The sequence below is a fragment of the Enterobacter sp. CM29 genome (assembly GCF_013179605.1).
GTDB classification, from domain to species: domain Bacteria; phylum Pseudomonadota; class Gammaproteobacteria; order Enterobacterales; family Enterobacteriaceae; genus Enterobacter; species Enterobacter intestinihominis.
The window spans coordinates 1-46,926 of the sequence record NZ_JABMCU010000009.1 but is presented as its reverse complement, the minus strand read 5'-3'; the positions used below and the strand labels follow the sequence as shown (position 1 = coordinate 46,926).

At 54.3% G+C, this 46,926-nt stretch carries 51 protein-coding genes and 2 tRNA genes; 32 read left to right on the top strand and 21 right to left on the bottom strand.

The features are described 5' to 3' along the window. Nucleotides 1-134: 134 nt before the first annotated feature. Together elbB and mtgA are read left to right on the top strand one after the other, a co-directional pair. Nucleotides 135-788, top strand: a complete 654-nt coding sequence (elbB, locus tag HP459_RS02590; protein WP_038416794.1) for an isoprenoid biosynthesis glyoxalase ElbB — start codon at nucleotides 135-137, stop codon at nucleotides 786-788. Beyond that, complete coding sequence (mtgA, locus tag HP459_RS02585) at nucleotides 785-1,510, top strand: monofunctional biosynthetic peptidoglycan transglycosylase (RefSeq protein WP_171935898.1); 726 nt, start codon at nucleotides 785-787, stop codon at nucleotides 1,508-1,510. Before elbB ends, mtgA begins: the two co-directional genes overlap by 4 nt. A gap of 39 nt (nucleotides 1,511-1,549) precedes the next feature. Here mtgA and npr read toward each other — a convergent pair whose 3' ends face one another. The 11 genes from npr to HP459_RS02530 form a co-directional block, all read right to left on the bottom strand. Next, nucleotides 1,550-1,822 carry a PTS phosphocarrier protein NPr gene (gene npr, locus HP459_RS02580; RefSeq protein ID WP_003861872.1) on the bottom strand — a complete coding sequence of 91 codons (273 nt, stop codon included), beginning with the start codon at nucleotides 1,820-1,822 and terminating at the stop codon, nucleotides 1,550-1,552. Then, the gene (rapZ, locus tag HP459_RS02575; protein ID WP_003861870.1) at nucleotides 1,819-2,673 is read right to left on the bottom strand and encodes an RNase adapter RapZ; all 855 of its coding nucleotides are present in this window, start codon (nucleotides 2,671-2,673) and stop codon (nucleotides 1,819-1,821) included. The genes npr and rapZ overlap by 4 nt, the downstream gene beginning before the upstream one ends. A gap of 45 nt (nucleotides 2,674-2,718) precedes the next feature. Then, the gene (gene ptsN / locus HP459_RS02570; RefSeq protein WP_003861869.1) at nucleotides 2,719-3,210 is read right to left on the bottom strand and encodes a PTS IIA-like nitrogen regulatory protein PtsN; all 492 of its coding nucleotides are present in this window, start codon (nucleotides 3,208-3,210) and stop codon (nucleotides 2,719-2,721) included. Between the two features lie 82 nt (nucleotides 3,211-3,292). Next, nucleotides 3,293-3,580, bottom strand: a complete 288-nt coding sequence (hpf, locus tag HP459_RS02565; RefSeq protein WP_014171818.1) for a ribosome hibernation promoting factor — start codon at nucleotides 3,578-3,580, stop codon at nucleotides 3,293-3,295. Nucleotides 3,581-3,602: 22 nt separating this feature from the next. Then, complete coding sequence (rpoN, locus tag HP459_RS02560; protein ID WP_022649530.1) at nucleotides 3,603-5,036, bottom strand: RNA polymerase factor sigma-54; 1,434 nt, start codon at nucleotides 5,034-5,036, stop codon at nucleotides 3,603-3,605. 47 nt (nucleotides 5,037-5,083) lie between these two features. Next, nucleotides 5,084-5,809 (bottom strand): LPS export ABC transporter ATP-binding protein, encoded by a 726-nt coding sequence (lptB, locus tag HP459_RS02555; protein WP_003861862.1) that lies wholly within the window; start codon nucleotides 5,807-5,809, stop codon nucleotides 5,084-5,086. Nucleotides 5,810-5,815: 6 nt separating this feature from the next. Further along, on the bottom strand, nucleotides 5,816-6,370 hold the full coding sequence (gene lptA / locus HP459_RS02550; RefSeq protein ID WP_006812136.1) for a lipopolysaccharide ABC transporter substrate-binding protein LptA: 555 nt from the start codon (nucleotides 6,368-6,370) through the stop codon (nucleotides 5,816-5,818). Further along, a complete protein-coding gene (gene lptC / locus HP459_RS02545) occupies nucleotides 6,339-6,914 on the bottom strand; it encodes an LPS export ABC transporter periplasmic protein LptC (protein ID WP_022649529.1) in 576 nt (191 codons plus the stop codon). The genes lptA and lptC overlap by 32 nt, the downstream gene beginning before the upstream one ends. After that, entirely contained in the window at nucleotides 6,911-7,477 is a 567-nt protein-coding gene (gene kdsC, locus HP459_RS02540; RefSeq protein WP_171935897.1) for a 3-deoxy-manno-octulosonate-8-phosphatase KdsC, read from the bottom strand. The genes lptC and kdsC overlap by 4 nt, the downstream gene beginning before the upstream one ends. A gap of 14 nt (nucleotides 7,478-7,491) precedes the next feature. After that, the gene (kdsD, locus tag HP459_RS02535) at nucleotides 7,492-8,478 is read right to left on the bottom strand and encodes an arabinose-5-phosphate isomerase KdsD (protein ID WP_003861853.1); all 987 of its coding nucleotides are present in this window, start codon (nucleotides 8,476-8,478) and stop codon (nucleotides 7,492-7,494) included. A 13-nt stretch (nucleotides 8,479-8,491) separates the two neighbouring features. Then, the gene (locus HP459_RS02530) at nucleotides 8,492-9,469 is read right to left on the bottom strand and encodes a calcium/sodium antiporter (protein WP_003861852.1); all 978 of its coding nucleotides are present in this window, start codon (nucleotides 9,467-9,469) and stop codon (nucleotides 8,492-8,494) included. Nucleotides 9,470-9,696: 227 nt separating this feature from the next. Here HP459_RS02530 and mlaF point away from each other — a divergent pair, with 227 nt between their 5' ends. From mlaF to murA, 7 genes are all read left to right on the top strand, one after another. Next, nucleotides 9,697-10,509 carry a phospholipid ABC transporter ATP-binding protein MlaF gene (gene mlaF, locus HP459_RS02525; RefSeq protein ID WP_022649527.1) on the top strand — a complete coding sequence of 271 codons (813 nt, stop codon included), beginning with the start codon at nucleotides 9,697-9,699 and terminating at the stop codon, nucleotides 10,507-10,509. 7 nt (nucleotides 10,510-10,516) lie between these two features. Continuing rightward, nucleotides 10,517-11,299, top strand: coding sequence for a lipid asymmetry maintenance ABC transporter permease subunit MlaE (gene mlaE / locus HP459_RS02520; protein ID WP_003861848.1), 783 nt, complete (start codon nucleotides 10,517-10,519; stop codon nucleotides 11,297-11,299). Between the two features lie 4 nt (nucleotides 11,300-11,303). Beyond that, nucleotides 11,304-11,852: an outer membrane lipid asymmetry maintenance protein MlaD gene (mlaD, locus tag HP459_RS02515; RefSeq protein WP_022649526.1), complete on the top strand. Its 549-nt coding sequence runs from the start codon at nucleotides 11,304-11,306 to the stop codon at nucleotides 11,850-11,852. Nucleotides 11,853-11,870: 18 nt separating this feature from the next. Then, on the top strand, nucleotides 11,871-12,506 hold the full coding sequence (mlaC, locus tag HP459_RS02510) for a phospholipid-binding protein MlaC (RefSeq protein WP_006812130.1): 636 nt from the start codon (nucleotides 11,871-11,873) through the stop codon (nucleotides 12,504-12,506). Next, entirely contained in the window at nucleotides 12,506-12,799 is a 294-nt protein-coding gene (mlaB, locus tag HP459_RS02505; RefSeq protein WP_022649525.1) for a lipid asymmetry maintenance protein MlaB, read from the top strand. The genes mlaC and mlaB overlap by 1 nt, the downstream gene beginning before the upstream one ends. Before the next feature lie 126 nt (nucleotides 12,800-12,925). Further along, complete coding sequence (ibaG, locus tag HP459_RS02500) at nucleotides 12,926-13,180, top strand: BolA family iron metabolism protein IbaG (protein WP_003861840.1); 255 nt, start codon at nucleotides 12,926-12,928, stop codon at nucleotides 13,178-13,180. A 50-nt stretch (nucleotides 13,181-13,230) separates the two neighbouring features. Then, the gene (gene murA, locus HP459_RS02495; protein ID WP_006812128.1) at nucleotides 13,231-14,490 is read left to right on the top strand and encodes a UDP-N-acetylglucosamine 1-carboxyvinyltransferase; all 1,260 of its coding nucleotides are present in this window, start codon (nucleotides 13,231-13,233) and stop codon (nucleotides 14,488-14,490) included. A gap of 63 nt (nucleotides 14,491-14,553) precedes the next feature. On the opposite strand, the gene sfsB is transcribed toward murA, so the two are convergent. Then, nucleotides 14,554-14,841 carry a DNA-binding transcriptional regulator SfsB gene (sfsB, locus tag HP459_RS02490; protein WP_022649524.1) on the bottom strand — a complete coding sequence of 96 codons (288 nt, stop codon included), beginning with the start codon at nucleotides 14,839-14,841 and terminating at the stop codon, nucleotides 14,554-14,556. Nucleotides 14,842-15,070: 229 nt separating this feature from the next. Next, complete coding sequence (gene ispB / locus HP459_RS02485; protein ID WP_006812126.1) at nucleotides 15,071-16,042, bottom strand: octaprenyl diphosphate synthase; 972 nt, start codon at nucleotides 16,040-16,042, stop codon at nucleotides 15,071-15,073. Nucleotides 16,043-16,299: 257 nt separating this feature from the next. On the opposite strand from ispB, the gene rplU reads away from it, so the two are divergent. The 4 genes from rplU to cgtA all read left to right on the top strand — a co-directional run bounded on the left by rplU (nucleotide 16,300) and on the right by cgtA (nucleotide 19,140). Next, a complete protein-coding gene (rplU, locus tag HP459_RS02480; protein ID WP_003025032.1) occupies nucleotides 16,300-16,611 on the top strand; it encodes a 50S ribosomal protein L21 in 312 nt (103 codons plus the stop codon). A gap of 19 nt (nucleotides 16,612-16,630) precedes the next feature. Continuing rightward, nucleotides 16,631-16,888 carry a 50S ribosomal protein L27 gene (rpmA, locus tag HP459_RS02475; protein ID WP_003861831.1) on the top strand — a complete coding sequence of 86 codons (258 nt, stop codon included), beginning with the start codon at nucleotides 16,631-16,633 and terminating at the stop codon, nucleotides 16,886-16,888. A 95-nt stretch (nucleotides 16,889-16,983) separates the two neighbouring features. Then, nucleotides 16,984-17,949 carry a DMT family transporter gene (locus tag HP459_RS02470; RefSeq protein ID WP_171935896.1) on the top strand — a complete coding sequence of 322 codons (966 nt, stop codon included), beginning with the start codon at nucleotides 16,984-16,986 and terminating at the stop codon, nucleotides 17,947-17,949. Between the two features lie 15 nt (nucleotides 17,950-17,964). Next, complete coding sequence (cgtA, locus tag HP459_RS02465; protein WP_046620879.1) at nucleotides 17,965-19,140, top strand: Obg family GTPase CgtA; 1,176 nt, start codon at nucleotides 17,965-17,967, stop codon at nucleotides 19,138-19,140. 33 nt (nucleotides 19,141-19,173) lie between these two features. Here the strand turns inward: cgtA and pmrB are convergent, their stop codons facing one another. From pmrB to dacB, 3 genes are read right to left on the bottom strand one after another with little or no spacing between them, the layout of a single operon-like run. Beyond that, the gene (pmrB, locus tag HP459_RS02460; protein ID WP_171935895.1) at nucleotides 19,174-20,217 is read right to left on the bottom strand and encodes a two-component system sensor histidine kinase PmrB; all 1,044 of its coding nucleotides are present in this window, start codon (nucleotides 20,215-20,217) and stop codon (nucleotides 19,174-19,176) included. Beyond that, nucleotides 20,214-20,876: a two-component system response regulator PmrA gene (gene pmrA, locus HP459_RS02455; protein ID WP_046620875.1), complete on the bottom strand. Its 663-nt coding sequence runs from the start codon at nucleotides 20,874-20,876 to the stop codon at nucleotides 20,214-20,216. Before pmrA ends, pmrB begins: the two co-directional genes overlap by 4 nt. Before the next feature lie 2 nt (nucleotides 20,877-20,878). Beyond that, complete coding sequence (gene dacB, locus HP459_RS02450; protein WP_003861817.1) at nucleotides 20,879-22,312, bottom strand: serine-type D-Ala-D-Ala carboxypeptidase; 1,434 nt, start codon at nucleotides 22,310-22,312, stop codon at nucleotides 20,879-20,881. 228 nt (nucleotides 22,313-22,540) lie between these two features. Between dacB and greA the strand changes: the two genes are divergently transcribed. Further along, the gene (greA, locus tag HP459_RS02445) at nucleotides 22,541-23,017 is read left to right on the top strand and encodes a transcription elongation factor GreA (protein ID WP_014171793.1); all 477 of its coding nucleotides are present in this window, start codon (nucleotides 22,541-22,543) and stop codon (nucleotides 23,015-23,017) included. 151 nt (nucleotides 23,018-23,168) lie between these two features. On the opposite strand, the gene yhbY is transcribed toward greA, so the two are convergent. After that, nucleotides 23,169-23,462 (bottom strand): ribosome assembly RNA-binding protein YhbY, encoded by a 294-nt coding sequence (yhbY, locus tag HP459_RS02440; protein WP_003861814.1) that lies wholly within the window; start codon nucleotides 23,460-23,462, stop codon nucleotides 23,169-23,171. A 127-nt stretch (nucleotides 23,463-23,589) separates the two neighbouring features. Here yhbY and rlmE point away from each other — a divergent pair, with 127 nt between their 5' ends. The 6 genes from rlmE to HP459_RS02410 all read left to right on the top strand — a co-directional run bounded on the left by rlmE (nucleotide 23,590) and on the right by HP459_RS02410 (nucleotide 29,181). After that, nucleotides 23,590-24,216 carry a 23S rRNA (uridine(2552)-2'-O)-methyltransferase RlmE gene (rlmE, locus tag HP459_RS02435; RefSeq protein ID WP_003861812.1) on the top strand — a complete coding sequence of 209 codons (627 nt, stop codon included), beginning with the start codon at nucleotides 23,590-23,592 and terminating at the stop codon, nucleotides 24,214-24,216. 102 nt (nucleotides 24,217-24,318) lie between these two features. After that, nucleotides 24,319-26,253 carry an ATP-dependent zinc metalloprotease FtsH gene (ftsH, locus tag HP459_RS02430; protein ID WP_003861810.1) on the top strand — a complete coding sequence of 645 codons (1,935 nt, stop codon included), beginning with the start codon at nucleotides 24,319-24,321 and terminating at the stop codon, nucleotides 26,251-26,253. A 98-nt stretch (nucleotides 26,254-26,351) separates the two neighbouring features. Next, the gene (gene folP / locus HP459_RS02425) at nucleotides 26,352-27,200 is read left to right on the top strand and encodes a dihydropteroate synthase (RefSeq protein WP_022649520.1); all 849 of its coding nucleotides are present in this window, start codon (nucleotides 26,352-26,354) and stop codon (nucleotides 27,198-27,200) included. After that, nucleotides 27,193-28,530, top strand: a complete 1,338-nt coding sequence (gene glmM / locus HP459_RS02420) for a phosphoglucosamine mutase (protein WP_003861804.1) — start codon at nucleotides 27,193-27,195, stop codon at nucleotides 28,528-28,530. Before folP ends, glmM begins: the two co-directional genes overlap by 8 nt. Before the next feature lie 222 nt (nucleotides 28,531-28,752). After that, nucleotides 28,753-29,085 carry a preprotein translocase subunit SecG gene (secG, locus tag HP459_RS02415; RefSeq protein WP_003861803.1) on the top strand — a complete coding sequence of 111 codons (333 nt, stop codon included), beginning with the start codon at nucleotides 28,753-28,755 and terminating at the stop codon, nucleotides 29,083-29,085. A 9-nt stretch (nucleotides 29,086-29,094) separates the two neighbouring features. After that, nucleotides 29,095-29,181 (top strand) — tRNA-Leu (locus HP459_RS02410). A gap of 187 nt (nucleotides 29,182-29,368) precedes the next feature. Here the strand turns inward: HP459_RS02410 and argG are convergent. Beyond that, nucleotides 29,369-30,715: an argininosuccinate synthase gene (gene argG, locus HP459_RS02405; protein ID WP_022649518.1), complete on the bottom strand. Its 1,347-nt coding sequence runs from the start codon at nucleotides 30,713-30,715 to the stop codon at nucleotides 29,369-29,371. 287 nt (nucleotides 30,716-31,002) lie between these two features. Here argG and HP459_RS02400 point away from each other — a divergent pair. From HP459_RS02400 to mtr, 12 genes are all read left to right on the top strand, one after another. Then, nucleotides 31,003-31,079: transfer RNA gene (locus HP459_RS02400), tRNA-Met, on the top strand. 207 nt (nucleotides 31,080-31,286) lie between these two features. Further along, nucleotides 31,287-31,739, top strand: a complete 453-nt coding sequence (gene rimP / locus HP459_RS02395) for a ribosome maturation factor RimP (protein ID WP_014833432.1) — start codon at nucleotides 31,287-31,289, stop codon at nucleotides 31,737-31,739. Nucleotides 31,740-31,767: 28 nt separating this feature from the next. After that, nucleotides 31,768-33,270 (top strand): transcription termination factor NusA, encoded by a 1,503-nt coding sequence (gene nusA, locus HP459_RS02390; protein ID WP_003861798.1) that lies wholly within the window; start codon nucleotides 31,768-31,770, stop codon nucleotides 33,268-33,270. A 24-nt stretch (nucleotides 33,271-33,294) separates the two neighbouring features. After that, nucleotides 33,295-35,982, top strand: coding sequence for a translation initiation factor IF-2 (gene infB, locus HP459_RS02385; RefSeq protein WP_022649517.1), 2,688 nt, complete (start codon nucleotides 33,295-33,297; stop codon nucleotides 35,980-35,982). Between the two features lie 106 nt (nucleotides 35,983-36,088). Further along, entirely contained in the window at nucleotides 36,089-36,493 is a 405-nt protein-coding gene (gene rbfA, locus HP459_RS02380) for a 30S ribosome-binding factor RbfA (protein ID WP_003861793.1), read from the top strand. After that, complete coding sequence (gene truB / locus HP459_RS02375; RefSeq protein ID WP_023298718.1) at nucleotides 36,493-37,443, top strand: tRNA pseudouridine(55) synthase TruB; 951 nt, start codon at nucleotides 36,493-36,495, stop codon at nucleotides 37,441-37,443. The genes rbfA and truB overlap by 1 nt, the downstream gene beginning before the upstream one ends. 154 nt (nucleotides 37,444-37,597) lie before the next feature. Next, on the top strand, nucleotides 37,598-37,867 hold the full coding sequence (gene rpsO, locus HP459_RS02370) for a 30S ribosomal protein S15 (protein WP_003861789.1): 270 nt from the start codon (nucleotides 37,598-37,600) through the stop codon (nucleotides 37,865-37,867). 242 nt (nucleotides 37,868-38,109) lie between these two features. Continuing rightward, nucleotides 38,110-40,248 carry a polyribonucleotide nucleotidyltransferase gene (pnp, locus tag HP459_RS02365; RefSeq protein ID WP_022649515.1) on the top strand — a complete coding sequence of 713 codons (2,139 nt, stop codon included), beginning with the start codon at nucleotides 38,110-38,112 and terminating at the stop codon, nucleotides 40,246-40,248. A 110-nt stretch (nucleotides 40,249-40,358) separates the two neighbouring features. Next, entirely contained in the window at nucleotides 40,359-41,243 is an 885-nt protein-coding gene (gene nlpI, locus HP459_RS02360) for a lipoprotein NlpI (RefSeq protein ID WP_003861782.1), read from the top strand. Between the two features lie 107 nt (nucleotides 41,244-41,350). Beyond that, nucleotides 41,351-41,431, top strand: coding sequence for a protein YrbN (gene yrbN / locus HP459_RS02355; RefSeq protein ID WP_097397692.1), 81 nt, complete (start codon nucleotides 41,351-41,353; stop codon nucleotides 41,429-41,431). After that, a complete protein-coding gene (locus tag HP459_RS02350; protein ID WP_022649514.1) occupies nucleotides 41,424-43,319 on the top strand; it encodes a DEAD/DEAH family ATP-dependent RNA helicase in 1,896 nt (631 codons plus the stop codon). The genes yrbN and HP459_RS02350 overlap by 8 nt, the downstream gene beginning before the upstream one ends. Before the next feature lie 142 nt (nucleotides 43,320-43,461). Then, on the top strand, nucleotides 43,462-44,706 hold the full coding sequence (mtr, locus tag HP459_RS02345) for a tryptophan permease (RefSeq protein WP_046620869.1): 1,245 nt from the start codon (nucleotides 43,462-43,464) through the stop codon (nucleotides 44,704-44,706). Nucleotides 44,707-44,790: 84 nt separating this feature from the next. On the opposite strand, the gene HP459_RS02340 is transcribed toward mtr, so the two are convergent. The 3 genes from HP459_RS02340 to HP459_RS02330 all read right to left on the bottom strand — a co-directional run. Further along, entirely contained in the window at nucleotides 44,791-45,798 is a 1,008-nt protein-coding gene (locus HP459_RS02340) for an LLM class flavin-dependent oxidoreductase (RefSeq protein WP_022649512.1), read from the bottom strand. 77 nt (nucleotides 45,799-45,875) lie between these two features. Next, on the bottom strand, nucleotides 45,876-46,754 hold the full coding sequence (locus HP459_RS02335) for a U32 family peptidase (RefSeq protein ID WP_023307058.1): 879 nt from the start codon (nucleotides 46,752-46,754) through the stop codon (nucleotides 45,876-45,878). Nucleotides 46,755-46,761: 7 nt separating this feature from the next. Beyond that, the coding region (locus HP459_RS02330; protein WP_171935894.1) for a U32 family peptidase at nucleotides 46,762-46,926 on the bottom strand (165 nt) is incomplete at its 5' end.

Genomic DNA, 46,926 nt, shown 5'->3' with positions numbered 1-46,926 from the left:
AAATTAAGGCCGCACGCAGATAAGATAGCAAATCTTAAACAGTTTGTTACATGAATCAGTGAAATGTGTGAAGCATAGCGTTTTAATCAGAATTTTTAATGTGCTTCAGCGAGTTGCATAGAAGGATCGTCAGAATGAAGAAAGTGGGTGTCGTGCTGAGCGGATGTGGCGTTTACGATGGTTCAGAGATACATGAAACCGTATTAACGCTGCTGGCATTATCGCGTCAGGGGGCCGACGTTATCTGCTTCGCTCCGGATAAAACGCAGGCAGACGTGGTTAATCATCTTACCGGCGAGCCAATGGCGGAAAGCCGTAACGTGCTGATTGAAGCGGCACGTATTGTGCGCGGGGATATTCATCCGCTGGTACAGGCCGATGCGGCTGAGCTAGATGCGCTCATCGTGCCGGGCGGCTTTGGCGCGGCGAAAAATCTGAGCACGTTTGCAACGCAAGGCGCGGCGTGTCAGGTCGAGCCCGATTTGAAAGCGCTATCGCTGGCGATGCATGCGGCGGGTAAGCCGCAGGGCTTTATCTGCATTGCGCCAGCCATGCTGCCGAAAATTTTTGATTTCCCGCTGCGGCTCACGATCGGAACCGACATTGATACTGCTGAAATTGTCGAAGATATGGGCGGCGAACACGTGCCATGCCCGGTAGACGACATTGTGGTGGATGAGGACAATAAAATCGTCACCACGCCGGCGTATATGCTGGCGCAGAACATTGCCGAGGCTGCTGCAGGCATTGAAAAGCTGGTGGACAGAGTGCTGGTTCTTACCGAATGAGCCGTAAATTATCCCCTGGCGGGTGGTTAAAACGGATCCTGCTGCGTATTGTGCTGGTCCTGGCCGTTTTTTGGGGCGGAGGCATTGCGCTGTTCAGCATCCTGCCCGTCCCGTTCTCGGCCGTGATGGCAGAGCGGCAGATTAGCGCCTGGCTCTCGGGTGATTTTGGCTATATTGCCCACTCAGACTGGGTCGGCATGGATGAAATCTCCCCGTGGATGGGGCTGGCGGTCATTGCGGCAGAAGATCAGAAATTCCCGGAGCACTGGGGTTTTGACGTGGCGGCTATCGAGAAGGCGCTGGATCATAATGAACGTCATGAAAACCGCGTCCGCGGTGCGTCGACGCTTTCTCAGCAGACGGTAAAAAATCTGTTCTTATGGGACGGTCGCAGCTGGGTGAGAAAAGGGCTGGAGGCCGGGCTGACGCTGGGCGTTGAGACGGTGTGGAGCAAAAAACGCATTTTGACCGTCTACCTGAATATCGCGGAGTTTGGTGACGGCGTGTTTGGCGTCGAATCGGCATCGCAGCGCTATTTTGGCAAGCCCGCCAGCAGGCTGACTATGTCCGAAGCGGCACTGCTTGCCGCCGTGCTGCCGAACCCGCTGCGTTTTAAGGCCAGCGCGCCGTCAGGCTACGTGCGAAGCCGCCAGGCGTGGATTATGCGCCAGATGCGTCAGCTGGGTGGGGAAGGGTTTATGGAGCGAAATAATCTTATGTAAAGCGGGTAAGCGCAGCGCTACCCGCCGACGTGGCGAACGTTAATCTTCGTCAAACCCGGCGTTAAACAGGGCAATTACTGCCGCCAGCGCTTCTTCTTCCTGCGGGCCGGTGGCTTCAACTTCAATCTGGCGGCCTTTGGCAGAATCCAGCATCAGCAGCGCAATCACGCTGTTGGCTTCTGCCTCGGTTCCCTCATCGTTGCGCAGCAGCACCTCAGCATCAAAACCCTGCATCAGTTCAAACAGCTTCATCGCCGGGCGCGCATGCATGCCCAGCTTATTGGTGATTTCGACGGTCTGTTTTACGGTCATGTTTTGCGTTTTTCCAGCGTGCGATGACGGGACTGAACGTTCTTCCCGCGTGAGCGGAAGTAATCGGCCAGCTGTTCGGCAATGTAGACCGAACGATGTTTACCGCCGGTACAGCCAATCGCCACCGTCAGGTAGCTACGATTGTTTGTCTCCAGCATAGGTAACCATAGCTCAAGGTAGCTTCGCGTCTGGTAGATAAAATTGTGTACTTCTGTGTGTCGGTCGAGGAACGCCGCCACCGGCTTATCCAGACCGGTCATCGGACGCAGTTTCGGATCCCAGTGTGGGTTCGGCAGGAAACGCACATCAAAAACGTAATCCGCATCGATAGGGATACCGTGCTTAAAGCCGAAGGATTCAAACACCATCGTCAGTTCGCGCTCGCGCTTGCCGAGTAAGCGAGTACGCAGCATTTCCGCCAGCTCGTGGACGGACATTTCTGAAGTGTCGACAATCAGGTCGGCCCGGGAACGCAGCGGCTCAAGCAGATCGCTCTCTTTATCGATGGCGCTTTCCAGCGAAAGATTTTTACTCGAGAGCGGATGCAAACGACGTGTATCGCTGTAACGGCGGATCAGCGTGTTGCGGTCAGCGTCCAGGAACAAGAGCTGAGGCGAGAAGCACTCCGGCAGGCTGTTCATTGCCTGCTCGAAGATTTCCGGCGATTCCGGCATGTTACGCACGTCAATACTGACGGCGGCAGAGATTTGCCTGTCCGCCAGCGTCCGCGCCAGATCGGGTAACAGCACTACCGGCAGGTTATCTACGCAGTAAAATCCCATGTCTTCCAGCGCGCGCAGGGCCACGGACTTCCCGGACCCCGAACGACCGCTGACGATCATCAGCACCATGTTCCGTTTCTCCTCAGGGCAGCCGTTCTGAAGGCCCTTTCCCGATTATGCCTCATCCTGATTGCCTTCTGCTTCAGTGATAATTTGATAAAGCTCTTCATCACTTTGAGCTGAGCGCAGTCGACGACAAATGGTTTTATCCGCCAGACGTTTGGCAACCAGCGACAGCGTGTGCAGGTGGGTTTTGGTCTGATCGGCAGGAACCAGCAGCGCGAAGAGCAGATCCACAGGCTGGTTATCGATGGCGTCAAAAGCGATAGGCGTTTCCAGTTGCACAAACACCCCCACGGCACGCAGCGTATCTTCTTCCAGCTTGCCATGCGGGATCGCAATGCCATTGCCGATGCCGGTACTGCCCATTTTTTCACGGGTCAGAATGGCTTCAAACACGATCTGCGGCGGCAGACCCAGCTGTTTTGCGGCCAGCTCACTGATGATTTCCAGCGCACGTTTTTTGCTCTGGCAGTGAACGCCACTGCGGGTACAATCCTGGTTAAGGACATTGCTCAGTTGAAGAGCGGAATCGTTGTTTATCATAATTTCACCTAAGCGCTAACTGTACAAATGGCCTGTTGTGTTTCACAACAGGCCGTCCTGCACCCGTTAACTGCCCGGACAATTAGTGTTGTTTCAGTTTATCTTTATGTTTATTGAGCTGTCTCGCAAGCTTATCAATCAAGCCGTCGATAGCCGCGTACATGTCTTGCCCTTCCGCACTGGCATGAAGTTCCCCTCCGTTGACGTGCAGGGTCGCATCCGAGATATGCGTCACTTTCTCCACTTTCAACACAACATAGACCTGGTTGATCCTCTCGAAATACTGCTCGAGTTTCGCGAACTTAGCGTTTACAAAATCGCGTAAAGCCTCAGTAATTTCGACGTTATGTCCGGTGATATTGAGCTGCATAGTGTCTTCCTTATCGGTTGTGTCAAACCAGTTGTTTACGCTGGTTAGACGGCGGAATGGATAAAGACTCTCGATACTTCGCGACAGTACGGCGTGCCACCATAATACCCTGATCGGACAGCATGGTGGTTAACTTACTGTCACTGAGTGGCTTCGCGGGGTTCTCCGCGGCGATCAACTTCTTCACCAGTGCGCGAATAGCTGTTGACGAGGCTTCGCCGCCGCCTTCGGTGTTCACGTGGCTGGAGAAGAAATACTTAAGCTCAAAAATACCGCGTGGGCTGTGCAGATACTTCTGCGTGGTCACGCGGGAAATGGTTGATTCATGCATCTCGACGGCCTGGGCGATGTCCGCCAGCACCATCGGTTTCATAAACTCTTCGCCCTGCTCAAAGAATGCCTGCTGCTGTTCGACAATACAGCGGCTGACGCGCAGCAGCGTGTCATTACGGCTTTCCAGACTCTTAATCAACCAGCGTGCTTCCTGAAGGTTGCTGCGAATGTATTGATTATCAGCGTCGTTACGGGCGCTGGTGCACATGGAGGCGTATTGCTGGTTGATTTGCAGGCGAGGAATGCTGTCGGCGTTCAGTTCAACGACCCAGCGGCCATTGTGTTTTCTCACCAGCACATCAGGAATAACGTATTCCGGTTCGCTGGTCTGGATAGATTGCCCCGGACGCGGATCGAGTGACTGGATCAGATTCACCGCTTCCTTCAGCACCTCTTCTTTGAGGCGCGTGACGCGCATCAGGGTGCGGAAGTCGTGATTTGCCAGCAAATCCAGATGCTCGCTGATGATGAGCCGGGCTTCATCAATCCACGGTGTCTCTTTGGCAAACTGCGAAAGCTGGATCAGAAGGCAGTCGCGCAGATCTTTCGCGGCGACGCCAATCGGGTCGAAACGCTGAACGCGTTTCAGGACGGCTTCGATCTCTTCCAGTTCAATCTCGTCATCGCCGATGCTTTCCAGAATCTCGTCCAGCGTCACGGTCAAATAGCCCGTGTCGTCAACGGCATCGACAATCGAGGTGGCAATGGCGCGATCGGTATCAGAGAAAGGCGTCAGCTCAACCTGCCACATCAGGTAGTCCTGAAGCGACTGGGTAGTTTCGCCCTGGTAGACCGGGAGTTCATCGTCCTGGTAATCTGCACGCGTCCCGGAAGGGGTACCCGCGGTGTAGATTTCATCCCAGCTGGCATCCAGCGGCAGTTCCTCCGGCATCTCTTTCTGTTCGAGCGCATCTACGGAGTCGAGCGTTTCTGTGTCCTGCGTCTGCTGAGCGTCTACCTCGTCATGAAGATCGGTTTGCTCCAGCAGCGGATTGCTGTCCAGCGCCTGCTGGAGCTCCTGCTGGAGTTCTAACGTGGACAGCTGCAACAGACGGATTGCCTGTTGTAGCTGCGGCGTCATGGCCAGTTGCTGGCTGAGCCGTAATTGCAAACCTTGCTTCATGTTCAGAGCGTTTTTCTCCGGTTCGGCGTGACTTAACCTCTACCCTATCAGAGTCTGAAGTCTTCCCCAAGGTACACGCGCTTAACATGCTCATCTTCGAGGATTTGCTGCGGCGTACCGTGGGCAATCAGATGGCCCTGGCTCACTATGTAGGCGCGCTCACACACGGCCAGCGTTTCGCGAACGTTGTGGTCCGTGATCAGTACGCCAAGCCCGCTGTCGCGCAGGTGCTCAATAATACGTTTGATATCGATAACGGAGATGGGGTCAACGCCCGCAAACGGTTCATCCAGCAGGATAAATTTCGGGTTTGCTGCCAGCGCGCGCGCAATCTCAACGCGGCGGCGTTCACCACCGGACAGCGCCTGACCGAGGCTGTCACGCAGATGTTCGATATGAAACTCTTCCATCAGCTCGTTCGCACGGTCAGTGCGCTGCTCGCTGGTCAGATCGTCACGGATCTGAAGCACGGCCATCAGGTTGTCGAACACGCTTAAGCGGCGGAAGATGGAGGCTTCCTGCGGCAGATAGCCGATTCCACGACGCGCGCGGGCATGCAGTGGCAGCAGGCTGATATCTTCATCATCGATGATGATGTTGCCGGCGTCACGCGGGACGATGCCCACCACCATGTAGAAGGTCGTGGTTTTACCCGCCCCGTTAGGGCCAAGCAAACCCACGATTTCGCCGGAGTTGACGGTCAGACTGACATCTTCGACGACGCGGCGGCCCTTATACGCTTTCGCGAGGTTTTTTGCAGTTAAAGTTGCCATAACGAATTAGTTACTCTTTTTCTGTGCCGGAGCCTGGCCGTTGTTCTTGTCCTGCAATTGCGAAGGCACAAGAACGGTCGTGACGCGTTTGCCTTTTTCACTGGAGGCCTGCATTTTCTGCTCTTTCACCAGATAAGTGATCTTGTCGCCTTTGATATTGCTGTCCAGCTGTTCCAGGTAAGCATTACCGGTCAGGATGACCAGATCCTTCGCCAGTTCATAGTGCATATGCGAGGCATGGCCTTTCACCGGCTTGCCGTTGTCCTGCATCTGGTAGAAGGTGGCCGGGTTGCCATAACCATCGATAATCTCTTTGCCCTGCTCGCCGCCCGGTCGGGTAACGACCACTTTGTCGGCGTTGATTTTGATGGTGCCCTGGGTCATGACCACGTTGCCGGTAAAGGTGACGACGTTACCCTGCATATCCAGAGACTGGGTATCGGATTCAATATGAATCGGCTGTTCGGTGTCGCCAGTCACAGCAAGCGCGGGAAGACTGGCCGCCAGCAGCGCGCTGGCGATAACAACTTTAAGGCTGAGTTTGTTTGTTTTGAATTTCATAGGAGGTTCTAACCTTTTCAATCAGCTCGGCGTTTTTGCTGCGTAAGTTCCCGCGCATTCTTAAACCGCTGGAATTAAATGTTGTGCCATACAGGGTGACTAAATCCTGCGACGTGACATCCTGGGTGACCAGGTTGATCTGGGCGTTATCCGTCGTAATTTTTCGCAGTTGCGCGTCAGCAGTCAGGGCGTTGACTTCAACGTGACCATACAGGTAAAGCATACGGTCATTTGTCAGTTTTGCCCGGTCAGACTTGATAGACCACGTCGGCACTTTGTCCGTATCAAAGGTGGTCATGACCGGTTGGGTAAACCACGAAGTACCGTCATCTGAAAAATATTCTACATGCTGAGCAACGAGGCGATAGTTCAGCGCGCCTTCCGGGCTATAGACCACGGTGTCGCTGTGATCGCTTTTATAGGTCGGGTCGCTCGTGTTAACCACTTCCGCTTGCGTATCTTCGCGGTCGGCGAGGTTTACGCCAATCAGTACCAGGGCGACAAGCGCAAGCAGAATGATAACCCAACGTCTGGTTTTACTCATATCGATTGCCCTTTCGCCTCATCAAGCTTGCCCTGCGCCAGCAGAAGCAGATCGCAGACTTCACGGACGGCGCCGCGGCCACCGTGAATATGGGTAACATAATCAGCACGCGGGATCAGCAGCGGGTGCGCGTCAGCCACGGCGATGCTCAGACCCACCTCCGCCATGACTGGCCAGTCGATCAAATCATCCCCGACGTATGCCACATTCTCTGGTGCAATGGCCAGTTTTCCCAACAGATCCCGGAAGGCTACCATCTTATCAGACTGCCCCTGATAGAGATGGGTAATGCCCAGCGTTCCACACCGATCTTCTACCAGTTTAGCTTTCCGCCCGGTGATGATTGCAACTTCAATACCGGACGTGAGCGCACAGCGGATACCGTAACCGTCGCGAACGTTAAAGGCTTTCAGCTCTTCGCCGTTATTGCCCATATAAATCAGACCGTCGGAGAGCACACCATCCACATCGAGGATCAGCAGGCGGATATTTTCCGCCTTTGCCATCATGTGGGCGCTCACCGGGCCATAACAGGTTGCAAGGGATGCACCCGCATTACTCATTGTCTTATCCTTCATTACACTACGCCAGCGCGCAGCAGATCATGCATATGTACCACACCCAGCAGTTGGTCGCCATCGGCAACCATCACTGAGGTAATATGACGGGACTGCATCAGGTTCAGTACATCTACCGCCAGCGTGCCCGGACGGACGCGGATCCCGCCTGGTGTCATTACATCAGCGATGCCCAGCGTTCGGACATCCACACCCATATCGAATACCCGGCGCAGGTCGCCGTCGGTGAAAATGCCCTGAATTTTCATCAGATCGTCGCAGATAACCGTCATGCCCAGGTTTTTACGGGTGATCTCCAGTAACGCGTCGCGCAAAGAGGCCTCTTTGCTGACGTGCGGGATCTCATCCCCGGTGTGCATAATATCGTTGACCCGCAGCAGCAGTTTGCGCCCGAGCGCGCCGCCGGGGTGAGACAGAGCGAAATCTTCAGGCGTAAAACCGCGGGCTTCCAGCAGCGCAACGGCAAGGGCATCGCCCATCACCAGCGCGGCGGTTGTGCTGGAGGTCGGCGCCAGCCCCAGCGGACAGGCTTCTTTCGGCACCTTCACGCACAGGTGAATATCTGCCGCACGCGCCATGCTGCTTTCCGGGCGGCTGGTCATGCAAATCAGCGGTACGTGCAGACGCTTCAGCACCGGGATCAACGCCAGGATTTCATTCGATTCCCCGGAGTTGGACAGCGCAATAACCACGTCCTGCGGCGTAACCATGCCGAGGTCACCGTGCGCGGCTTCACCGGGATGAACGAAGAATGACGACGTGCCGGTACTGGCAAAGGTCGCCGCCATTTTGCGCCCGATATGGCCGGATTTGCCCATCCCCATCACCACGACTTTACCGGCGCAGTAGAACATCTTCTCACAGGCCAGACTAAAATCCTGATTAATGTACTGATCTAACTGCGCCAGACCTTCACGTTCAATCTCCAGAACGTCTTTGCCTGCTTTCTGAAAGTCAAAACCCGGCTGCAATTCTATTTGCGACATAATGCGTTTCCGTTTACCCAGAGAGAAGTGGCGAGAGCCAGTACAGCATCGCCAGCCATACGATAAATCCACCCGTCAGCAGCGCACCCGCGCCTTTGCCGATCTGCTCTTTTCGCCGCCAGCAGAGCAGGGCGAAAATTACGCTGACCAGTAGCATCACACCGTAATCGCGCGTGAAGACCATAGGGTTAAACGGCCCCGGTGAGATTAATGCCGGCAGCCCCGTCACGATCGCGATATTGAAAATATTCGAGCCAATGATATTGCCGATGGCGATATCATCTTCCCCTTTACGCGCCCCGGCGATGGCGGTAGCCAGCTCTGGCAGGCTGGTGCCGATGGCGATGACCGTCAGACCGATTGTCAGTTCGCTCATCGCAAACGCGTTCGCCAGCACCGTCGCGTTATCGACCACCATCCGCGTGGCCATTGGCATTATAATCAGCGCGACGCCCAGCCACAGCAGGGCGACGGGTAAGGTCCCTTCCCGTGGTAGTTCGGCGAGATGCTCACGCGTGAGGCTATCATTACCCTGTTTTTCCGCCAGACGTGCGATCTTCACGCTGTAAAGCAACCAGATCACGGCCAGGGCGAGCAGGAATATACCGTCACCGACGCTCAGCACCCCGTCATAAAGCACATAGCCTGCCAGCAGACTGACGACTAACATTAGCGGCAATTCACGACGCAAAACATCGGAATGTACGCGAAATGGATGCAGTAATGCGGCTAAGCCTAAAATCAGCAAGATATTGACGATGTTAGAGCCAATCGCAGTGCCAATAGCGAGGTCGACCTGGCCATGCAACGAGGCTGAAACAGAAACGATGATTTCAGGAAGCGATGTGCCTACACTGACCACCGTCATCCCAATAATGATGGGCGGCATGCCAATGAGTCGACAGAGAATGGATGCGGCAAAGACCAAACGGTCAGCACTGTAGACCACCAACAGTAAACCAATTATTAACAGTGCTGTTGCTAAAAGCATCAAAAGTCCTTTCTTCAGGTATACTCGCTGGTCCACTGCGCACGAATTTTAGCGCCAGATGAAGTCTGAGACGTGACGAATTCCTAATTTTGACTTTATGCGCCGGAAAAGTAAAACAAATGCCAGCTTTCGCTAACCCCAATAGTGAATATTCTGTAAAAATGCGGGGTTTAGGGCTGATTTACGCTTCATGCCAGCAGTGAAGCAAGGTAAGTAAGGAACCATAAATGAGCCAAACGATGGCGAATATAGTCGATGTCCGGGGCGTCAGTTTTTCTCGCGGCAACCGGGTGATATTTGATGATATTTCGCTGACCGTGCCGCGCGGTAAAATCACCGCCATCATGGGGCCGTCAGGGATCGGTAAAACGACGTTGCTGCGTCTTATCGGCGGGCAAATCCCCCCTGATAGCGGCGAAATTCTCTTCGACGGTGAAAACGTCCCGGAGATGTCTCGCTCGCGCCTCTACACGGTTCGCAAACGGATGAGCATGCTCTTTCAGTCGGGTGCGCTGTTCACCGATATGAACGTATTTGACAACGTGGCCTATCCGCTGCGTGAGCACACCCATCTTCCTCCTGCGCTGTTGCACAGCACGGTGATGATGAAGCTCGAAGCTGTGGGGTTGCGGGGGGCTGCGAAACTTATGCCGTCCGAACTCTCGGGTGGGATGGCGCGCCGCGCCGCGCTGGCGCGTGCTATTGCCCTGGAACCCGATTTAATCATGTTCGATGAACCGTTCGTCGGGCAGGACCCTATCACCATGGGCGTGCTGGTGAAGTTAATCTCGGAGCTGAACAGCGCCCTTGGCGTCACCTGCGTGGTGGTTTCCCACGACGTGCCGGAAGTGCTGAGCATTGCTGATTATGCCTATATTGTGGCTGACAAAAAGATCGTCGCCCACGGCAGCGCTCAGGCGTTGCAGGAGAATGGCGATCCGCGCGTGCGGCAGTTCCTGGACGGTATCGCAGATGGGCCGGTGCCTTTCCGCTATCCGGCGGGCGACTATCATGACGATTTACTGGGAATAGGGAGTTAATCCACTCATGCTGTTAAATGCGTTGGCGGGTCTTGGACACCGTGGCCTAAAAACCATCAGTACGTTCGGGCGTGCCGGATTAATGTTGTTCAACGCGCTGGTTGGCAAACCGGAGTTCCGCAAGCATGCGCCGTTACTGGTGCGGCAGCTTTATAACGTCGGCGTGCTGTCGATGCTTATCATCATCGTGTCGGGTCTGTTTATTGGCATGGTGCTAGGGTTGCAGGGGTATCTGGTGCTGACAACCTACAGCGCGGAAACCAGCCTTGGCATGCTGGTGGCGCTCTCGCTGCTGCGTGAACTCGGGCCGGTTGTAGCAGCGCTGCTGTTCGCCGGGCGTGCCGGATCAGCGCTGACGGCTGAAATTGGCCTGATGCGCGCCACAGAGCAGCTCTCCAGTATGGAGATGATGGCGGTCGATCCGCTGCGCCGGGTGATCTCGCCGCGCTTCTGGGCCGGGGTTATCTCCTTGCCGTTACTGACTATCCTCTTTGTGGCGGTAGGTATCTGGGGAGGCGCGCTGGTTGGCGTCAACTGGAAAGGCATTGATGCCGGGTTCTTCTGGTCTGCCATGCAGGACGCCATCGATCTGCGGATGGATCTGGTGAACTGTCTGATCAAGAGCGTGGTTTTCGCTGTGACGGTTACCTGGATTGCGTTGTTTAATGGTTACGATGCCATTCCGACGTCGGCGGGCATTAGCCGTGCAACGACGCGTACTGTCGTACATTCGTCGCTGGCCGTTTTAGGTCTGGATTTTGTGCTCACCGCACTGATGTTTGGGAATTGAGTTCATGCAAACGAGAAAAAATGAAATTTGGGTTGGCGTGTTTTTGCTTCTGGCGCTGCTGGCCGCGCTGTTTATCTGCCTGCGCGCGGCGGACATCACCTCTGTTCGCACCGAGCCGACGTATCGCGTCTACGCGACTTTCGATAATATCGGCGGCCTGAAGGCGCGCTCACCGGTCCGTATTGGTGGCGTCGTTATTGGACGTGTCGCTGACATTACGCTTGATGAGAAAACCTATCTGCCGCGCGTCGCAATGGATATCGAAGAACGCTATAACCACATTCCGGACACCAGCTCGCTCTCTATCCGCACCTCTGGCCTGCTGGGGGAGCAATATCTGGCCCTTAACGTTGGTTTTGAAGATCCTGAGCTGGGAACGTCTATCCTTAAAGACGGTAGCGTAATCCAGGATACCAAGTCAGCGATGGTGCTGGAAGATATGATTGGTCAGTTCCTTTACAACAGTAAAGGGGATGATAAAAAGTCTGACGATGCCCCTGCGCAGAGTGAAGACCACACCAACGTCGAACCGACGCCAGGCGCGACGAATTAATTTCAGGAGAAGTCATTCATGTTTAAACGACTGTTAATGGTTGCCATGCTGGTCATTGCCCCTCTAACCGCGGCGCACGCTGCGGATCAGAGTAACCCGTACAAACTGATGGATGAGGCCGCGAAGAAAACCTTCGACCGTCTTAAAAACGAACAGCCCAAAATCCGTTCTAACCCTGATTATCTGCGCGATGTGGTGGATCAGGAGCTGCTGCCGTATGTGCAGATCAAGTACGCGGGCGCACTGGTGCTGGGCCGTTACTACAAAGACGCGACCCCGGCGCAGCGCGAGGCTTACTTTGCGGCGTTCCGTGAATACCTGAAACAGGCTTACGGCCAGGCGCTGGCGATGTACCACGGGCAGACCTATCAGATTGCCCCTGAACAGCCGCTGGGCGATGCCACCATCATTCCTATCCGCGTGACGATTATCGATCCAAACGGTCGTCCACCGGTACGCCTGGACTTCCAGTGGCGTAAAAACAGCCAGACCGGAAACTGGCAGGCGTACGACATGATCGCTGAAGGCGTCAGCATGATCACCACTAAACAGAACGAGTGGAGCGATCTGCTGCGCACCAAAGGCATCGATGGCCTGACGGCTCAGCTTCAGTCCATCTCTCGTCAGAAAATTACCCTGGACGAGAAGAAGTAATGTCACAGCAGCTTAGCTGGGCGCGTGACGGCGAGACGTTGACGCTGACGGGAGAGCTGGATCAGGATCTGCTTAACCCGCTGTGGGACGCTCGCCATAACGCGATGCAGGGCGTGACGTTGATTGATCTCCATGGCGTCACGCGGGTAGATACCGCCGGTATCGCCCTGCTGGCGCACCTGGTGGCCACGGGCAAAAAGCAGGGGAGTAGCGTCACCCTGACGGGGGTAAGCGATAATGTCGTAACCCTTGCACAGCTTTACAATTTGCCTGAAGACGTATTACCTCGCTAACTTTTTCAGTACGTTACTTCCGAAAGCCCCGACAGTTTACGCGTCGGGGCTTTTTGCTTGTTTAAGACCGCGCCACTTTGCTCTAAGATGTTGAGCTTGTTTTCACTATCAGATGATGTAGACCCCATGGAAAATAATGAAATCCAGACAGTGCTGATGAATGCACTCTCCCTTCAGGAAGCCCACGTCTCTGGCGATGGCAGTCACTTCCAGGTTATTGCTGTGGGTGAGATGTTCGACGGAATGAGTCGCGTGAAGAAACAGCAGGCTGTGTACGCGCCGCTGATGGAATACATTGCGGATAACCGCATCCACGCCCTGTCGATTAAAGCGTTCACCCCACAGGAGTGGGCACGCGATCGCAAACTAAACGGTTTTTGAGCTGAGGGCGAAGCGCCCGCAGCACGGTTGAATTTATAAGAGAGCAAACGATGGATAAATTTCGTGTACAGGGACCCACGCGTCTCCAGGGCGAAGTCACAATTTCTGGCGCTAAAAACGCCGCGCTGCCCATTCTTTTCGCTGCGCTGCTCGCAGAAGAGCCGGTAGAGATCCAGAACGTACCGAAGCTGAAAGATATCGACACGACCATGAAGTTGCTCGGCCAGTTGGGCACCAAAGTGGAGCGTAACGGTTCCGTCTGGATCGATGCCAGCAACGTGAACAACTTCTCAGCGCCGTATGAGCTGGTGAAAACCATGCGTGCTTCCATCTGGGCGCTTGGCCCGCTGGTTGCGCGTTTCGGTCAGGGACAGGTTTCACTGCCGGGCGGATGCGCTATCGGCGCCCGTCCAGTCGACCTGCATATCTTCGGTCTGGAAAAGCTGGGCGCGGAGATCAAGCTGGAAGAGGGGTACGTTAAAGCGTCCGTCAATGGTCGCCTGAAAGGCGCGCACATTGTCATGGACAAAGTGAGCGTGGGCGCAACGGTAACCATCATGTCGGCTGCTACGCTGGCAGAAGGCACTACCATCATCGAAAACGCCGCCCGAGAGCCGGAAATCGTGGATACCGCGAACTTCCTGGTCGCGCTGGGGGCGAAGATCAGCGGGCAGGGCACAGACCGTATCACCATCGAAGGCGTTGAACGTCTGGGTGGTGGTGTGTACCGCGTACTGCCAGACCGTATCGAAACCGGTACTTTCCTGGTAGCGGCTGCCATTTCTGGCGGTAAGATTGTTTGTCGTAACGCACAACCGGATACCCTGGATGCGGTGCTGGCGAAACTGCGCGATGCGGGTGCGGACATTGAAATTGGTGAAGACTGGATCAGCCTCGATATGCACGGGCAGCGTCCTAAAGCCGTTAACGTGCGCACTGCGCCACATCCGGCATTCCCGACGGATATGCAGGCACAGTTCACCCTGTTGAACCTGGTGGCCGAAGGCACAGGCTTCATCACGGAAACTATCTTCGAAAACCGTTTCATGCACGTACCTGAACTGATCCGTATGGGTGCGCATGCTGAGATTGAAAGCAACACGGTCATTTGCCACGGCGTTGAAAAACTGTCCGGTGCGCAGGTGATGGCGACCGATCTGCGCGCGTCTGCGAGCCTCGTACTGGCAGGTTGTATTGCGGAAGGGACTACCGTTGTCGATCGTATCTACCACATCGATCGTGGTTACGAGCGTATTGAAGACAAACTGCGCGCGCTGGGTGCGAATATCGAGCGTGTGAAGGGCGAGTAATCGTTCCGGCACCCCCCTGCCAGAACAGGCCGGGGGATTGCTGTTCCTGTAAATCCGGGTGCATCAGTCCTGATGTGCTTTCTTCGCTTTGCTCTGGCGCATCATGCGCGTTCTGTCGATAAATTCATGGGTAATGGGATCGTGATAGCGTGACGGCCATATCACCCACGGATGCGTATCCAGCGCCGTCGCAATAATCAGTTCCCCCTTCGGCCATGGGCGGGTCAGGGCGTTTGCCAGCGTCGACGAGCTCAGCCCATGACGACGTGATTCGGCAGCCAGCGATGTCCCTTTTTTACGCAGTGCCGCAATAATGTCAGCAGAATGCCAGTCGATGAATTTTGTATCCATAATGCTGTCCTTGTATTCGTTATCGTCCACGTCGTTTCGTGTGAAAAGACAGCATTACTATACTCACTTCGAACATCTGTTCTAAAAAGTTCATGTTACGAGAAGCAATATTCAGAATAAGGCACGGCTTTATACATACGGCCTGTAACCTGATGAGCTTACGCGTAAATGTAATTTATTGGTGCGTACTGGAACCTCCCTACGAGATCGCAGGGAGATGAGGAGGGGATTAACGGTCGCGCTGGACGGCGATGTGCGCGAGGCCGATTAGCGCATCACGCCATGGGCTGTCGGGAATGACCTGAATTGCGGCGATGGCTTTGTCTGCTTCTTCTTCAGCACGCTGACGCGTCCATTCAAGGGAACCACAGATGGCCATTGTTTCCAGTACCGGTTCCAGAAGATGGCGACCATTTCCCTGCTCGATAGCCTCCCGGATCATTTTCGCCTGCTCTGGTGTGCCATTGCGCATCGCGTGGAGCAGCGGCAGCGTTGGCTTGCCTTCGTTCAGGTCATCGCCAACGTTTTTACCGAGCGTTTCGCCATCCGCGCTGTAGTCCAGCAAATCATCAATCAGCTGGAACGCGGTGCCGAGGTAACGGCCGTAGTCCTGAAGCCCTTTTTCCTGAGCTTCGCTACAGCCTGCCAGAATGCCGGAGCACTGCGCGGCGGCTTCAAACAGACGTGCGGTCTTGCTGTAAATTACCCGCATATAGTTTTCTTCGGTGATGTCCGGGTCGTTGACGTTCATCAACTGTAGGACTTCGCCTTCAGCGATAACGTTTACGGCTTCTGACATCACTTCCAGCACCTTCAGCGAGCCAAGGCTGGTCATCATCTGGAAGGCTCGGGTATAGATAAAATCCCCTACCAGAACGCTTGCCGCATTACCAAACGCGGCATTGGCGGTGGCTTTGCCACGACGCATGTCTGATTCATCCACAACATCGTCATGAAGCAGGGTGGCGGTGTGGATAAATTCGATCAGCGCCGCGATCGTGACGTGGGCATTTCCTTGATAGCCAACCGCGCGTGCGGCCAGAATGGCAATCATCGGACGAATACGTTTACCGCCGCCGCTGACGATGTAATAGCCCAACTGATTGATCAGCTGAACGTCAGAGTTGAGTTGCTCCAGGATTGCTGCATTCACACCCGCCATATCTTGCGCGGTTAACTCATTGATTTTTTCTAAATTCATCGCAAAAGCCGGGCTTTTTATCCTGTTTATCCCACACGAGATGGGTACACAAAGGGTTTCGGTTTATAAATAGTATTGCTGATTGTACTGAAAAAATGGCTCAGATAAACGTTACCGTACGTGTTGTGTTTTTTTTCTTCATGTATTGATGGTAGCACTTGTCAAAGGCTCGCGTTTTGCGTAATATTCGCGCCCTATTGTGAATATTTATAGCGCACTCTGAATCATACGAGGATGTGCGCGGAAGCGGAGTTTATATGTACGCGGTTTTCCAAAGTGGTGGTAAACAACACCGAGTAAGCGAAGGTCAGACCGTTCGCCTGGAAAAGCTGGACATCGCAACTGGCGAATCTGTTGAGTTCGCTGAAGTTCTGATGATCGCAAACGGTGAAGAAGTCAAAATCGGCGTTCCTTTCGTTGATGGCGGCGTTATCAAAGCTGAAGTTGTTGCTCACGGTCGTGGCGAGAAAGTTAAAATCGTTAAGTTTCGTCGTCGTAAACACTATCGTAAGCAGCAGGGCCACCGTCAGTGGTTCACTGATGTGAAAATTACTGGCATCAGCGCCTAAGACCTGAGGAGAGATTTAAATGGCACATAAAAAGGCTGGCGGCTCCACACGTAACGGTCGCGATTCAGAAGCTAAACGCCTGGGCGTTAAGCGTTTCGGTGGCGAATCCGTTCTGGCGGGTAGCATCATCGTTCGTCAGCGTGGCACCAAGTTCCACGCGGGTACCAACGTAGGTTGCGGTCGTGACCACACTCTGTTTGCTAAAGCAGACGGTAAAGTGAAATTTGAAGTTAAAGGCCCGAACAACCGTAAATACATCAGCATCGTTGCTGAGTAAGGTTTTCTCGGTCCGGTAACGGATTAAAGCCCCGCAACGTGTTGCGGGGCTTTTTACATTGGAAACCCGGAAAATTTTCTGTAGGGAAAACGGGCATGAAGCAGCAGGCCGGCATTGGTATTCTTTTGGCGCTCACTACCGCGATGTGCTGGGGTGCACTGCCAATTGCAATGAAGCAGGTACTGGAAGTGATGGAACCGCCCACGGTGGTGTTTTATCGCTTCCTGATGGCAAGTATAGGCCTGGGCGCCATTCTGGCCGTCAAAGGTAAGCTGCCACCGCTGCGCATCTTCCGAAAACCGCGCTGGCTGGTGTTACTGGCTATCGCGACGAGCGGTCTGTTCGGTAACTTCATTCTGTTCAGCTCTTCCCTGCAATATCTTAGCCCTACAGCGTCGCAGGTGATTGGTCAGCTATCACCGGTCGGCATGATGGTCGCCAGCGTATTCATCCTCAAGGAGAAGATGCGCGGTACGCAGATCATCGGGGCAAGCATGTTGCTTTGCGGTCTGGTGATGTTCTTTAACACCAGTCTGATCGAGATTTTTACCCGCCTGACGGATTACACCTGGGGTGTCATTTTTGGGGTGGGTGCAGCAACGGTCTGGGTGAGTTATGGCGTCGCGCAAAAGGTGTTATTGCGTCGTCTTGCCTCACAGCAGATCCTCTTTTTGCTGTACACTTTGTGTACACTGGCATTATTGCCGTTAGCTAAGCCGGGGGTGATTACCCAGCTCAGCGACTGGCAACTGGCGTGCCTCATTTTTTGTGGGCTGAACACGCTGGTCGGTTATGGCGCGCTGGCTGAAGCCATGGCGCGCTGGCAGGCAGCACAGGTGAGCGCCTTAATCACGCTTACCCCGCTGTTTACGCTGTTATTTTCAGATTTGTTATCAATGGCCTGGCCCGATGTCTTCGTCAAGCCGATGCTCAACCTGTTGGGTTATCTCGGTGCGTTTGTCGTGGTTGCGGGCGCGATGTATTCCGCCATTGGTCATCGTCTCTGGGGGCGTTGGCGCAAAAATGAAGCGGTTGTAATAGTCCCCCGCTCAGGCGAATGAGTTACGGAGAGTAAAATGAAGTTTGTTGATGAAGCGACGATTCTGGTCGTGGCAGGTGATGGCGGTAACGGTTGTGTAAGCTTCCGCCGTGAAAAATATATTCCACGTGGCGGTCCTGACGGCGGTGACGGTGGGGACGGTGGCGACGTGTGGCTGGAGGCGGATGAAAACCTCAACACGCTGATCGACTACCGTTTCGAAAAATCTTTCCGCGCCGAACGTGGGCAGAATGGCCAGAGCCGCGACTGTACCGGTAAACGCGGTAAAGACGTGACGATCAAAGTGCCGGTAGGTACGCGTGTCATCGATCAGGGCACGGGCGAAACCATGGGTGATATGACCAAACACGGTCAGCGCCTGATGGTGGCGAAAGGCGGCTGGCACGGTCTGGGTAACAGCCGTTTCAAATCTTCCGTTAACCGTACCCCGCGTCAGAAAACCATGGGTACCCCGGGTGATAAGCGCGACCTGCAACTGGAACTGATGCTGCTGGCGGATGTGGGGATGCTGGGTATGCCAAACGCCGGTAAATCGACGTTTATCCGTGCGGTCTCTGCGGCGAAACCAAAAGTGGCAGATTATCCGTTTACGACACTGGTACCGAGCCTGGGCGTTGTCCGTATGGATAACGAGAAGAGCTTCGTGGTCGCTGACATCCCGGGTCTGATTGAAGGGGCAGCAGAAGGCGCCGGTCTGGGGATTCGCTTCCTGAAGCACCTTGAGCGTTGTCGCGTACTGTTGCACCTCATCGACATCGATCCAATCGACGGTTCCGATCCGGTTGAAAACGCCCGTATCATTATCGGTGAGCTGGAGAAATACAGTGAAAAACTGGCGCAAAAACCGCGCTGGCTGGTATTTAACAAGATCGACCTGATGGACAAAGCGGAAGCTGAAGCGAAAGCTAAAGCGATTGCCGAAGCGATGGGTTGGGAAGATAAGTACTACCTGATCTCTGCCGCCAGCCAGGTTGGCGTGAAAGATCTCTGCTGGGATGTGATGACCTTTATCATCGAGAATCCGGTTGTTCAGGCAGAAGAGGCAAAACAGCCTGAAAAAGTTGAATTCATGTGGGATGACTACCACCGCCAGCAGCTCGAAGAGCTGGAAGCGGATGAAGATGATGAAGACTGGGACGATGACTGGGATGAAGACGACGAAGAAGGCGTCGAGTTCATCTACAAGCACTAACCTCAGTATAAAGCCCCTTAACGGGGCTTTTTTTTATCCTATTTTCGCCGGTAACCAACAGCTGGCGATGAGGCCGCCCGCAGCGCCGTTCTCCAGCGTTAAATTGCCATGATGGAGCTGTACGATACGCTGTACGATGCTCAGCCCAAGGCCGCTGCCGCCGTAGCGCTGGTCGAGACGTCGGAAAGGTTCGGTGATCGACTGGCGGTGTGCCTCATCAATACCCGGCCCCTGATCGATAACGCTCACCCGGGTACCGCTCTCCGTCGCTGTTAATGCCACTTCAATGGTTGTGCCTGCCGGGCTGTAGCGGGCGGCATTCTCCAGAAGGTTCCTTAGCATCAGACGTAACAGGACGGCGTCCCCCTGAACCGTCAGCGCGCTGTGGGCCGGCCATATCACCGTATGCTCTTTGGCTTCATGCTCCAGGCTAAGCGGAGCAATGATCGTCTCAGTCCAGTTCACGGTATCGTAATGGCCGCTGGCCATCGCCTGTCCGGCACGCGCCAGCATCAGCAGCTGTTCCACCGTGTGCATCAACTGATCGATCCGGTTTATCAGTGGCGTGGCCTGCGGGGAACCGGACTGAGCCATCAGTTCCAGATGAAGCCTGATCCCCGCAAGCGGCGTACGTAACTCGTGTGCCGCATCGGCGGTAAACAGGCGTTCCTGTTGAATAGTGTGGTCCAGCCGGGCGAGGAGTTGGTTGAGGGACGTGGTTACTGCGCCTATCTCTTCCATATCAGAATACATCGGCAGGGGAGTCAGATTATCCGCCGAACGGTTCGCAAGGCTGACGCGAAGTTTGTTGAGTGGTCGGGTGATCCAGGTGACGGCCCAGAATGAGAAGAACAGGGTAAAACCGACCATCACCAGAGAAGGAACCAGCAGGGAGGCAATGGCTTCGCGGATCTCTTTTTCGACATGCTTGTTGCGCGCTTTCGCAGACAACGTTTCGTTCACCAGAAAACCGATTTGCTCGCGGCTCTCATGCCACAGCCAGACTACGCTAACCAGTTGAAAAAATAGCAGTATAACCGCCAGCAACACCATTAATCGCCGGCGCATACTGTTCATTTCTGGCTCTCCAGACGGTAACCCACGCCACGTACGGTTTTGATGCGATCTTTACCGAGCTTGCGGCGCAGATTATGAATGTGAACTTCAAGCGTGTTTGATCCTGGATCGTCCTGCCAGGAGTAGATGTCCTGTTGCAGCGTTTCACGGTGCACGGTCTGCCCGCTGCGCATGATCAGACGCGTCAGCAGAGCGAACTCTTTTGGGGTCACTTCCACAGGCTGAGACTGGCGCAGCACCTGCTGAGTTTGCAGATTGAGGGTGATATCCCCGTCCGTCAGCATGTTGTCGCTGTGGCCCTGATAGCGGCGGATTAACGCCCGTACGCGAGCCTGTAGCTCGGCAAGGGCGAAGGGTTTTACCAGATAATCGTCAGCGCCAGAATCCAGCCCGTTAATTCTGTCTTCAATGGCATCGCGGGCGGTGAGAATCAATACGGGATTCTCCACTCCGCGACGACGCCACTGGCAGAGCAGCGTCGCGCCGTCTTTATCCGGCAGTCCCAAATCCAGGATCACAAGGCTGTATTCTCCGCTCTGGATCAAGGCATCTGCTTCAGCCGCCGTGGCGGCACAATCCAGGGCGTAGCCCTCATTCCCCAGTGCCAGCGCTAACCCTTCCTGTAATAACAGATCGTCTTCAACTATCAGTAGTTTCATCGCTAGTTATTCTGGTAGATGTCCTTATAGAGCCTGCTTTCGAAACGCACCAGTGGAATACGACGATTGCGCTGGTCAGCCGGTTCGACGGCATAGCCGGAAAGATACTGCACAAAGGCCATGCGTTGCCCGCTGGCTGTCGTGATAAAACCGGCAAGGTTGTAAACGCCTTGCAGGGAACCCGTTTTGGCTGACACTTTGCCATCCACGCCTGCAGCGTGAAGGCCCGCACGGTACTGAAGTGACCCATCGTGTCCGGCGAGCGGCAGCATTGTAATAAAGTTTAGCTCAGCGTCATGCTGAGCGATGTACTGCAACACCTGCATCATGGTGGCCGGTGAGATCAGGTTATGGCGCGATAAACCGGAACCGTCGACAGCGATCGTATTGCCCAGATCGATACCCGCCTGCTGGCGCAGGATCTGACGTACGGCATCAGAACCGGCCCGCCAGGTTCCTGGCACACCAAAGCGCGCGTGCCCGATCATACGGAACACCGTGTCGGCAATCATGTTATCCGACTTTTTCAGCATAATCTTAAGCAAATCATGCAGTGGCGCGGACTGTTTGCTGGCAATCACCGTGCCTGGTTCATTCACCTGCGTCTGGCGCAGCAGCGTTCCGGTGTAGGTTATGCCCGCCTGCTTCAGTTCATCTTTAAAAATGGCACCGGCATAGCCTGCGCCATCCTGAATGGCAAAGGCCAGCGGGAGGGGATCGGCCCGCTGGGTCAGGCAGCCGGTGAGCGTATAGCGGTTGAGATCGCCCGGTACCACGTCGAGCTCACAATACTGTGCCTCCGGGGAGCCTTTCGCCAGCGTCCGCACCTGGCTGAACATCGTGACCGGGTAGTAAGACGCCACGCGGATAAACGCTAAGTCATTGGGTTTTGGCGCGCTGTAAAGCGATACGGAGAAGCAGTTACGGTCAACGATGGCGGCGGCTGGCGGGGCGCTAAAGCACTGCGTCATGTCGTTCCATGGCCAGCCAGGCGCTTTATCGTGGCTGGCGAAAATGGAGGTGTCGATCAGCACGTTGCCATCAATTTTTGTTACGCCGGATTTTTTCAGTACCGCCACCATGTTGCGGACATCCTGGCGCTTAAAGGTGGGATCGCCACCAAAACGGGCGATAAGATCGCCTTTCAGTTCGCCACCCTCAACGTTACCTCTGGTTTCAAGGGTGGTAGTAAAACGGAAGTCAGGCCCGAGCTGGAGCAGGGCGGCGAGGGCAGTGATCACCTTCTGGGTACTGGCAGGCAGCGCCATCTGTTGACTGTGATAGTCAATCTCGGGAGCCTGCGCGCCAACCTTCTGCACCATCAGGGCAAGGTTCGCGCCGGCGGGCAGTTGATTAATGTACTCATCAACATTCGCGGCCTGAACGGTGAACGTTATACTGGTAGTCAATCCGATGATAAAACTGGAAAATCGCATAATCTCGCGCTAACAACCCGAAAACAAACCGTCATACTACGGTGCATGGCACTGTAAAGTAAACGATGACCCATAGTGAACTTCGCGGTAAAATGCGTATCAAATTGAAAAATTGCTGCTGACCTGGGGCGTTGCTCCCGGGTCGGTTTTCTTTTTGCTTCTGGCCTGTTCAGGTGGGCTGGAGCAGGGAACACTGCTCCCAACAGGAATGTTTAAGAGGTATAACAAATGCAAGCTATTCCGATGACCTTACGTGGTGCCGAAAAACTGCGCGAAGAGCTGGATTTTCTGAAATCCGTACGTCGCCCTGAAATCATCGCCGCTATCGCGGATGCGCGTGAGCATGGCGACCTGAAAGAGAATGCTGAATACCACGCGGCGCGTGAGCAGCAGGGTTTCTGCGAGGGGCGCATCAAAGATATCGAAGCGAAACTGTCCAACGCGCAGGTTATCGATATCACTAAAATGCCAAACAACGGTCGCGTGATCTTCGGCTCTACCGTCACCGTCCTGAATCTGGACAACGACGAAGAGCAAACCTATCGCATCGTGGGTGATGATGAAGCGGACTTCAAACAGAACCTGATTTCGGTGAACTCCCCGATTGCTCGCGGCCTGATTGGCAAAGAGCAGGATGATGTTGTGACTATCCGCACCCCGGGTGGCGAAGTGGAATACGAAATTATTAAGGTTGAATACCTGTAATTCGCTTCTCTTCTAAGATGTTGATACATTGTAAAGAAAAGAAAAAGGCCGCATAGCGGCCTTTTATCAACTCAAGGAGCATGGCATTTTGCTCGCCTGCTGAAAGAAATCCCTCGTTTCACACAGAAAATGTGTTTGATTCAGGATATCCTTAACGTGGCAGCGAGATTTTGCGCTCTTTAGATGGGCGATAGAGCACCAGCGTTTTACCGATGACCTGTACATTACAGGCGCCGGTTTCGCGCACGATGGCTTCCACGATCAGGTTTTTAGTGTCTCTGTCTTCAGAGGCGATTTTCACCTTGATCAGCTCGTGGTGTTCCAGCGCTTGTTCAATCTCGGCAAGCACCCCTTCGGTCAAACCATTGTTGCCAAGCATCACTACAGGCTTGAGCGGATGTGCCAGACCTTTAAGGTGCTGTTTTTGTTTAGTACTCAGATTCATCGTATATTTTTGCTTACGTTGGGATTGAAAACGGTTCATTCTACCGCCATCTCCCTAATATCGCCAAATAGCTGCGTAGAAATTTACGTCACAGGCAAGTAACGATGAACCAGGACGGAAATGTTAAATGACAGGTAAAAAGCGTTCTGCCAGCTCCAGCCGCTGGCTTCAGGAACACTTTAGCGATAAATATGTTCAACAGGCGCAGAAAAAGGGGTTACGTTCCCGCGCCTGGTTTAAACTTGATGAAATACAGCAAAGTGACAAACTTTTTAAACCGGGAATGACGGTGGTCGACCTCGGTGCGGCACCTGGCGGATGGTCCCAGTATGCGGTTACGCAGATCGGCGGAACGGGCCGTATCATCGCATGCGATCTTTTACCAATGGATCCCATCGTCGGTGTCGACTTCCTTCAGGGCGACTTTCGTGATGAATTAGTGCTTAAAGCATTACTTGATCGTGTAGGTGACAGTAAGGTCCAGGTTGTCATGTCGGATATGGCACCAAATATGTGTGGAACACCGGCGGTGGATATCCCCCGCGCCATGTATCTGGTGGAACTAGCGTTAGAAATGTGTCGTGATGTACTAGCGCCTGGTGGTAGTTTTGTTGTGAAGGTGTTTCAGGGCGAAGGTTTCGAGGAGTATCTTAAGGAAATTCGCTCCCTGTTTGCGAAGGTCAAAGTTCGTAAGCCGGACTCTTCCCGGGCCCGTTCCCGTGAAGTGTATATTGTAGCGACCGGGCGAAAATGATAACCGGTAGATTTCAGGCGAAAGTTTGAATGAAACTGGATATAGAGTATCCTGACGCTGTTTTTAACACAGTTGTAATATGAGGTTAATCCCTTGAGTGACATGGCGAAAAACCTAATACTCTGGCTGGTCATTGCCGTTGTGCTGATGTCAGTTTTCCAGAGCTTTGGGCCCAGCGAGTCGAATGGCCGCAAGGTGGATTATTCTACCTTCCTGCAAGAGGTCAATCAGGACCAGGTTCGCGAAGCGCGTATCAACGGACGTGAGATCAACGTTACCAAGAAAGATAGTAACCGTTACACGACTTACATCCCGGTGAACGATCCTAAGCTGCTTGATAACCTTCTGACCAAAAACGTCAAAGTGGTAGGCGAGCCGCCAGAAGAACCAAGCCTGTTGGCTTCTATCTTCATTTCCTGGTTCCCGATGCTGCTTCTTATCGGTGTCTGGATCTTCTTTATGCGCCAGATGCAGGGCGGTGGTGGCAAAGGTGCCATGTCGTTCGGTAAGAGCAAGGCGCGTATGCTGACGGAAGACCAGATCAAGACCACCTTTGCTGACGTAGCAGGTTGTGACGAAGCAAAAGAAGAGGTGGGTGAACTGGTTGAATACCTGCGCGAGCCGAGCCGTTTCCAGAAACTGGGCGGTAAGATCCCGAAAGGCGTCCTGATGGTCGGCCCTCCGGGTACCGGTAAAACCCTGCTGGCAAAAGCCATCGCGGGTGAAGCGAAGGTCCCGTTCTTTACTATTTCAGGTTCTGACTTCGTTGAAATGTTCGTCGGTGTCGGTGCATCTCGTGTGCGTGACATGTTCGAGCAGGCTAAGAAGGCAGCACCGTGCATCATCTTCATCGATGAAATCGACGCCGTTGGCCGCCAGCGTGGCGCAGGCCTGGGCGGTGGTCACGATGAACGTGAGCAGACCCTGAACCAGATGCTGGTTGAAATGGACGGCTTTGAAGGTAACGAAGGTATCATCGTTATCGCGGCAACTAACCGTCCAGACGTACTCGACCCTGCGCTGCTGCGTCCAGGCCGTTTCGACCGTCAGGTTGTGGTCGGTCTGCCGGATGTTCGTGGTCGTGAACAGATCCTGAAAGTGCATATGCGTCGCGTACCGCTGGCGCCAGATATCGACGCGGCAATCATCGCGCGTGGTACTCCAGGCTTCTCCGGTGCGGATCTGGCTAACCTGGTCAACGAGGCAGCACTGTTTGCCGCTCGCGGTAACAAGCGTGTAGTGTCCATGGTGGAATTTGAGAAAGCGAAAGACAAAATCATGATGGGTGCGGAACGTCGCTCCATGGTGATGACGGAAGCGCAGAAAGAGTCCACGGCATATCACGAAGCGGGCCACGCGATTATCGGTCGTCTGGTGCCGGAACACGATCCGGTACACAAGGTGACGATCATTCCACGCGGTCGTGCGTTGGGTGTGACCTTCTTCCTGCCTGAAGGCGACGCGATCAGCGCCAGCCGTCAGAAGCTGGAAAGTCAGATTTCAACCCTGTACGGCGGTCGTCTGGCAGAAGAGATCATCTACGGTGCGGAACATGTTTCCACCGGTGCGTCGAACGATATTAAAGTGGCGACAAACCTGGCACGTAACATGGTGACCCAGTGGGGCTTCTCCGACAAACTCGGTCCGCTGCTCTATGCAGAAGAAGAGGGCGAAGTATTCCTGGGCCGCTCCGTGGCAAAAGCGAAACATATGTCCGATGAAACGGCTCGTATCATCGACCAGGAAGTGAAAGCGCTGATTGAGCGTAACTACGCTCGCGCCCGTCAGATCCTGAATGACAATATGGACATCCTGCATTCGATGAAAGATGCGCTCATGAAATATGAGACCATCGATGCTCCGCAGATTGACGACCTGATGGCTCGCCGCGAAGTGCGTCCGCCAGCAGGCTGGGAAGACCCAGGCGCGTCTAACAATTCTGACAACAATGGCACCCCGCGTGCACCGCGTCCGGTCGATGAACCGCGTACGCCAAACCCGGGCAACACCATGTCAGAGCAGTTGGGCGACAAGTAAGTCACTGCTGTTGAAGCGTTTGTCTGTACATCAAACCCTGGAGCGTGCTCCGGGGTTTTTCTTTTTTATATAACCATGAAAATAACAGGGATTTAGCCATGAAACTCTTCGCCCAGGACTCGCATCTCGACCTTTCACATCCGCATGTGATGGGGATCCTGAATGTCACGCCTGATTCCTTCTCTGACGGCGGCACGCATAACTCGCTTATCGACGCGGTTAAACACGCGAATTTAATGATCAACGCGGGTGCCACCATCATTGACGTTGGAGGGGAGTCAACGCGGCCTGGCGCGGCGGAGGTTTCGGTGGAAGAAGAGCTGGCGCGCGTGGTGCCGGTGGTGGAGGCTATCGCCCGGCGCTTTGAAGTGTGGATCTCCGTTGATACCTCCAAACCCGAAGTGATCCGTGAAGTGGCGAGAGTGGGCGCTCACATTATCAATGATATCCGCTCGCTGACCGAGCCGGGCGCAATTGAAGCCGCCGCTGAAACCGGGCTACCGGTGTGTCTGATGCATATGCAGGGCCAGCCTAAGACAATGCAGGAGGCGCCAAAATATGAAGATGTGTTTGCCGACGTCACCCGCTTCTTTATTGAGCATATCGAACGCTGTGAACGTGCGGGTATCGCAAAAGAGAAATTGCTGCTCGACCCGGGCTTCGGTTTCGGTAAAAATCTCTCACACAATTACGCGTTGCTTGCGCGCTTATCAGAGTTTCATCAGTTCGGCCTGCCACTGCTGGTGGGAATGTCGAGAAAATCGATGATTGGTCAGTTGTTGAATGTCGGGCCGAACGAACGTCTGAGCGGCAGTCTGGCCTGCGCGGTGATTGCCGCGATGCAAGGTGCACACATCATTCGCGTCCATGACGTAAAAGAAACAGTAGAAGCCATGCGTGTGGTGGAAGCCACACTGGCAGCGAAGGAAAACAAACGCTATGAGTAATCGTAAATATTTTGGTACCGATGGCATCCGTGGGCGCGTAGGCGATGCGCCAATTACCCCTGACTTTGTCCTGAAGCTGGGTTGGGCGGCGGGTAAGGTACTGGCGCGTCATGGCTCCCGTAAGATCATTATTGGTAAAGATACCCGTATTTCGGGTTATATGCTGGAGTCCGCGCTGGAAGCCGGGCTGGCGGCGGCGGGGCTTTCAGCTTCCTTTACGGGGCCAATGCCGACCCCTGCTGTTGCCTATCTGACTCGTACCTTCCGTGCGGAAGCGGGCATCGTCATTTCAGCTTCTCATAATCCGTTCTATGACAACGGTATCAAATTCTTCTCCATCGACGGCACTAAACTGCCGGATGACGTGGAAGAGGCGATTGAAGCGGAAATGGAGAAAGAGATCACCTGTGTCGACTCCGCTGAGCTGGGTAAAGCCAACCGTATTGTCGATGCCGCAGGCCGCTACATTGAATTCTGCAAAGGCACGTTCCCGAATGAACTGAGCCTGGCACACCTCAAAATTGTGGTGGACTGTGCAAACGGTGCGACCTATCACATTGCGCCGAATGTTTTCCGCGAGCTGGGTGCGAAAGTGATCACCATCGGCTGCGAGCCGGACGGTCTGAACATCAATGAAGAAGTCGGCGCGACAGACGTGCGTGCCTTGCAGGCGCGTGTACTGGCTGAAAAAGCCGATCTGGGTATTGCCCTGGATGGCGATGGCGATCGTGTGATCATGGTTGACCACGAAGGTAACAAGGTCGATGGCGATCAGATCCTCTACATCATTGCGCGTGAAGGCCTGCGTCAGGGGCAACTGCGCGGTGGCGCGGTGGGCACGCTGATGAGCAATATGGGTCTGGAGCTGGCGCTGAAACAGCTGGGCATCCCGTTTGTTCGCGCGAAAGTGGGTGACCGCTACGTGCTGGAAAAACTTCAGGAAAAAGGCTGGCGCATTGGCGCGGAAAACTCCGGCCACGTGATCCTGCTCGATAAAACCACCACCGGTGACGGCATTGTGGCGGCGCTTCAGGTTGTTGCCGCGATGGCGCGTAACCATATGAGCCTGCACGATCTGTGCAGCGGCATGAAAATGTTCCCGCAGATCCTGGTGAACGTGCGTTTCACCGCTGGTAAAGGCGACCCGCTGGAAAATGATAACGTGAAAGCGGTGATGGCAGAGGTGGAAGCGACGCTTGGCAGCCGTGGACGCGTCCTGCTGCGTAAGTCGGGTACCGAGCCGCTGATCCGCGTGATGGTGGAAGGTGAAGACGAAGCGCAGGTAACTGAATTTGCGCACCGCATTGCGGATGCAGTGAAAGCTGCATAATCTTTCAGAATAAGTGTTTAAAAAGGCGGCGTTTGCCGCCTTTGTTTTAAGCAATTAATGGCTTTTTGCTGTTTTTTTCCGCAGTTGATACAATGCCTCGAAAATGCCCTTGCGAAGGTGATTCGCTTTGGTTAGTATTCACACCCGCTTCAGTGGGAAACAAAATCCTGCTAATTGGTCGAAGCATTGGTATGCGGCAAATCCGCAAGGAACAGGTTGATTATGTACGAAGCTCTTTTAGTTATTTTCCTTATTGTAGCCATCGCTCTCGTAGCGCTGATTATGCTGCAGCAAGGTAAAGGCGCTGATATGGGAGCCTCCTTCGGAGCAGGCGCTTCCGGTACGCTGTTCGGTTCAAGTGGTTCTGCGAACTTCATGACCCGTACGACGGCGATTCTGGCTACGCTGTTCTTCATCATCAGTCTGGTGCTGGGCAATATCAACAGCAACAAGACCAGTAAAGGAAGCGAGTGGGAAAATCTGAGCGCGCCAGCAAAAACTGAGCAAACTCAGCCAGCTGCACCGGCTAAGCCAACCAGCGATATCCCGCAGTAAGTATTCAGTACCGAGGTGGTGGAATTGGTAGACACGCTACCTTGAGGTGGTAGTGCCCTAACGGGCTTGTGGGTTCGAGTCCCATCCTCGGTACCAATATTCCAGAAGAAAGACGTCGCAAGACGTCTTTTTTTTCGTCTGTACATTCTGTGTTTCCGATCTATTGTAGGGCGGGTAAGCGCAGCGCCGCCCGCCGTTTTGCCCGGTGGCGCTGCGCTTACCGGGCCTACGAAGACCACAAAAAAGGCGCCTATTGGGCGCCTTTTGCATGTCTTGCTGTCGATTACTTCTTATCGCTGTGTTCCAGGTTCTCAACCTGCGGCAGACCATTACCGGAATTCGCGGAGAGCAGGCCATTCTCAACATAGTTGAACAGCTTCTCACGGGTATCGGTGATGTCCAGGTTACGCATGGTCAGCTGGCCAATACGATCGTCCGGAGAGAATACTGACTCACCTTTCTCCATGGTCAGACGCTCTGCTTTATAGGTCAGGTTGTCAGACACGGTATTGAGGATGGAGTAATCATTGCCGCGACGCAGTTCCAGCGTCACTTCGCCGGTGATTGCGCTCGCCACCCAACGTTGCAGGGCGTCACGCAGCATCAGCGCTTGTGGATCAAACCAGCGACCCTGATACAGCAGTTTGCCCAGCTGACGGCCATGAGCGTGATACTGCTCAATGGTGTCTTCGTTGTGAATACCGGTCAGCAAACGCTCGTAAGCGATGTGCAGCAGCGCCATCCCCGGAGCTTCGTAAATGCCACGGCTTTTCGCTTCGATGATACGGTTTTCGATCTGATCGCTCATACCCAGACCGTGACGACCGCCGATGCGGTTTGCTTCCAGCATCAGTTCAACATCGTCTGAGAAGGTTTTACCGTTCAGGGCAACCGGATGACCGCGTTCGAAACGCACGGTCACTTCTTCCGCCGGGATCTTCACGTTCTCATCCCAGAATTTTACGCCCATGATCGGGTTAACAATTTTTACGCTGGAGTTCAGGAATTCCAGGTCTTTCGCTTCGTGCGTCGCACCCAGCATGTTGGAGTCGGTTGAGTAGGCTTTCTCAACGGACATCTTATAGTCAAAGCCGCAGGCAATCATAAACTCAGACATTTCATGACGGCCACCCAGTTCGTCGATGAAGTCGGTATCCAGCCACGGTTTGTAGATCTGCAACTCGGCGTTGGTCAGCAGACCGTAACGATAGAAACGTTCAATATCGTTGCCTTTATAGGTACTGCCATCACCCCAGATGTTCACGCCATCTTCTTTCATGGCGGCGACCAGCATGGTGCCGGTGACAGCACGACCCAGCGGAGTGGTATTAAAATAGGTCAGGCCGCCGGTAGTGTTATGAAAAGCACCGCACTGGATAGCGGCAATGCCTTCAGCGACCAGTTGCTTACGGCAGTCAATCAGACGTGCGTTCTCTGCGCCATACTCCATGGCACGACGAGGGATCGCGTCATAATCTTCCTCGTCCGGCTGACCCAGGTTCGCAGTATATGCATACGGAACCGCTCCCTTCTGGCGCATCCACAGCAGTGCAGCGCTGGTATCCAGGCCGCCTGAGAAAGCGATGCCAATACGTTGTCCTACCGGAAGATGCTTGAGAATCGTCGTCATAGAATAAAACCCTGCTTGATTGACTGATTAGAGACCGCTTTCGCTCTCTTGTGCATTTTTATGCAAAATAAGTGAGTATTCATTTAATCATCTTTTGTCGAAGACCGAAAGAGACTCGTGCGTTTTTTGTAAAAAATTTGGTCTGTTCTGTCTGGCAGAAGCTGGGTTGACAGGTGGGGTCAACTATCAATATACTAAACGCCGATTTTACGTCCCGTCTTCGGTACCAAATCCCAGCATTATTTGCAAATTCTGTCCAAAACGCGTAGAATTTGCCACGTTTCAGGCGCGGGGTGGAGCAGCCTGGTAGCTCGTCGGGCTCATAACCCGAAGGTCGTCGGTTCAAATCCGGCCCCCGCAACCACTTTCCTATAAAGTTCTTTTTCAAATATACTGTGAAGACTTAGAGCCTTCGTAGCTGGATTTGAAAAAATTCTTTCGGAAAGTGCTCCAGGCCACAGTTGTGGCTATAGGGTTCAGTTATCTAAAGCCCCGATTTATCGGGGTTTTTTGTTATCTGACTACAGAATAACTGGGCTTTACGCCCTTTTTTTATGTCTTGGGGGTGGGCTTGTCCACATTAGAGCAAAAATTAACAGAGATGATTACTGCACCGGTCGAAGCACTGGGCTACGAACTGGTCGGCATCGAATTCGTTCGCGGCCGCACATCGACGCTGCGCATCTATATTGATAGTGAAGATGGCATCAATGTTGATGATTGTGCTGATGTCAGCCACCAGGTGAGTGCGGTTCTTGATGTTGAAGATCCGATTACCGTTGCGTACAACCTGGAAGTTTCCTCACCTGGCCTCGATCGTCCGATGTTCACGGCCGAGCACTATGTGCGCTTTACCGGTGAAGAAGTGGCTCTCGTTCTGCGTATGGCCGTACAGAACCGCCGTAAATGGCAGGGAATTATCAAAGCCGTTGATGGTGAAATGATCACGGTGACAGTCGAAGGCAAAGATGAAGTGTTCGCGCTGAGTAATATCCAGAAGGCGAACCTGGTTCCCCACTTTTAACAGTCTGGATTGAGGTGAAAAGCCCGCGATGAACAAAGAAATTTTGGCTGTTGTTGAAGCCGTCTCCAACGAGAAATCACTGCCGCGTGAGAAGATTTTCGAAGCGCTGGAAAGTGCACTGGCTACAGCAACCAAGAAAAAATACGAACAAGAGATCGATGTTCGCGTAGAAATCGATCGTAAAAGCGGTGACTTCGATACATTCCGTCGTTGGGTAATCGTTGAAGAAGTGACCCAACCGACCAAAGAGATCACGCTGGAAGCGGCGCGTTTTGAAGACGAAAGTCTGAACGTGGGTGACTACGTTGAAGATCAGATTGAATCTGTCACCTTCGACCGTATCACCACCCAGACCGCGAAGCAGGTTATCGTGCAGAAAGTTCGCGAAGCCGAGCGCGCGCTGGTTGTCGATCAGTTCCGCGATCAGGAAGGCGAAATCATCACTGGCGTGGTGAAGAAAGTGAACCGCGATAACATCTCTCTGGAGATCAAATCCGAAGGGCTGCCGGGTAACGCTGAAGCCGTTATCCTGCGTGAAGACATGCTGCCGCGTGAAAACTTCCGCCCAGGCGACCGTATTCGTGGTGTGCTGTATGCCGTACGTCCTGAAGCACGCGGTGCACAGCTGTTCGTGACGCGTTCTAAACCAGAAATGCTGGTTGAACTGTTCCGTATCGAAGTGCCGGAAATCGGCGAAGAAGTTATCGAAATCAAAGCGGCGGCCCGCGATCCGGGCTCCCGTGCGAAAATTGCGGTGAAAACCAACGACAAGCGTATCGACCCGGTCGGTGCTTGCGTCGGTATGCGTGGCGCACGTGTTCAGGCGGTTTCTACCGAACTGGGCGGCGAGCGTATTGATATCGTTCTGTGGGACGACAATCCGGCGCAGTTCGTAATCAACGCAATGGCACCGGCTGATGTGGCGTCTATCGTTGTTGACGAAGACAAACACACCATGGATATCGCTGTAGAAGCGGGCAACCTGGCGCAGGCGATTGGCCGTAACGGTCAGAACGTACGTCTGGCGTCACAGCTGAGCGGCTGGGAACTCAACGTGATGACCGTTGATGACCTTCAGGCCAAGCATCAGGCTGAAGCCCACGCGGCGATCGATACCTTCACCAAATACCTGGACATTGACGAAGACTTCGCCACTGTGCTGGTTGAAGAAGGTTTCTCTACGCTGGAAGAACTGGCCTACGTGCCAATGAAAGAGCTGCTGGAAATTGACGGTCTGGATGAACCAACCGTTGAAGCCCTGCGTGAACGCGCTAAAAACGCACTGACCACCCTGGCGCTGGCTCAGGAAGAAAGCCTTGGCGATAAGAAGCCGGCTGATGACCTGCTGAATCTGGAAGGTCTTGATCGTGCGATTGCGTTCAAGCTGGCTGCCCGTGGTGTTTGTACGCTGGAAGATCTCGCTGAGCAAGGCGTTGATGACCTGGCCGATATCGAAGGTTTAACCGACGAGAAAGCCGGCGAACTCATCATGGCCGCACGTAATATTTGCTGGTTCGGCGACGAAGCGTAATAAACTGTAGCAGGAAGGAACAGCATGACTGATGTAACTGTAAAATCGCTGGCTGCTGAGATTCAGACCTCCGTGGACCGCCTGGTACAGCAATTTGCTGATGCAGGGATCCCGAAGGCCGCTGATGACTCGGTGACCGCGCAAGAAAAACAAACCTTGTTAGCGCACCTGAACCGTGAACACGGCTCTACGCCTGACAAGTTAACGCTGCAGCGCAAAACGCGTAGCACGTTGAACATCCCTGGTACCGGTGGCAAAAGCAAATCGGTACAAATTGAAGTCCGCAAGACGCGCACCTTTGTAAAACGTGATCCGCAAGAGGCAGAACGCCTTGCTGCGGAAGAGCAGGCACAGCGTGAAGCGGAAGAACAAGCTCAGCGTGAGGCAGAAGCCACTGCTAAACGCGAAGCAGAATTAAAAGCTGAACGTGAGGCCGCAGAAAAAGCGAAACGCGACGCCGGTGAAAAAGCGAAGCGTGACGCTGCGGAAAAAGACAAAGTGAGCAATCAACAGACCGACGAAATGACCAAAACTGCCCAGGCTGAAAAAGCCCGCCGTGAAAATGAAGCTGCCGAGCTGAAGCGTAAAGCGGAAGAAGAAGCCCGCCGCAAGCTTGAAGAAGAAGCTCGCCGCGTCGCCGAAGAAGCGCGTCGCATGGCAGAAGAAAACGAGAAGAACGGTGTGAATACCGCTGAACCAACTGAAGACAACAGCGATTATCACGTAACCACTTCTCAGCATGCGCGCCAGGCAGAAGACGATAACGACCGTGAAGTTGAAGGTGGTCGTGGCCGTACTCGCAGTACAAAAGCGGCGCGTCCTGCGAAAAAAGGTAACAAGCACGCTGAATCTAAAGCTGACCGTGAAGAAGCACGTGCAGCGGTTCGCGGTGGTAAAGGCGGTAAGCGTAAAGGTTCCGCTCTGCAGCAGGGCTTCCAGAAGCCAGCTCAGGCCGTTAACCGTGACGTTGTGATCGGCGAAACCATCACCGTTGGCGAACTGGCTAACAAGATGGCGGTGAAAGGCTCTCAGGTCATCAAAGCGATGATGAAGCTGGGCGCAATGGCCACCATCAACCAGGTCATCGACCAGGAAACCGCACAGCTGGTTGCCGAGGAGATGGGCCACAAAGTTATCCTGCGTCGTGAAAACGAGCTGGAAGAAGCAGTAATGAGCGACCGTGATACGGGCGCAGCGGCTGAACCGCGCGCACCGGTTGTGACCATCATGGGTCACGTTGACCACGGTAAAACCTCTCTGCTTGACTACATTCGTTCTACTAAGGTTGCCTCCGGCGAAGCGGGTGGTATTACCCAGCATATCGGTGCTTACCACGTAGAAACCGAAAACGGCATGATCACCTTCCTGGATACCCCAGGCCACGCAGCGTTTACCTCAATGCGTGCTCGTGGTGCTCAGGCAACGGATATCGTTGTTCTGGTTGTTGCTGCCGATGATGGCGTGATGCCACAGACCATTGAAGCTATCCAGCACGCGAAAGCGGCGCAGGTGCCTTTGGTTGTTGCAGTCAACAAAATCGATAAGCCAGAAGCCGATATGGATCGCGTTAAGAACGAACTGTCACAGTACGGCGTTATGCCGGAAGAGTGGGGCGGTGAAGCGCAGTTTATCCCTGTATCTGCAAAAGCAGGTACCGGTATCGACGACCTGCTGAACGCTATCCTGCTTCAGGCTGAAGTTCTGGAGCTGAAAGCGGTTCGTAAAGGTATGGCGAGCGGCGCGGTAATCGAATCCTTCCTGGATAAAGGTCGTGGTCCGGTTGCAACCGTTCTGGTTCGCGAAGGTACTCTGCACAAGGGCGACATCGTTCTGTGTGGTTTCGAATACGGTCGCGTTCGTGCGATGCGTAACGAACTGGGTCAGGAAGTGCTGGAAGCGGGTCCGTCCATCCCAGTGGAAATCCTCGGCCTGTCCGGTGTTCCGGCTGCCGGTGACGAAGTAACCGTGGTACGTGACGAGAAGAAAGCACGTGAAGTGGCGCTGTATCGTCAGGGTAAATTCCGTGAGGTGAAACTGGCTCGCCAGCAGAAATCTAAACTCGAGAACATGTTCGCCAACATGACTGAAGGCGAAGTTCACGAAGTGAACATCGTTCTGAAAGCGGACGTACAGGGTTCTGTGGAAGCGATCTCCGACTCCTTGCTGAAACTGTCTACCGACGAAGTGAAAGTGAAGATCATCGGTTCTGGCGTAGGTGGTATCACCGAAACTGACGCAACCCTGGCAGCCGCGTCCAACGCTATCCTGGTTGGCTTCAACGTTCGTGCTGACGCATCTGCGCGTAAAGTTATCGATGCTGAAAGCCTGGATCTGCGTTACTACTCCGTCATCTATAACCTGATTGACGAAGTGAAAGCAGCGATGAGCGGCATGCTGTCTCCTGAGCTGAAACAGCAGATCATCGGTCTGGCTGAAGTACGTGACGTGTTCAAATCACCGAAATTCGGTGCGATCGCGGGCTGTATGGTTACCGAAGGGACCATTAAGCGTCACAACCCAATCCGCGTACTGCGCGACAACGTGGTTATCTACGAAGGTGAGCTGGAATCCCTGCGCCGCTTCAAAGATGACGTTAACGAAGTTCGTAACGGCATGGAATGTGGTATCGGTGTTAAGAACTACAACGACGTTCGCGTTGGCGATATGATCGAAGTGTTCGAGATCATCGAAATTCAGCGTACCATCGCGTAATCTTCGTCAACTGAAGATTAATTAGCGTAGGCCGGGTAAGCGAAGCGCCACCCGGCAGTAATTTTAAAAAGGGGCTTAAGCCCCTTTTTTGTCTGGAGAATTTATTATGGCGAAAGAATTTGGTCGCCCACAGCGCGTCGCGCAGGAGATGCAGAAAGAGATCGCTCTCATTCTGCAACGTGAAATCAAAGATCCACGCGTGGGGATGATGACCACCGTGTCTGGCGTGGAAATGTCCCGCGACCTGGCGTACGCCAAAGTGTTTGTGACATTCCTGAATGACCAGGATGAAGACGCCGTGAAGAACGGCATTAAAGCGCTGCAGGAAGCCTCTGGTTTCATCCGCTCTCTGCTTGGCAAAGCGATGCGTCTGCGTATTGTGCCGGAGCTGACCTTCTTCTACGACAACTCGCTGGTTGAGGGTATGCGTATGTCCAACCTGGTGACCAGCGTGGTGAAACATGACGATGAGCGTCGTGTTAACCCGGCGGACGACAGCAAGGAGGACTGATGAGTCGTCCTCGTCGTCGCGGTCGTGACGTGCATGGCGTGCTGTTGCTGGATAAACCACAGGGCGCATCCAGCAACGACGTGCTGCAAAAAGTAAAGCGTATTTATAACGCCAATCGCGCGGGGCACACCGGCGCGCTGGATCCGCTGGCAACCGGGATGCTCCCGATCTGCCTGGGTGAAGCGACAAAGTTTTCCCAGTATCTGCTGGATTCCGATAAGCGCTACCGCGTGATTGCCAAACTGGGCCAGCGCACGGACACTTCCGATGCGGATGGTCAGGTCGTTGAAGAGCGTCCGGTAACCTTCAGCGCAGAGCAACTTGATGCGGCGCTGGAGAGCTTCCGGGGCGACACAATGCAGGTGCCGTCGATGTATTCGGCGTTGAAATATCAGGGCAAGAAGCTTTACGAATATGCGCGTCAGGGCATTGACGTTCCGCGTGAAGCCCGTCCGATTACCGTGTATGAGCTGTTGTTCATTCGCCACGAAGGTGATGAGCTGGAGCTGGAAGTACACTGTTCGAAAGGGACCTACATCCGCACCATCATTGACGACCTCGGTGAAAAGCTGGGCTGCGGCGCGCATGTGATTTATCTGCGTCGTCTGGCGGTCAGCAAGTATCCGGTCGAACGTATGGTAACGCTTGAGCATCTGCACGCCCTGGCTGAACAGGCGCAAGCGCAGGGAATTGCGCCGGCAGATCTGCTGGATCCGCTGCTGATGCCAATGGACAGTCCGGCAGCAGATTTCCCGGTTGTTAATCTTCCTTTAACATCGTCCGTTTACTTTAAGAACGGAAACCCGGTCCGCACAACGGGGGCGCCGCTTGAGGGCCTGGTCCGTGTGACGGAAGGGGAGGAAGGCAAGTTTATCGGGATGGGCGAAATGGACGGTGAAGGGCGCGTTGCCCCGCGTCGTCTGGTCGTCGAATACCCGGTCGAAGCGTGACGGTGATAACGCCTCACCTTGCGATAAGCAGGGGAGACGAGTAGAATATCGCCGCTTAACGCCTGGTAAATTGTTTAACAATCTGCGGGGCGTACATGGGATAGCTGAATTAGAGATCGGCATCCTTACATTCTTTATACTTTGGAGTTTGAAAATGTCTCTAAGCGTTGAAGCTAAAGCTAAAATCGTTTCTGAGTTTGGTCGTGGTACTAACGACAGCGGTTCTACCGAAGTTCAGGTTGCACTGCTGACTGCACAGATTAACCACCTGCAGGGTCACTTTGCAGAGCACAAAAAAGATCACCACAGCCGTCGTGGTCTGCTGCGTATGGTTTCTCAGCGTCGTAAACTGCTCGACTACCTGAAGCGTAAAGATGTTGCACGCTACACCGCGCTGATCGAGCGTCTGGGTCTGCGTCGCTAATTCTTGCGAGTTTCAGAAAAGGGGGCCTGATGGCCCCTTTTTTCAACCAGACGGCAGCAATTCAGGGGAAACTATTGTATTGTTGCTATAAATGATCTTCATTGCAGAGGTTCGCGCGGCTAATGAGAGGCTTCACCCATGGGGGTGTCGGTTGTCATTAGTCGCGAGGATGCGAAGAAGGTCGGGTTAAATCGTCAGCACACCTGAGGTGTGCTTTCAAACATTTAAGAAAGGACAGAATTTTGCTGAATCCGATCGTTCGTAAATTCCAGTATGGTCAGCATACCGTCACGCTGGAAACCGGCATGATGGCTCGTCAGGCTACTGCTGCCGTAATGGTAAGCATGGATGACACTGCTGTATTCGTTACCGTAGTTGGCCAGAAAAAAGCTAAACCAGGTCAGGACTTCTTCCCACTGACCGTGAACTACCAGGAGCGTACCTACGCTGCCGGTAAAATCCCGGGTGGCTTCTTCCGTCGTGAAGGCCGTCCAAGCGAAGGCGAAACCCTGATCGCGCGTCTGATTGACCGCCCGGTTCGTCCGCTGTTCCCGGAAGGTTTCGTCAATGAAGTGCAGGTTATCGCAACCGTTGTTTCCGTTAACCCACAGGTTAACCCGGACATCGTAGCGATGATCGGTGCGTCTGCTGCCCTGTCACTGTCTGGTATCCCATTCAATGGCCCAATCGGTGCCGCGCGCGTCGGTTACATCAACGACCAGTACGTGCTGAACCCAACTCAGGAAGAGCTGAAAGAGAGTAAGCTGGACCTGGTTGTTGCCGGTACTGAAGCAGCGGTTCTGATGGTTGAATCTGAAGCAGAACTGCTGAGTGAAGACCAGATGCTGGGCGCAGTGGTCTTCGGCCACGACCAGCAGCAGATTGTTATCCAGAACATCAACGACCTGGTGAAAGAAGCCGGTAAACCACGTTGGGACTGGCAGCCAGAAGCGGTAAACGACGCGCTGAACGCACGCGTAGCTGCACTGGCAGAATCTCGTCTGAGCGATGCATATCGCATTACAGACAAACAGGAGCGTTATGCTCAGGTTGACGTGATCAAAGATGAAACCATCGCAACCCTGATCGCGGAAGACGAAACGCTGGACGCTAACGAGCTGAGCGAAATCCTGCACGCTATCGAGAAAAACGTTGTTCGTAGTCGCGTACTGGCAGGCGAGCCGCGTATTGATGGCCGTGAAAAGGACATGATCCGTGGTCTGGATGTGCGTACTGGCGTGCTGCCACGTACTCACGGTTCCGCGCTGTTCACCCGTGGTGAAACCCAGGCGCTGGTTACCGCTACCCTGGGTACTGCACGTGACGCACAGAACATCGATGAACTGATGGGCGAGCGCACTGACAGCTTCCTGTTCCACTACAACTTCCCTCCGTACTCTGTGGGCGAGACCGGTATGGTTGGCTCACCGAAGCGTCGTGAAATTGGTCACGGTCGTCTGGCGAAGCGCGGCGTGCTGGCAGTAATGCCAGAAGCAGACAAATTCCCGTACACCGTACGTGTCGTGTCTGAAATCACTGAATCCAACGGTTCTTCTTCCATGGCTTCCGTGTGTGGTGCCTCTCTGGCGCTGATGGATGCAGGCGTGCCGATCAAAGCCGCCGTTGCGGGTATCGCAATGGGTCTGGTGAAAGAAGGCGACAACTTCGTTGTTCTGTCTGACATTCTGGGTGACGAAGATCACCTGGGTGATATGGACTTCAAAGTGGCGGGTTCCCGCGACGGTATCTCTGCCCTGCAGATGGATATCAAAATTGAAGGTATCACCAAAGAGATCATGCAGGTTGCTCTGAACCAGGCTAAAGGTGCGCGTCTGCACATTCTGGGCGTGATGGAACAGGCTATCAACGCACCACGCGGTGATATCTCTGAATTCGCTCCGCGTATTCACACCATCAAGATCAATCCAGACAAGATCAAAGATGTTATCGGTAAGGGCGGTTCTGTTATCCGTGCACTGACCGAAGAAACGGGCACCACCATCGAAATCGAAGATGACGGTACTGTGAAAATCGCAGCAACCGACGGTGAGAAAGCGAAATATGCTATCCGCCGTATCGAAGAGATTACAGCAGAAATCGAAGTGGGCCGTATCTACAATGGTAAAGTGACCCGTATCGTTGACTTTGGTGCATTCGTTGCCATCGGTGGCGGTAAAGAAGGTCTGGTACATATCTCTCAGATCGCTGACAAGCGCGTTGAGAAAGTGACCGATTACCTGCAAATGGGTCAGGAAGTACCGGTGAAAGTTCTGGAAGTTGACCGCCAGGGCCGTATCCGTCTGAGCATTAAAGAAGCAACCGAGCAGTCTCAGCCTGCTGCGGCGCCGGAAGCTCCGGCTGCCGAACAGCAAGGCGAGTAAGGTTGCCATTTGCCCTCCGCGCAGGCGGAGGGCTTATTATCAGGCAGGACGCCTTGTTAAGCCGCCGGGGGACAGGACGTTCATCCAATAGTTGTCTTCGGGAGTGGGAAATGAAGCCTTTTTTGCGCTGGTGTTTCGTTGCGACAGCTTTAACGCTGGCAGGATGCAGCAACTCTGCCTGGCGTAAGAGCGAAGTCCTCGCAGTGCCATTGCAACCGACTTTGCAGCAGGAAGTGATTCTGGCACGCATGGAACAAATACTTGCCAGTCGGGCTTTAACCGATGACGAACGCGCACAGCTTTTATATGAGCGCGGAGTGTTGTATGATAGTCTCGGTCTGAGGGCATTAGCGCGAAATGATTTTTCACAAGCGCTGGCAATTCGACCTGATATGCCTGAAGTATTCAATTACTTAGGCATTTATTTAACGCAGGCAGGCAATTTTGATGCTGCCTATGAAGCGTTTGATTCTGTACTTGAGCTTGATCCAACTTACAACTACGCGCACTTGAATCGCGGTATCGCATTGTATTACGGCGGTCGTGATAAGTTAGCGCAAGATGATCTGCTGGCGTTTTATCAAGACGATCCTAATGATCCTTTCCGCAGCCTGTGGCTTTACATCGTTGAGCAGAAGCTCGATGAGAAGCAGGCCAAAGAAGCACTGAAACAGCGCTTCGAGAAATCGGACAAGGAACAGTGGGGATGGAACATTGTCGAGTTCTACCTGGGCAACATTAGCGAAGCAACGCTGATGGAACGCCTCAAGGCGGACGCAACGGATAACACCTCGCTCGCTGAGCATCTCAGTGAAACCAACTTCTATTTAGGTAAGTACTACCTAAGTCTGGGGGATATGGACAGCGCTACGGCACTGTTCAAATTAGCGGTTGCTAACAACGTACATAACTTCGTTGAGCACCGTTATGCATTGTTGGAATTATCGCTCTTGGGCCAGGAGCAAGACGACCTGGCAGAATCGGACCAGCAATAGCTGACGACATAAACATCAGCCCGTAATCTTTTGATTGCCATCACCTTCACTGGTGAGGGCGTTGTTGTTCGTCAATACACCTAATTTGAGCCGGTTCACACTTTTCAATGAAAATTGCTAATCATTTTCACGATGAGCTAAGTAGACTGGCCGCCATTAATATCGAGGCACTTGTACTACATGGCTGAATTCGAAACCACTTTTGCAGATCTGGGCCTGAAGGCTCCTATCCTTGAAGCCCTTAACGATCTGGGTTACGAAAAACCATCTCCGATCCAGGCTGAGTGTATCCCACACCTGCTTTCTGGTCGTGACGTGCTGGGCATGGCCCAGACCGGTAGCGGTAAAACCGCAGCATTCTCGCTGCCGCTGCTGAACAACATTGATCCGGACCTGCGTGCACCGCAGATCCTCGTCCTGGCTCCAACCCGTGAACTGGCTGTTCAGGTTGCTGAAGCAATGACGGAATTCTCTAAACATATGCGCGGCGTAAACGTGGTAGCCCTGTACGGCGGCCAGCGTTATGACGTGCAGTTACGCGCCCTGCGCCAGGGCCCACAGATTGTTGTCGGTACGCCGGGCCGTCTGCTGGATCACCTGAAGCGCGGTACCCTGGACCTCTCTAAGCTGAGCGGCCTGGTACTGGATGAAGCAGATGAAATGCTGCGTATGGGCTTCATCGAAGACGTTGAAACCATCATGGCGCAGATCCCGGAAGGTCATCAGACCGCTCTGTTCTCTGCAACCATGCCAGAAGCGATCCGTCGCATTACCCGCCGCTTCATGAAAGAGCCGCAGGAAGTGCGTATTCAGTCCAGCGTGACCACTCGCCCGGACATCAGCCAGAGCTACTGGTCTGTATACGGCATGCGCAAAAACGAAGCGCTGGTCCGTTTCCTGGAAGCGGAAGATTTTGATGCGGCGATTATCTTCGTACGTACCAAAAACGCGACCCTGGAAGTGGCTGAAGCGCTGGAGCGTAGCGGCTACAACAGCGCAGCGCTGAACGGCGACATGAACCAGGCGCTGCGTGAGCAGACTCTGGAGCGTCTGAAAGACGGTCGTCTGGATATCCTGATTGCAACCGACGTGGCAGCACGTGGTCTGGACGTTGAGCGTATCAGCCTGGTTGTAAACTACGATATCCCAATGGACTCCGAGTCTTACGTTCACCGTATCGGCCGTACCGGTCGTGCGGGTCGTGCGGGCCGTGCGCTGCTGTTCGTTGAGAACCGCGAGCGTCGTCTGCTGCGTAACATTGAACGCACCATGAAGCTGACCATTCCAGAAGCCGAACTGCCAAACGCAGAACTGCTGGGCAAACGCCGTCTGGAAAAATTCGCCGCGAAAGTACAGCAGCAGCTGGAAAGCAGCGATCTGGATCAGTACCGTGCGCTGCTGTCCCAGATCCAGCCTGTCGCTGAAGGCGAAGAGCTGGATATGGAAACTCTGGCCGCAGCACTGCTGAAAATGGCGCAGGGCGAACGTAGCCTGATCGTGCCACCTGATGCACCGATGCGTCCTAAGCGTGAGTTCCGTGACCGTGACGATCGTTTCGAACGTCGTGGCGACCGTAACGACCGTGGTCCACGCGGTGACCGTCCAGAGCGTGGTGGTGAAGACCGTCCACGTCGCGAGCGTCGTGACGCTGGCGAAATGGAACTGTATCGCATTGAAGTGGGCCGTGATGATGGTGTTGAAGTTCGTCACATCGTTGGCGCGATCGCTAATGAAGGCGACATCAGCAGCCGTTACATCGGTAACATCAAGCTGTTCGGTTCACACTCAACGATCGAGCTGCCAAAAGGCATGCCGGGCGAAGTACTGCAGCACTTTACTCGCACCCGCATTCTGAACAAGCCAATGAACATGCAACTGATGGGTGATGCACAGCCTCGCTCTGACCGCGGTGGCGAACGCCGTGGCGGTGGTCGCAGCTTCGGTGGCGAGCGTCGTGAAGGCGGTCGTAGCGAAGGACGCACTGGCGAACCTCGTCGTTTCTCCGGCGAGCGCCGTGAAAATCGTGGCCCACGCCGCGAAGAAGGCACCAGCCGCCGTCGTTTCGGTGACGCGTAAGCCTTTTCGCTTTTGACGTAAAGTAAAATATACAGCCCCGATAGTTGTTATCGGGGCTTTTTTTATTCCTTTTGTACTCTTGTACTGGTACAGTGCATCACATTAAAATGCACACCACATTTTTGACTGGAGATAAGGCCGCATGGCAACACTAACCACCACCCAAACGTCACCTTCGCTGCTTGGCGGCGTGGTGATCATCGGCGGAACCATTATTGGTGCCGGGATGTTCTCCCTGCCAGTGGTTATGTCCGGTGCGTGGTTCTTCTGGTCGCTGGCGGCGCTGGTTTTCACCTGGTTCTGCATGCTCCATTCCGGGCTGATGATCCTTGAAGCAAACCTGAACTACCGCATTGGCTCCAGCTTCGACACCATCACCCGAGATCTGCTGGGCAAAGGCTGGAACCTGGTGAACGGGTTGTCCATCGCGTTTGTACTCTATATCCTGACCTACGCGTACATTTCAGCGAGCGGATCGATTCTGCATCACACCTTCTCCGAGATGTCGCTGAACGTTCCGGCGCGTCTGGCGGGTCTCTGCTTCGCGCTGGGCGTGGCGTTTATCGTCTGGATGAGTACCAAAGCGGTCAGCCGCATGACGGCGATCGTGTTGGGCGCCAAGGTCATCACCTTCTTCCTGACCTTCGGCAGCCTGCTGGGGCACGTCACGCCGGCCACGCTGTTTAACGTTGCGGAAGTGAACACTTCCTACACGCCATACCTGCTTATGACGTTGCCATTCTGTCTGGCGTCGTTCGGCTACCACGGCAACGTACCGAGCCTGATGAAGTACTACGGCAAGGATCCGCGCACCATCGTGAAATGCCTGATTTACGGCACGCTGCTGGCGCTGGGGCTGTATGTGATCTGGCTGCTGGGGACGATGGGTAACATCCCGCGTCCAGAATTTATCGGCATTGCGCAGAAGGGCGGTAACATTGATGTGCTGGTACAGGCGCTGAGTGGCGTGCTGAACAGTCGCAGTCTGGATCTGCTTCTGGTGGTCTTCTCTAACTTTGCGGTGGCGAGCTCATTTCTCGGCGTGACGCTGGGCCTGTTTGACTACCTGGCAGATCTGTTTGGTTTTGATGACTCTGCGATGGGGCGCTTCAAAACGGCGCTGTTGACCTTCCTGCCGCCGATTGTGGGCGGCCTGCTGTGGCCGAACGGTTTCCTGTACGCCATCGGCTATGCAGGACTGGCGGCTACCATCTGGGCGGCGATTGTACCGGCGCTGCTGGCGCGTAAATCACGTAAGCGCTTCGGCAGCCCGAAATTCCGCGTCTGGGGCGGAAAACCGATGATTGCGCTGATCCTGGTATTTGGTATCGGCAACGCGGTGGTGCACATGTTGTCGAGTTTTAATCTGTTGCCTGTGTATCAGTAAACAGAAAGCCCGGTGGCGCTACGCTTACCGGGCCTACAGGGATCGCGTAGGCCGGATAAGGCGAAGCCGCCATCCGGCAAAAAACTACCCCACCAACTCCTCTTTCACCTGCATCGCCAGATCAAATGAATGCAAACGCGCCTGATGATCGAAAATCTGGCCGTTGACCATAATTTCATCCGCCTGCGTTTCTCGTAGCACTGCCTCCAGACCGTGACGCACCTTCGCCTTATCACCCACCAGCGACATGCTCAGGGCCTGCTGCACGCCATACTGCTCGGAGGCCGACCACAGCTGATGCATATTTTCAACCGGTGGCGGCAACTGGCCCGTCTCGCCGCGACGCAGCTTCACAAACGCCTGCTGCATGGAGGTAAACAGGAATTCCGCGTCGCGGTTGCTGTCGGCGGCAATGATATTGATGCACACCATCGCATACGGCTTCTCAAGACGCTCGGAAGGCTTGAAGTTTGTGCGGTAGAGATGCAGAGCCTGATGCAGCATATCCGGTGCGAAGTGGGAAGCGAACGCGAACGGCAGCCCCAGCTGTGCGGCAAGCTGTGCGCTGTACAGACTTGAGCCTAACAGCCACACCGGGATTTTCTCGCCGTAGCCCGGCACCGGGCGCACGTGCGGGTTAGGATCGCTCGCATCGAACCAGTCTACCAGCTCCGCTACATCACGCGGGAAGTTGTCGATATCGCCGCTCATATGGCGACGCAGGGCGCGCATGGTCGGCTGGTCGCTGCCCGGCGCGCGGCCAAGACCCAAATCAATGCGACCGGGGTAGAGTGTATTCAGGGTGCCAAACTGCTCGGCAATCACCAGCGGGGCATGGTTCGGCAGCATCACGCCACCGGAGCCAAGGTGCAAAGTAGTGGTATTCGCCGCCAGATAGCCAATCAGTACTGAGGTGGCGGCGCTGGCGATGCCCACCATATTATGGTGCTCCGCCAGCCAGTAGCGGTGATAGCCACGTTTTTCGGCAAGCTGAGCCAGATCCAGAGAGTGCGAAAAGGCTTCTCTTGCCGAGGAGCCTTGTGGAATCGGTGCCAGATCCAGCACCGAAAACGGAATGGTTTTGTCAGTCATAACAGCTCACTTTGTCGACGGTCAATCTTTAATACTGCATTAAAAAATGATAACCGTTGTTAACAAAGTGAGCTTTTTTACCCCTGCAATTCCAGCCCGGCGAGACGTTTCCAGTAACCGTTGCAGTCGCTGTTTGCCGTCAGCGGCAGCGGCGAGGCGCCGTTTTCGTTGGCACGGAAGGCGTCCAGCATGGTGAACACGCCGGTATCGAGCGGCGAAAGACGCACCATATCCACCAGCCCATGCATTGACGCCAGCTCGTTGCCGAGGTTATAGACGTAACCGCTCATAGTCTGAATGCCGTTGAGGACAAACACCTGCTGATTCTCCTGTGACAGCATGCTGCGTCCGTTCGGGTACTTAATGCAGCAGGTCTCACACTCGTCTTTCGGGCGATCTTCGGAACGCGCGGTGAAGCAGCGGGCAGAGTAGGCCAGCGGCAGATGGCCGTAGCTCAGCACTTCGACTTCAAACTGATTGCGAATGCCCAGCTCGTCACACTGATTTAGCAGGTTGACCAGCCAGTCGCGGGAGAGCTCAACCGGCATGCACCAGCGTGTCATCCCCTGTTTGAGCAGCAGGCGCAAGGTCACCGCGTTATAGCAGTTCAGCGCATGTCCGGCGACAAACGGCAGCTTACGCTCGGCGCACATGTTCACCACGCCCAGGTCGCTCGCCTCCAGCAGGAACTCACCGTTTTCGACGTAGCGCTTCAGCTCGCCCAGTTCAGAGGACGCCTGCACCAGCGCCAGCGTCGAGAGCACCACCTGCTTGCCGCTGCCGGCCAGGCTTTTCGCCATATCCAGCCAGTCGCCCACTTTGGTGGCGCGGCGCTTGCTGCACACCGCTTCGCCGAGGTAAATCACATCGGCGCTGCTGTTAGCCGCCTGCTGGTAAAAAACTTCCAGCGTCTCTTTTGGCCAGTAGTAAAGCACCGGCCCTAATGAATATTTCATGATTATCTCACTGCCATTTACGGTGATACGCGCCGAGCGTGGTTTGCGTGCCTTCGGACATCGCGCCGAGCGTCTCCATCCAGGCCGCCTGCGGGGCGTAGTTTTGCGGGTCCGCCATGCAGCGGTCGATGGCCTGACGCCACACCTTCGCCACCTGGCTCACGTAGGCCGG

Excerpts from the sequence above, each read along its gene's own strand:
- argG (WP_022649518.1), bottom strand. The coding sequence starts at position 30,715 with ATGACGACGATTCTCAAGCATCTTCCGGTAGGACAACGTATTGGCATC.
- HP459_RS02350 (WP_022649514.1), top strand. The coding sequence starts at position 41,424 with ATGGCTGAATTCGAAACCACTTTTGCAGATCTGGGCCTGAAGGCTCCT.
- HP459_RS02470 (WP_171935896.1), top strand. The coding sequence starts at position 16,984 with ATGAAGCAGCAGGCCGGCATTGGTATTCTTTTGGCGCTCACTACCGCG.
- folP (WP_022649520.1), top strand. The coding sequence starts at position 26,352 with ATGAAACTCTTCGCCCAGGACTCGCATCTCGACCTTTCACATCCGCAT.
- ftsH (WP_003861810.1), top strand. The coding sequence starts at position 24,319 with ATGGCGAAAAACCTAATACTCTGGCTGGTCATTGCCGTTGTGCTGATG.
- mlaD (WP_022649526.1), top strand. The coding sequence starts at position 11,304 with ATGCAAACGAGAAAAAATGAAATTTGGGTTGGCGTGTTTTTGCTTCTG.
- npr (WP_003861872.1), bottom strand. The coding sequence starts at position 1,822 with ATGACCGTAAAACAGACCGTCGAAATCACCAATAAGCTGGGCATGCAT.
- rlmE (WP_003861812.1), top strand. The coding sequence starts at position 23,590 with ATGACAGGTAAAAAGCGTTCTGCCAGCTCCAGCCGCTGGCTTCAGGAA.
- greA (WP_014171793.1), top strand. The coding sequence starts at position 22,541 with ATGCAAGCTATTCCGATGACCTTACGTGGTGCCGAAAAACTGCGCGAA.
- mlaF (WP_022649527.1), top strand. The coding sequence starts at position 9,697 with ATGAGCCAAACGATGGCGAATATAGTCGATGTCCGGGGCGTCAGTTTT.
- mlaB (WP_022649525.1), top strand. The coding sequence starts at position 12,506 with ATGTCACAGCAGCTTAGCTGGGCGCGTGACGGCGAGACGTTGACGCTG.
- mtgA (WP_171935898.1), top strand. The coding sequence starts at position 785 with ATGAGCCGTAAATTATCCCCTGGCGGGTGGTTAAAACGGATCCTGCTG.
- ibaG (WP_003861840.1), top strand. The coding sequence starts at position 12,926 with ATGGAAAATAATGAAATCCAGACAGTGCTGATGAATGCACTCTCCCTT.
- secG (WP_003861803.1), top strand. The coding sequence starts at position 28,753 with ATGTACGAAGCTCTTTTAGTTATTTTCCTTATTGTAGCCATCGCTCTC.
- kdsC (WP_171935897.1), bottom strand. The coding sequence starts at position 7,477 with ATGAGTAATGCGGGTGCATCCCTTGCAACCTGTTATGGCCCGGTGAGC.
- lptB (WP_003861862.1), bottom strand. The coding sequence starts at position 5,809 with ATGGCAACTTTAACTGCAAAAAACCTCGCGAAAGCGTATAAGGGCCGC.
- ptsN (WP_003861869.1), bottom strand. The coding sequence starts at position 3,210 with ATGATAAACAACGATTCCGCTCTTCAACTGAGCAATGTCCTTAACCAG.
- infB (WP_022649517.1), top strand. The coding sequence starts at position 33,295 with ATGACTGATGTAACTGTAAAATCGCTGGCTGCTGAGATTCAGACCTCC.
- mlaE (WP_003861848.1), top strand. The coding sequence starts at position 10,517 with ATGCTGTTAAATGCGTTGGCGGGTCTTGGACACCGTGGCCTAAAAACC.
- yrbN (WP_097397692.1), top strand. The coding sequence starts at position 41,351 with ATGAAAATTGCTAATCATTTTCACGATGAGCTAAGTAGACTGGCCGCC.
- HP459_RS02335 (WP_023307058.1), bottom strand. The coding sequence starts at position 46,754 with ATGAAATATTCATTAGGGCCGGTGCTTTACTACTGGCCAAAAGAGACG.
- glmM (WP_003861804.1), top strand. The coding sequence starts at position 27,193 with ATGAGTAATCGTAAATATTTTGGTACCGATGGCATCCGTGGGCGCGTA.
- rpsO (WP_003861789.1), top strand. The coding sequence starts at position 37,598 with ATGTCTCTAAGCGTTGAAGCTAAAGCTAAAATCGTTTCTGAGTTTGGT.
- kdsD (WP_003861853.1), bottom strand. The coding sequence starts at position 8,478 with ATGTCGCAAATAGAATTGCAGCCGGGTTTTGACTTTCAGAAAGCAGGC.
- HP459_RS02530 (WP_003861852.1), bottom strand. The coding sequence starts at position 9,469 with ATGCTTTTAGCAACAGCACTGTTAATAATTGGTTTACTGTTGGTGGTC.
- cgtA (WP_046620879.1), top strand. The coding sequence starts at position 17,965 with ATGAAGTTTGTTGATGAAGCGACGATTCTGGTCGTGGCAGGTGATGGC.
- dacB (WP_003861817.1), bottom strand. The coding sequence starts at position 22,312 with ATGCGATTTTCCAGTTTTATCATCGGATTGACTACCAGTATAACGTTC.
- lptC (WP_022649529.1), bottom strand. The coding sequence starts at position 6,914 with ATGAGTAAAACCAGACGTTGGGTTATCATTCTGCTTGCGCTTGTCGCC.
- elbB (WP_038416794.1), top strand. The coding sequence starts at position 135 with ATGAAGAAAGTGGGTGTCGTGCTGAGCGGATGTGGCGTTTACGATGGT.
- truB (WP_023298718.1), top strand. The coding sequence starts at position 36,493 with ATGAGTCGTCCTCGTCGTCGCGGTCGTGACGTGCATGGCGTGCTGTTG.
- mlaC (WP_006812130.1), top strand. The coding sequence starts at position 11,871 with ATGTTTAAACGACTGTTAATGGTTGCCATGCTGGTCATTGCCCCTCTA.
- rbfA (WP_003861793.1), top strand. The coding sequence starts at position 36,089 with ATGGCGAAAGAATTTGGTCGCCCACAGCGCGTCGCGCAGGAGATGCAG.
- lptA (WP_006812136.1), bottom strand. The coding sequence starts at position 6,370 with ATGAAATTCAAAACAAACAAACTCAGCCTTAAAGTTGTTATCGCCAGC.
- yhbY (WP_003861814.1), bottom strand. The coding sequence starts at position 23,462 with ATGAATCTGAGTACTAAACAAAAACAGCACCTTAAAGGTCTGGCACAT.
- pmrB (WP_171935895.1), bottom strand. The coding sequence starts at position 20,217 with ATGAACAGTATGCGCCGGCGATTAATGGTGTTGCTGGCGGTTATACTG.
- sfsB (WP_022649524.1), bottom strand. The coding sequence starts at position 14,841 with ATGGATACAAAATTCATCGACTGGCATTCTGCTGACATTATTGCGGCA.
- pmrA (WP_046620875.1), bottom strand. The coding sequence starts at position 20,876 with ATGAAACTACTGATAGTTGAAGACGATCTGTTATTACAGGAAGGGTTA.
- rplU (WP_003025032.1), top strand. The coding sequence starts at position 16,300 with ATGTACGCGGTTTTCCAAAGTGGTGGTAAACAACACCGAGTAAGCGAA.
- rpoN (WP_022649530.1), bottom strand. The coding sequence starts at position 5,036 with ATGAAGCAAGGTTTGCAATTACGGCTCAGCCAGCAACTGGCCATGACG.
- HP459_RS02340 (WP_022649512.1), bottom strand. The coding sequence starts at position 45,798 with ATGACTGACAAAACCATTCCGTTTTCGGTGCTGGATCTGGCACCGATT.
- rapZ (WP_003861870.1), bottom strand. The coding sequence starts at position 2,673 with ATGGTGCTGATGATCGTCAGCGGTCGTTCGGGGTCCGGGAAGTCCGTG.
- nusA (WP_003861798.1), top strand. The coding sequence starts at position 31,768 with ATGAACAAAGAAATTTTGGCTGTTGTTGAAGCCGTCTCCAACGAGAAA.
- nlpI (WP_003861782.1), top strand. The coding sequence starts at position 40,359 with ATGAAGCCTTTTTTGCGCTGGTGTTTCGTTGCGACAGCTTTAACGCTG.
- hpf (WP_014171818.1), bottom strand. The coding sequence starts at position 3,580 with ATGCAGCTCAATATCACCGGACATAACGTCGAAATTACTGAGGCTTTA.
- mtr (WP_046620869.1), top strand. The coding sequence starts at position 43,462 with ATGGCAACACTAACCACCACCCAAACGTCACCTTCGCTGCTTGGCGGC.
- ispB (WP_006812126.1), bottom strand. The coding sequence starts at position 16,042 with ATGAATTTAGAAAAAATCAATGAGTTAACCGCGCAAGATATGGCGGGT.
- rpmA (WP_003861831.1), top strand. The coding sequence starts at position 16,631 with ATGGCACATAAAAAGGCTGGCGGCTCCACACGTAACGGTCGCGATTCA.
- murA (WP_006812128.1), top strand. The coding sequence starts at position 13,231 with ATGGATAAATTTCGTGTACAGGGACCCACGCGTCTCCAGGGCGAAGTC.